Origin of the sequence: Flavobacterium bizetiae (assembly GCF_902804475.1) — a bacterium.
In the GTDB taxonomy this organism is placed as follows: Bacteria; Bacteroidota; Bacteroidia; order Flavobacteriales; family Flavobacteriaceae; genus Flavobacterium; species Flavobacterium bizetiae.
Window position 1 is genome coordinate 1 of the sequence record NZ_CADCSU010000131.1, and the last position, 53118, is coordinate 53118.

The following is a 53118-nucleotide window of genomic DNA, read 5'->3' on the forward strand; positions in this document are numbered from 1 at the left end:
AGACATACTGTAATCTTTCTGTGTACGCTTTACATAGCGTAATTCTTGATCTTTTTCCATAATGATACTTTTTATGTATCGCTATTTCAGGACAAGACATCTGTTAAATATAAAAAAATCATTCATCGAAAGTGGATGATTTTTTTATATTTGTGAAAATCAAATCTAGAATTAATGAAAAAGAATACAGCCCTGCTCCTATTGTTATTGGTTACAACATTTACTTTTGGTCAAAGAAGAGAAAAAATAAAAGGATCTAAAATCGTAACCACTTCAGTAAAAGAAGTAGGAGAATTTGATGGCATTGAAGCCGATGATAATCTGGAAGTTTATCTTGAAAGAGGAGAAAAAAACGAAATAAAAATTGAAGCCGATGACAATTTACATGATATCATCGGGATGGACTTAAGAGAAAAAGTACTTCGTTTATATACTTCTAAAGAAAGTACTATTTTTAAAAAACTAATTGTTCGTGTTACGTATACGAGTTCTCTAAAAACGGTAATAGCAAAAAATGATGCTGTAGTTTACGCTATTCAGGAGCTTCAGTTAGACGATATTACTTTTAATACTTTTGATTACGCAAAATTATTCCTGAATGTAAATTCTAAAAAATTCAATTTATTTGCTGATGATAAATCAAAAACTGAATTGAACTTAAAGTCTGAAGACGCAAATTTACAATTAAGCAAAAACGCATCGATTAAAACATTAGTGTCTGCCATAAAATTCAGATGTGATTTATATCAAAAAGCAGTTGCCAATATTGAAGGGATTGCTGAAAAAGCTACTATTCGTTTAGATAATAATTCAATCTTTACCGGAACTAAATTTACTTTAAAAGATGCCAATATTACAGTAGAAAATTATGCGGTAGGAAGTATTTTAGCAGAAACGACTGTTTCAATCGCACTTGGTGATAAAGCAGAACTTTCTCTTTTAGGAAGTCCGGCCATAACATTGACTCGTTTTTCTGAAGAAGCAAAACTTTTGAAGAAGATTAAATAAAAAAGTCGCAGTATTCAGTTTCAGTTCTTAGATTGAAACTTAAAAACAAAAAGTCCCAATCTTTACGATTGGGACTTTTTGTTTTTAGTCGATTTCAGATTCCCATAAAAAAACTGGAAACTGAAACTGAATACTGCGACTGAATTTATTCTTTTGAAGCCAAATATCTTTCAGCATCTAATGCAGCCATACATCCTGTACCTGCAGCAGTAATTGCCTGACGGTATACATGATCTGCAGCATCACCAGCTACAAAAACACCTGGTACATTAGTATTAGACGTTCCCGGAGTATTTACAATATAACCAGTTTCATCAAGAGTGATATAGTCTTTAAAAATATCTGTATTTGGTTTATGACCAATAGCAACGAAAAATCCTGTAGCAGGAATTTCGATAACTTCGCCAGTAGTTTTGTTCAATGCTTTTATAGCGTGTACTACTTGCTCGTCACCTAATACTTCAACAGTATCGTGGTTTAGTAAAATCTCGATGTTTTCGGTTTTGCGAACGCGTTCTTCCATAATTTTAGAAGCTCTGAATTTTTCGCTTCTTACCAACATGGTTACTTTTTTACAAAGTTTAGATAAGTAATGTGCTTCTTCGCAAGCAGAATCTCCTGCTCCAACAATTACCACTTCCTGATTACGGTAGAAGAAACCGTCACAAACAGCACAAGCAGAAACTCCACCGCCCATTTGTAAATAATGTTGTTCTGATGGTAATCCTAAATATTTTGCAGATGCTCCTGTAGAAATAATAACAGTTTCGCAGTGCAATTCGATTGAATCGTTGATCCAAACTTTATGAATATCTCCTGAAAAATCAACTTTTGTCGCCCATCCATCACGGATATCAGCACCAAAACGTTTTGCTTGTTCTTGCAACTGAATCATCATTTCCGGTCCTGTAACACCATCAACATAACCTGGAAAATTTTCTACTTCATTAGTTGTAGTCAACTGACCACCAGGTTGCATTCCCTGATATAAAACTGGATTCATATTTGCTCTGGCAGCATAAATAGCAGCAGTATAACCCGCTGGACCAGAACCTATGATTAGGCATTTAATTTTTTTGATTGTATCTGACATAATATGATTCTATTAATAATTGATGGTGCAAAAGTAAGTTTTTATTGTTGGAATAAAGAACTCAATTAATCAGTTTTTGCTATTCTGAAATAGAGAATAATGAATAAGGCAGAAATAAAAGAAGCTCATATTGCATGATTCTCAATTATACAGCAAGAAAGTCTTCTTAAATAATGAAAAAAGACTTTTGTCGGGGTGGCAACCTGCGGTCTTCCCGATTCGCAATCGGGACGCGATAACCGTTATGGCTTTTTAATATTTATTAATTTCAATAAAGGAATTCAGTAAAAGACAAAAAAAAGTCTCTCCAAATAAATGAAAAGACTTTTGTCGGGGTGGCAGGATTCGAACCTGCGGCCTCCTGCTCCCAAAGCAGGCGCGATAACCGGGCTACGCTACACCCCGTAAGCGGGTGCAAAGATAGAACTATTTTTGGCTTATCCAAAAGAATTTTTAAAATAAAAACAATTCTTTTTTTCTCAAACTACCTATATCCTTAAGTCTCTTTACGATAACTTTTCAATTAACACGAAAAGAACTAAAAAAATTACCTTCGTATTAAAATGTTATTATATTTACCAATCATAACATTATACTTATTTCTATATGGAAGGTTTTCTTTTAGCTGCGTTATTTTGTTTTTTAATCTATATATTCAATACAATCAAAGGTCGTTTTAACAATCTCGAAAACGACATTCAAAAACTTAGTAAAAAGATTGATCTCTTAAAAACAATTGAAAAAACTTCTGAAACTATTCCGGTTGCGCCAATTCCGGTTGTAAAAAAAGAAGAGTTTAAGATCGAGCCTGAGCAATCTAACCAAAATACTTTTGAACCGGCACAACCAGAAATTGTTAAAGACACAATTCCGGTTCCGATTTTAAAAGAAGAAGTTCAGGAAATTAAACCAGAGAAACCGCTTTTTCCGATAGAATTACAAGTTGCTCCAACGCGCGAAGAAAAAATTCAGAAACCAATAATTCCTGCTGAACCGGAAAAATCATTCTGGGAAAATTTCAAAGAAAAAAATCCGGATTTAGAAAAGTTTATTGGAGAAAACCTTATCAACAAAATTGGTGTTTTAATCCTCGTATTAGGAATTAGCTATTTTGTAAAATATGCCATCGACAAAGACTGGATCAACGAACCTGCCCGAGTTGGAATTGGTGTTTTATGTGGCGCTCTTGTTATGGGAATTGCACACAAATTGCGTAAAAACTACGCCGCATTTAGTTCTGTTATTGTTGCGGGGGCGATTGCGATTTTCTATTTTACAATTGGAATCGCTTTTCATGATTATCATTTGTTCAATCAAACCGTTGCCTTTAGTATCATGGTAATCATTACAGCATTTAGTGCTTTAATATCTTTATCCTATGACCGAATTGAACTGGCAGTACTTTCATTAATAGGCGGATTTGCTGTTCCGTTTATGGTAAGCACAGGCGAAGGCAATTATGTTGTGCTCTTTACTTACATCATCATTCTAAACGTTGGTATTTTAGGTATTGCGTATTATAAAAAATGGAATCTGGTTAATATACTTACTTACCTGTTTACTGTTTTATTGTATGCCGCATGGTTAACTAAAGATTTAAGTTCTGATAAGCCACATTATTTTGGTGCTTTAGTATTTGGATTTATTTTCTATTTCATTTTTATATTAATGAACCTGATCAATAATATCAGATCAAAAGGAGAGTTTTCTAAAACGCAACTGACTATTTTGGCCAGCAACACCTTCTTATTTTATGGTGCCGGAATGGCGATTTTGGCTAATTATCATCCGGAATTAAAAGGTTTGTTTACTACAATTCTTGCTTTACTCAATTTAATTTACGCCTGGTTTTTATACAAAAAATTCGACCTTGACCAAAAAGCTGCTTACTTACTTATCGGATTAACGCTGACATTTATAACATTAGCGATCCCAATTCAGTTTGAAGGCAATTATATTACACTATTTTGGGCAGCAGAAGCCGTTTTATTATTATGGTTGTCTCAGAAATCTAAAATTAATAGTTATAGATTTGGTTCTATAATAGTTCATATTTTAATGATCTTCAGTCTGATTATGGACTGGAACAAATATTACAATGGCGCCTCACCTTTAAGCATCATCATAAATCCTATATTTATAACGGGTGTTTTTGCTACGGGTTCTTTATTTGCAATTTGGTATTTATTAAGAAATGAAACCGAAAACTCAACTATTTTCGACATTAGTTTTAATCCTGGAAAATACAGAAGGATTGTTTTAGAAGTTGGCTTTGTAATTGCCTATTTCACAGGTTTACTCGAAGTTATTTATCAATCAAATCATTCTATCGAAAGTATTTACAGCGCTATAGCATTGCCTATTTTGTATCACTTGATATTCTCTGCTTTGTTTACATCTTATTTAATAAAAAGAAAAACAGAAACCGGATATCAGGGCGCTTTGTTACTTGCCATTGCCAATATTGTTTTATTTACTTTTTGGTTTTCAAATTATCCTTTCCTTGAGCATAAAGACATTATTAGTTCAGGAAACGGAAAATCGATTGCTTTTTACCTTCATTATATTTCGCTAATTATCACGATTTATTTTGGTTATCAATTGTTTCAAATCTATAAAAAAGTCGACTTTACTTTTCTTAGAAGTCGCTATTTTATGTGGATTGCTGCCTTTTTTGTCATTTATATCGCGAGTTCAGAAGTAATGCTTCATGGTCTTGTATTTATGAATTCTCCGGTAACAGTTCAGGACATACAAACAAGTCCTATGTATGCAAGTTACAAATCGAATTTGCCTTATTTACGTGATTTCATAGCCGACGATTATATTGGTTTAGCACGAACTAAAATCATAAAAACAGGATTTCCAATTCTTTGGGGAATTTTAGCTTTTGTATTTTTAATTACAGGGATAAAAAAACAACTTAAATCTTTAAGAATAATCGCTTTATCATTACTGGGACTAACCATTTTAAAATTATTTTTATACGATATCAGTAATATTTCTGAAACCGGAAAAATCATATCGTTTATTCTTTTAGGAATCTTAATTTTGATTATCTCTTTTGTTTATCAAAAAATCAAAGTATTAGTTATTGACGAAAATAAGACTGAACAAAACAATGAAACTAAATAAATTTCTCGCATTATTACTTATCGCAAACCTTTCGTTTGGGCAATATCAAACGAGTGCCAAACTAAAAAAAGTCACTCAGAATGGTTTCAATGAAATTATTTTGTCGCCTGAAGTACGATCATTTTCGAAACAGGATTTGAGCGACATTAGATTATTTGATTCTAAAGGAAATGAGGTTCCGTATTTTTTTCAGAGCAATAATGCCGTTTCATCAAATACTTTTGAAGAATACAATATTGTTTCGAAAACAGTTTATCCTAAAAAAAGCACTTCGATTGTTATTGAAATTCCGTCTAATAAACACAACAATCAGCTTTCGTTATTCATAGCCAATTCTGATGTAGAAAAGAAATATTCTGTTTCAGGAAGTGATGACCAGAAAGAATGGTTTGGAATATCTGATTCACAAACACTTTATGATTTGAACAGTCGATCTGAAACAAGCGTTGTTAAAACAATTTCATATCCGTTAAGTACATATCGTTATCTAAAAATAGATTTTGATGACAAAAAAACACTCCCGATCAATGTTTTAAAAGTCGGGAATTTTAACTCGAAGTTACAAAAAAGCGCTTTACAGGAAATCTTTCCAAAACAATCCATAACAACAGAAATCCCATCAGAAAAAGAAACTCAAATTCGTGTTCTTTTTGATGCGCCACAGGTTATCAATGAGATTTCCTTCGAAATTTCAAAACCAACTTATTACAAGCGTACTGTTATTCTTTACAGGAAAATAAAACGCGAAACCAAAAGAAAATCTCAAATAATAGAGGAAGAAATTACTTCTTTTGAGTTAAACTCAAATACTACGAATACGTTTGTGTTTCCTGACATATTCGAAAAAGAATTTTACATTAAAATTCAAAATCACGACAATCAGCCATTATCAATTTCGAAAATAAAATACTTTCAAAAGCCCATTTCTATCATTGCAGATTTAAATGTTAATGAAAATTATATCCTGAAAACAGGAAATAAAAATCTTAGTGAACCGGAATATGATCTTTCGAATTTTAAAAACAATATCGTTGTCAATTTGCCACAAACAACGCTTTACGACATTCAGCATAAAACCACGGTAAAAACTGCTGTGGCAAATAAATCTTTTTGGCAACAATCCTGGTTTATGTGGCTTTGTATTATTTTGGGCGGAATTACAATTTTATTTTTTACTGCCAGTTTAATAAAAGATTTAAAAAGCAAAAATTAAGAGCGGGACAAAAATTTAACATTTAAATACTTTTTTAAGATTCAAACCGCTTATTTGTTCTTCTATGCTAAAATCGAGAACAAATAGAACGAATTTTCGGTACTATTTTTTTATTATCCAAAAAATTAAATTCCTCAGAACACGCACCATACAACGATTAACCGAAGTTTCTTAAATGTTAACAAAATAGATTTTCAGAAACCATAAATAATTGTATTTTTACGGTTCAAAATTCAGAAAATAAATGGGCAAAATCATTGCGATTGCTAATCAAAAAGGAGGCGTTGGAAAGACTACTACATCGGTAAATCTTGCAGCCTCATTGGGTGTTTTAGAAAAGAAAGTATTATTGATTGATGCTGATCCTCAAGCAAATGCTACATCTGGCCTTGGGATTGATGTAGAATCTGTTGAGATGGGTACCTATCAGATACTTGAACACAGTAACACTCCTAAAGAAACCATAATAAAATGTTCAGCTGTAAATGTTGATGTGATTCCCGCTCACATTGATCTTGTTGCCATCGAAATCGAATTGGTAGATAAAGAAAACAGAGAGTACATGCTTAAAAAAGCATTAGAAAGTGTAAGAGATGAATATGATTATATCATTATCGACTGTGCGCCTTCATTGGGTTTACTAACCCTAAATGCTTTAACTGCGGCTGATTCAGTTGTTATTCCTATTCAGTGCGAATATTTTGCACTTGAAGGATTAGGAAAATTATTGAACACGATAAAGAGTATTCAAAAAATACACAACCCGGATCTTGATATCGAAGGATTGTTACTAACGATGTACGATTCGAGATTACGTTTATCTAATCAGGTTGTAGAAGAGGTTCAAAAACACTTTAACGATATGGTTTTTGATACCGTTATTCAGCGAAATGTAAAATTAAGCGAAGCTCCAAGTTTTGGTGAAAGCATCATTAATTATGACGCAACAAGCAAAGGAGCAGTTAATTATATTCATTTAGCTCAAGAAATTATAAAGAAAAACAGTAAATAGTTTTTATGACAAAAGCAATTAAAAAACAAGCCTTAGGAAGAGGATTATCAGCATTATTAAAAGATCCGGAAAACGACATTGTATCAGTAGATGACAAAAATGCTGACAAAGTTGTTGGAAACATCATAGAGCTTGAAATAAGTGCTATCGAAATAAATCCGTTTCAGCCTAGAAGCAATTTTAATGAAGAATCGTTACGCGAATTAGCCACTTCTATTAAAGAACTTGGCGTGATTCAACCTATTACTGTTCGAAAATTAGACTTCAATAAATACCAGTTAATTTCAGGAGAGCGTCGTTTGCGCGCTTCGACTTTAGTTGGTCTTACACATGTTCCTGCATACATTCGTATTGCGAATGACAATGAATCGCTGGTTATGGCATTGGTTGAAAATATTCAGCGTCATGACTTAGACCCAATCGAGATCGCACTTTCGTACCAACGTTTAATTGATGAAATTCAATTGACTCAGGAACAAATGAGCGAGCGCGTTGGAAAAAAACGTTCTACAATTGCCAATTATTTACGTCTTTTAAAACTTGACCCGATTATTCAAACAGGTATTCGTGATGGTTTTATCAGTATGGGACACGGTAGAGCAATTATTAATATTGAAGATTTAGACATTCAGACTGATATCTACCAAAAAATTGTCAGCCAGAATCTATCTGTTCGTGAAACAGAAACTTTAGTAAAAAATTATCACGAAAGTTTAAAACCAAAAGTTGACGGAAAACCAAAAGCAGATTCTTCGTTTGTGGTGAGAGAAACGCAAAAAAACACTTTTAATGATTATTTTGGTGCGAAAGTTGATGTAAAAGTCGCAGGTAACGGAAAAGGAAAAATTACAATTCCGTTTAATTCTGAAGCCGACTTTAATCGAATTATAAAATTAATAAACGATAGTGAATAAGATTGTCCCCATAAGTCTATTGTTCTTTCTTATAGGAACCGTTTCTCTTTTTGCCCAGGCAAAAAACGAAACGGTTTTGGTTGTTAAAGACACTAGCAAGTTACAAGAAATAGATCCGCTTACACCAGCGAAAGCAGCTTTCTACTCTGCAATCTTACCCGGTTTAGGTCAGGCATACAATAAAAAATACTGGAAAATACCTTTGGTTTACGGAGCAATTGGTACCAGTTTATATTTTTATATCGACAATAATAACAAGTACCGCGATTATCGTAACGCTTATAAGCGAAGATTAGAAGGTTATAATGACGATAAATACCAATTTCTGGATGAAAGCCGACTTGTTGCAGGTCAGAAATTCTATCAACGAAACAGGGATTTATCTGCTTTATTTGTCGTTGCTTTTTATGCTCTAAACATTATAGACGCCAATGTTGATGCTGCCTTAATTCAATTCAACGTAAGCGAAAGATTATCAATGCGTCCGGAAGTATATCCAAACGACATTACTTTCAGACCAAACGTTGGACTAACTTTTAATTACCACTTTTAAATAACACTGGTTATTTGAACTCAAAAATACATACAAAATGAAAATTGCGCTTTTAGGATACGGAAAAATGGGTAAAGTAATTGAACGAATTGCTTTAGAAAGAGGTCACGAAATTGTTTTAAAGAAAGACGAATTCAATACATACGACGGACTTTCAACTGCAGATGTTGCAATTGACTTTAGCGTTCCGACTGCTGCAGTAAGCAACATTTCGAGCTGTTTTAACAATAACGTACCAGTTGTTTCAGGAACAACAGGCTGGTTAGAACATTTTGACGAAATGGTTGCTCTTTGCAACGAAAAACAAGGCGGATTCATTTCTAGTTCAAACTTTAGTTTAGGAGTAAACATCTTCTTTGAACTGAATGAATATTTAGCTAAAATCATGTCACAGTTTGACTCTTATAAAGTAACGATGGAGGAAATTCATCACACTCAAAAACTAGATGCTCCAAGCGGAACAGCTATTTCTTTGGCAAAAGGTGTTATCGAAAATAGCAATTATGCCAATTGGACTTTAGATCAGGCCAAATCAAATGAAATTCATATTGAAGCAAAAAGAATTGGCGATGTTCCGGGAACTCATACCGTAACTTACGACTCAATTGTAGACAGCATCGAATTAAAACATACCGCTCATAACCGCGAAGGTTTTGCTCTTGGAGCTGTAATTGCTGCTGAATGGCTTGCTGGTAAAACAGGAATTTACAGCATGAAAGATGTATTAAATTTAAAATAATCAAATTTTAAAGTAGTAAGGTTTTCAAAAGAACGACCTGAAACTTGAAACATAAAACAAAAAAAACCATGACACTATATCTTTGGTTCGTATTTTTCTTAGCCGTACAAGTAATTCACTTTATAGGAACCTGGAAACTGTATCAGGCAGCCGGGAGAAAAGCCTGGGAAGCTGCAATTCCGGTTTATAATTCAATAATTTTAATGAAAATAATCAGTCGCCCAACTTGGTGGACTTTATTGCTTTTCATCCCAATTATTAATTTAATTATGTTTCCTGTTGTTTGGGTAGAAACCTTAAGAACATTTGGTAAAAAATCTACTTTAGACACTTTCTTAGGAATTTTTACTTTTGGTTTTTACATCTATTATGTAAACTATACTCAAAAATTAGAATATAACGCCAACAGAGAATTAAGACCGCAAAATAAAACTGCTGACACTATAAGTTCTCTGCTTTTTGCTATTATCGTAGCAACATTAGTACACACGTATGTAGTACAGCCTTATACAATTCCTACTTCATCTTTAGAAAAATCATTACTAATTGGTGATTTCTTGTTTGTAAGCAAAGTAAACTACGGCCCTCGTGTTCCTATGACAACTGTTGCTTTACCAATGGTTCACGATACAATACCATTTTTAAAAAGAAAATCATACTTAAGCTGGCCACAATTACCTTATTTCAGACTACCGGCTTTAGAAAAAATCAAACGATCAGATATTGTGGTTTTCAACTGGCCAGTAGATACAGTTCATTATTTCTACGAGCCAAAAGGAAGACCTGGCGTTATAAAACCAATCGATAAAAAATCGAATTACGTAAAAAGATGTGTTGGTATTCCTGGTGACAGTTTATCAATTGTAGACGGTTTTGTTTTTATTAACGGAAAAAAATTAATCTTACCTGAGCGTGCTAAACCTCAATATTCTTATTCAGTTGCATTAGACGGAAAAACTCCGGTTGATTTTGAATCATTAATGAAAGAACTGGATATTACTGATGGCGCTTACATTAAAGATCAGGAGAAAAGAGATACCATCTATTTCAGAGCATTAACAGAAGCAAGTGCTGAACGTTTAAAAAACACTCCCGGAATTACTGCTGTAAAAAGAGAAATTGACAGAGGAAACGACAATGCAATTTTCCCTCATATCAACAAATGGAGCCAGGATAATTTTGGACCAATTTATATTCCTGAAGCAGGAAAAACAGTGGCGTTAACGAATGAATCTTTGCCGTTTTACAAAGAAATCATTACCAAATACGAAGGCAATACTTTACAGTTGGATGGTTCTCATTTTTTAATCAACGGAAAACAAGCTACGTCATATACCTTCAAACAAGATTATTACTGGATGATGGGAGACAACCGTCATAATTCTGAAGATAGCCGTTACTGGGGTTATGTGCCTGCAAATCATATTGTAGGGAAGCCTGTTTTTATCTGGATGAGCTGGGACACTAACGGAAAAGGAATCAACAAAGTTCGTTGGGACCGAGTTTTCACTACAGTAAATGGTGAAGGACAACCGCAATCGTACTTTAAATATTTCTTAATTGTTCTTGCAGCATATTTTGTTGGAGAATATTTCTGGAGAAAAAGAAAAGAAAACAAAGCATAAAACGTTTATTCGTTAAACTGGTAAATCGTTTAATTGTTTCTTAAAAAAGAACGATTAAACGATTTACCGATTAAACAAAAAAATATCATGAATTCCTTATTACTTCCTACCTATTTTCCGTCTATTAGTCACTTTGCAGTTATGGCTCAATCTGAAAATATTACTTTTGAAATGGAAGATAATTTTCAAAAACAAACCAATAGAAACCGTACTTACATCTATAGTCCAAACGGAATTCAGCTGCTAAATATCCCTATTAAACATTCTAAAACATTACATCAAAAAACAAAAGATGTTTTAATTGAGAATGAATTCGACTGGCAAAAACAACATTTTAAATCCTTAGAAGCCGGATATAGAAGTTCGCCTTTTTTTGAGTTTTTCGAAGACGACATCCGTCCAATTTTCGAAAAACAACACAATTTCCTTATGGATTTGAATATGGAAGTTCTAGACATCGTAACAAAGTGTTTACGAATGAAATTAGACTTTTCTAAAACTACAGAATACTTTCATGAAGCCGAAAACATCACTGATTTTAGATTTTTGGCAAACGGAAAAAAAGATCCAAATGCATTCGAAAAATATACTCAGGTTTTTGATGACAAACACGGATTCATCAACAATCTAAGTGTATTAGACTTACTTTTTAATGAAGGTAAATTTGCAATGGATTATTTAAAAACACAGAAACTAGTATAATCTTTCTATTTTTTTTTTGGAATTTGGAATTTTAAAAATTTGTTTATTTTTAAAATCTATTCCATCGAAAGTCTCGCCATAATAGGATAATGATCGGAGTTTTCGAAATCAGGAAAACTTTCAAATCCTTTTACTTTCATTTTACTGTCGGTAAAAATATAGTCAATTCGGGCTGGGTAATATTTAAATTTATAAGTTGCCCCAAAACCCTCTCCTGCTTCTTCAAAAGCATCTTTTTGTTTTCCTTTTATACTTCGGTATACATAAGAAAACGGACTATTATTCATGTCGCCACAAATAATAAATGGGGTTTTGCATTTTTTAATATTCTCTTTAAATATTTCTGCCTGCTCCTGTTGCTGCCTAAACCCTTTACTGATTCGGGTATAAATAAGCTGCGACTTTTCCTGATTTACATTATCAATATTATTCGAAATCTCACTTACATCAGGCGAAATTTTAATCGACTGCAAGTGCATATTATAAACTCTGATTACATCTTTTCCGCGTTTTATATCAGCATAAACCACATTATTATCAGACTTAGGAAAAATAATATTACCTTCATTTATAATAGGAAATTTAGAAAAAATAGCCTGTCCGGTTTTAATCTGATTACCATCTATAAAAATATAGCGATGAGGATACACTTTTAGATCGATATGAGCTGAATTTGAATATTCCTGAATACAAAGAATATCAGGATCCTGTTCGTCGATAAAACTTTTTATATTAGACGGAATATCATCTCGGTCCAGCCATTTAAAAACATTAAAAAGACGCACATTATAACTCATGATCGAGAAGTCTTTTTCATCTTTGATATATTCTTTGGCAGAGAATTTATAAAATTTGCTAATAAAGGTAATTCCAGTAAGCAAAACCAAACCAGACAAAATAAGGCGTTTTTTAAACTGAATCGCCCAATAAATAAAGAACAACCCGTTAAGCACAAAAAAAGCCGGCATAAACAACGTTAGCACCGATAAAAGCGGAAAACTCTTAGGTGCTAAAAATGGTAAAATATAAATACTAAATGTTACTACAGTCAGCACTATATTCAAAAAGAACATTATTTTATTAAACCACGAAAGGTTTTTCATATTCTTATGCTAAAAGGATTATTTTCCAGCTTTAAATAAAAACTCTTTTTCTTCTTTTGTCAAACAATCATAGCCTGACTGGCTAATCTTGTCTAAAATTTCATCAATTTGTTGTTGCGTTTTATCTTTCGTAACAATTCTTGACGTGACTTTTTCGGTAGGTTTTTTGTAATTTTTATGAACTTTTTTGAAAGGGGTCGTAGGGGATTTTTTAAATAGATTTGTAAAGAAATCTAATGTTCTCGAAACTATTTTGCTTAAATCTGTTCCGTTTTGAAGGAGTTTAATATAAACAAAACCAAAAATTGCTCCGGCCAAATGAGATACGTGTCCGCCGGTATTATCTAATCTAAACTGCATTAAATCAAGCACCAGAATTACTGCTGTAATATGCCAAAGCTTAACATTACCAAAAAACATCAAACGCACACCCATTAAAGGCTGATATGTTGTTACAGCAACCAGAATTGCCATAATCGCTGCTGAAGCCCCAACAATTGGAGCTGAAATATTAAAAAAGTAAAAACTCAAGGCAAACGCAACACCAGCAAAGATGGCCCCTAAAATATACAATCCTAAATATTGCTTTTGAGTAAAAAAGGTAAGAAACAAATTGCTCGCAAAGTTTAAAACCATCATATTAAACAGCAAATGCAGAAATGACGCGTGAAAAAAAGCATAGGTTAAAAATGTCCACGGTTTAAACAAAAATATGTTCGGATCCGATGACAAAGCCAACCAGGTTGGATAATTAAAACCTCCTCCTGAATATGAATAAAAGAACACTAAAGAGATCAGAAAACAAGCAATGTTCCAATAAATAACACGCATTGCTATACCACCCAATCTGTACTGTAATTTTAAATCATCAAGAATATTCATAAAAGCTTTTTTTAGTTTTTATTTACGATATTAAAGTTAAAAATTAATTCCAACGATTACTATTAAATTGATTTTTTTTCCAGTACCACATAATTAAAAATCCTGTCAAAGCGCCACCAACGTGAGCAAAATGCGCAATTCCTGTTCCTCCACTTCCAAATAAAGAGCTTCCTCTAAATCCTAAAAACAAATCGACAGCTAAAATTCCCGGCACAAAATATTTCGCTTTAATAGGCACAGGAATAAACATAAGAGCCAACTCAGCATTAGGAAACATAAAAGCAAAAGCTGTTAGTAAACCATAAATAGCTCCAGAAGCCCCTACAACTGTACCGATATAAGAATCTGTAAAACTTGAAAACTGAGAAACAGAAACTAAATCCTGCCATCTTGTGTCTATTTTTCCTTCACTTAAAAGCTTCAAGACCTCCGCTTTTTGATATCCGTTGGCCATTAAAACATTCATCGTATCCTGAAAAGAATAATAATTTACTGCCGTATGTAATAATGCAGCACCTAATCCGCAGGAAATATAAAAGAATAAAAACTTCTTACCTCCCCAAAAATGTTCTAATGCCGATCCAAACGAAACCATTGCAATCATATTAAAAGCAATATGCATAATTCCGCCATGCATAAACATATGCGTTATAGGTTGCCAAGCTCTGAAATTTGGATTTTCAGGAAAAAACATAGCAAAATATTCATAAGAAACTGGCACTAATTGAGAACCAATAAAAAAGATAATATTAATTATCAGTAATTGTTTTACTACGGGAGTCATATTCATCATAAGGCAAACTTTTTATCTATATCTTCAACACGCATGGTGATGAAGGTAGGTTTTTGAAAAGGTGAAATATTTGGATCTTTACAAGCAAACAAACCGTTTACTAAATTATCTTGTTCTTTCTCGGTTAAATAAGATCCTGTTTTAACCGCTAAACTTTTAGCCATAGATTTGGCTATCGTATCATTCTGACTATAACTATTTGCCGGGATTCCGTCTTGCAGATCACTTAACAATTGCTCAATTACAAGAGAAACTTCACTTTCGGTAATATTTACCGGAATTCCGGAAATTACAATATGATCCGTTTGCGCATCTTCAAAAACAAAACCTGTTGTTTCTAAGGAAGGTTTTAATTCTTCGATTAATGTCATTTCATCAGAAGAATAAAACAAATTCAAAGGAAATAACAATTGCTGACTTGAGGCTTGATTCACAGTCATATTAAGCAAAAATTGCTCATATAAAATACGTTGGTGCGCACGTTGCTGATCAACGATTACCATTCCGGATTTTATTGGCGAAACAATATATTTTTTATGAATTTGGTACGTTCCCTGACTCGCCTGCTCTATTTCATTATCATTAAATAATGACGACGTTACTTCTTCATTTTCGAATGTAAAAGGTGAACTTTCTATAGCTTCAGGACTTTCTGTATCTAAACCAACATATAAACTTTCCCAAGTTGCCGTTGGTTCTACCCTTTTTGAATAACCCGAATAAGAAGAACCTGAACTTGAACCTGATGAAAATGACGATGAAGAACCTGAACTGTAACCAGAACCAGATCCCGAACTTGCTTTTGTATAATGTTGATTGGTTTTATCATCCGTAAAAGGATTAAAAGTTCCATCAACCTGAATTGTAGGCGTTTCTGCTTCTAAATCTTTATAATGATATGGTGTATCTAAATTGGCATCGCGATCAAAATCAAGAACAGGCGCAACATTAAATTGTCCTAAACTATGCTTTATCGACGCTCTTAAAATAGCATACAAAGCTTGTTCATCATCAAACTTAATTTCTGTTTTAGTAGGATGAATATTGATATCGATTGTATTGGGCGGAACTTGCAAAAACAAGAAATAACTTGGTTGCGAACCATCTTTCAAAAGTCCGTCATAAGCCGCCATTACTGCATGATGCAAATAACCACTTTTTATAAAACGATCGTTTACAAAAAAGAATTGTTCGCCTCTGTTTTTCTTCGCAAACTCAGGTTTACAAACAAATCCCTGAACATTTATAATCTCTGTATCTTCGTTCACCGGAACCAGTTTTTCATTGGTTTTACCCGACATAATCCCCACAATACGCTGACGATAACCTGCAGCGGGCAAATTATACATTTCGCTGCCGTTATGATAAAACGTAAAATGAATGTTAGGGTGCGCCAGAGCTACACGCTGAAACTCATCCATAACATGACGAAATTCAACCGTATCTGATTTTAAAAAATTACGACGCGCCGGAATATTAAAAAACAAATTTTTAACCGCAAATGAAGTTCCTTTTGGTAAAACGGCCACTTCCTGCGAAACAAATTTACTTCCTTCGATTATAATATGCGTTCCCAGTTCGTCCTGATCTTGCTTGGTTTTCATTTCCATATGGGCAATTGCGGCAATAGAAGCCAATGCCTCACCACGAAAACCTTTTGTACATAATGAAAACAAATCTTCTGCCTGACGAATTTTAGAAGTAGCGTGACGCTCAAAACACAAACGCGCATCGGTCACACTCATTCCTGAACCATTATCAATAACCTGAACTAATGATTTTCCTGCATCTTTAATGATTAATTTAATGTCGGTTGCCTTAGCATCAACAGCATTTTCTAACAGCTCTTTTACGACTGAAGCAGGTCTTTGAACCACTTCTCCAGCGGCAATTTGGTTAGCAACGTGATCAGGAAGTAATTGAATAATACTCGACATTAAGAAAAAATAATTAAAAAGTTAAGGTTAAAATTTTTGAACCAAGAAGCACAAATTTAATGAATTTCTCTTGGCTTTTAGAATAAGTGCTGTCATAAAAAAAACAAAAAACCTGTACTATTTTACACAGCACAGGTTTTTAATATTTTAGAAGAAAAATATTGCTATTCTTTCTCGATTTTTATTGGAGTTTCTTCTATTTGTAGTGCTCCTGAAGACAACAATGGTTGGTTAAACGGGTGCGACATCGAAGCTTGTTGACGAATATATGCCATTTTGATTGCAGCAATTGCAGCTTCGGTTCCTTTGTTTCCGTGAATTCCTCCACTTCTATCAATCGACTGCTGAATATTATTGTCAGTCAAAACGCAAAAAATAACCGGAATATCAGTTTGAACATTCAAATCTTTAATTCCTTGTGTTACACCTTCGCATACAAAATCAAAATGTTTGGTTTGTCCCTGAATTACACATCCAATTACAATTACCGCATCTACATTTTGCGTCTGCAACATTTTTTTCGCACCATAAATCAACTCAAAACTTCCTGGAACATTCCAGCGAATAATTTGTTGAGCCGGAACTTCATTATCAATTAGCGCTTCAAAAGCACCATTGTAAAGTCCTTCAGTTATAGTTTCATTCCACTCAGAAACAACAATCCCAAATCGAAAGTCTTTCGCATTTGGGATCGTGTTTTTATCGTATTCTGATAAGTTTTTATTTTCGGTAGCCATCTGTATATTTTAAATTTTTAAATTCTCAAATACAAATCTACAATCTTAAATCTAAAATCTAAAATTATTATTGCGCTAATCCAATCAATACATCTACAGAAGCTGCTTCCGGAGTTGCATCGTAATTCTCTTTAATATCTGTTAAATACTTCAAAGCGTCTTCTTTTTGACCTAAAGCCAATGCAGTTTTACCAGCTTTTAATAAGAAACGAGGGGTTGTAAAATCGTTTTTATTAGACTCAGCAGCTTTTACATAATACTCTAAAGCTTCTTTTTGTTGGTTCTTTTGAGAATAAGCATCTCCAATTCCACCAATTGCCAAAGCATTAATGATAGCTTCTTTAGATTTAAAGTTACCTAAGTATTTAATAGCCTCATCAAATTTACCAGTATTTAAGTATGCCATACCAGCATAATAGTTCGCTAAATTTCCAGCATCAGTTCCAGAATATTCATCAGCGATTTTTACGAATCCAAATTTACCTTCAGAACCGTTCAATGCTAATTTATATAATGAATCACTTGCAACACCATTAGTTGCTTTATCAAAATTTTGTTGAGCAACAAACATTTCGCTTGCAGCTTCGTCTTGTTTAGGAGCTTCGATGAACTTTTGGTAAGCCAAATATCCAATAGTAGCCACAGCAATACCGGCAACTAAACCAATAATGATTTTTTGATTTTTAGCAACCCAATCCTCAGTTTTTGAAGCAGTTTCATCTAATTTAGAAAAAACCTCAGCTGTTTTGCTGTTTTTTCCATCAAGAATTACTTGTTGTTCTTCATTGACAACTTCTTCTTTAACTTCCTTTTCTTTTGGTGCTTTATATCCTCTTTTATTGTAAGTAGCCATTTAAAATTAATTTAGTGAACGGCAAAAATAAAATTTTTATTGAAACTAACGTAAAAAAAAGTAAATTTATATCTATTTAAAAAAAATAATTCACTAAACAGCTTGTTCTTTCTGTTTATCACCGAAATAATCAGGCTTTAAATCCCTTAAAACCCTAATTATTTGGACATTTCTCAATAGTTCACCTCCTCTTATTTTCTTCATAACAGAAGTAAGCAATCTGCAAAAAGTAATTTTTAGTCACAGATTTTAGAGATTCTCACAGATTAAGCATTTATTGAATTAAATTTGCAGAACAAAATCCTTTTTAATCATTTAATCAGTCGCAGAAAAACCTAATCTGCAGGATAAAGTCATAATCTGGAAACGTTAATTTTTATCATTACAGTTTCAAAAAAAATGTATTTAAACAAAATTTCATTATTCAATTATAAAAATTTCTCTGAAGTCAGCTTTGATTTTGACCGCAAGATCAATTGTTTTGTGGGCAAAAACGGAATTGGAAAAACAAATGTACTTGATGCCATTTATCATTTGGCTTACGGTAAAAGTTATTTTAATCCCCTGGCCGTACAAAACATCAAACACGGCGAAGAGTTTTTTGTTATTGATGCCGAACTGGAAAAGAATGACAGAACCGAACAAATCGTTTGCAGCCTAAAGAAAGGACAAAAGAAAATCTTAAAAAGAAACGGAAAAGCTTACGACAAATTCTCTGATCATATTGGGTTTATTCCGTTGGTAATTATTTCCCCGGCCGATCGTGATTTAATTGTCGAAGGAAGCGAAACACGTCGTAAATTTATGGATAGTGTTATCTCGCAACTCGATTCGACTTATTTGCATCAGCTTATTCAATATCAAAAAGTAATTGTACAACGAAACGCTTTATTAAAGTATTTTGCATTAAACCATACTTTCGACAACGATACCTTATCTATATATAATGAGCAACTAAATAGTTTTGGACAATCGATTTTCGAAAAACGAAAAGATTTCCTCGAACAATTTATACCTATATTTAATACACATCATCAAGCCATAACCGGATCTGAAGAAACCGTACAACTTGTTTACGAAAGCAATTTGTTCGAAAAAGATCTACTCACATTATTAAAGGAGAACATTAATAAAGACCGAGCGCTGCAATATACAAGCGTAGGAGTTCATAAAGACGACTTGTCTTTCGAGATTGATTCTCATCCTATAAAAAAATTTGGATCGCAAGGTCAGCAAAAATCATTTTTGATAGCTTTAAAACTGGCTCAGTTCGAGTTTCTAAAAAAACAAAGTGGTGTAAAACCATTATTGCTTTTTGATGATATTTTCGACAAGCTCGACGAAACCCGCGTTGGTAAAATCATCGAAATGGTCAATACCGAAACTTTCGGGCAGCTTTTTATTTCAGATACTCATCCGGAACGAACTGAAACTATTGTAAAATCGACACATCAGAGTTACAAGATATTTAATTTGTAAGGAGTTTTTTTTTTGCCACGAATTGCACGAATATCACTAATTCTTTGTCTAAAATAATTTAGCCACAGATTATAAGATTAAACAGATTCTGAAGTTTCGACAAAGTTTTAAAACAAAGTTACCACAATCATTGTCATCCCGAGGAACGAGGGATCTCCACAAGAAACTCCGCAATAAAAATCTTCAATCTTTGTCGAGCTACTTATGGAGATCCCTCGTTCCTCGGGATGACAAAAATACGCAGACTAACCTTGAACTTTGTCAAAGCTAAGCAACTAAACGATTATTTAATAATTCTTACTAACTCATGAAATTCGTGATCAACGTTTTTATTTCACTTTCTATTAAGAATTCAAAATCGAAAAATCACTATTTTAGCGATACCATTTTTAAAATTTAATCTCATGAAATTCCACAAAATTTTATTTCTAATTGTTTCAATTGTATTTATTTCCTGTAACGAAAAAAAAGCCAGTCCTTTTGAATCATTACATCCGAAAGAGTTTGCAGAAAAAATTAAAACAACAGATCATCCACAAATTTTAGACGTTCGAACTCCAGACGAATTCGAATCTGATCATATAGAAAATGCCAAAAACGTAAACTGGAACGCAGACGATTTTGAAACAAAAGCAGCAGCTTTCGACAAATCAAAACCTGTTTTTGTGTATTGCCTTAGCGGAGGAAGAAGTAAAAAAGCAGCAACAAAACTAAACGAATTAGGTTTTACCAATGTTTACGAACTAGATGGTGGTTTCCTGAACTGGAACGAAGAAGGATTTGGAATCCCTGCCGAAGTAGCAGCCGGAATGTCTATGAATGATTTTAATGATTTATTAAATTCAGACAAAAAGGTTCTCGTAGATTTTTATGCGGTTTGGTGCGGACCATGCAAGCAAATGGAACCATTTCTTTTAACCATGCAAAAAGAACTGGCAGACAAAGTAACCATTATTAGAATTGATGTTGATAAAAACAAAACATTGGCAACTCAACTAAAAATTGATCAATTACCAACAATTGTATTATACGAAAACAAAGCCGTACAATGGAAAACAACGGGCTTTATCAGCGAAAAAGACTTAAGAAAACAACTGCAATAAAACAAAGAAGATTATGCTAACGAAAGAATCATTGCAATTTTTAGACGATTTAAAAAAGAACAACAACAGAGATTGGTTTCAGGACAATAAAAAACGATACGAGATTTTCAAAAAAGATTATCACCAATTGGTAAGTGATTTTCTGGATGCAATGAAACCGCTTGATCCCTCATTAGAATTATTAGAAGTTAAAAATTGTACCTTCAGAATCAATCGCGATATTCGATTTTCTAAAGATAAATCTCCTTATAAAGCACATCTTGGTGTTTGGCTTTCGTCAGGCGCAAAAGGACAAAATCGTTCCGGATATTATGTTCACATCGAAAAAGGAGCAAGTTTTATAGCCGGAGGATTTTATTCACCAGAACCCGATCAGTTAAAAAAAGTGCGTAAAGAAATTGCTTTTTTCCACGATGATCTGGAAGCTATTCTTAACGATAAAAACTTCAAAAAAGAATTTGGAAGCTTAGATACAAACGAAGGAAATTCACTTAAAAACCCACCAAGAGGTTACGAAAAAGACCATCCTGCCATTGAGTTTTTAAAATTAAAAAGTTTCACAGCAACTCAAAAATATGATATTGCCGAAGTCATTCAAAAAGACTTCGTTGCTAAAATGAGTAAAAAACTTATCGCTTTAAAACCTCTAAACGAGTTTATTAATCGCGCCTTAGAAACAGAGGAAGAATTTTAATGAATTAGATAAAATTTTTGCCACAGATTTCACAGATTAACACAGATTAGAAATCCTTTAAAATCTTTTAATCTGTGGCAAAAAAAAATAAACAGGTAAAAATTACTACGAACTAATTAGTGAAAATTCGAGAAATTCGTGGCAAAAAAAACTACTCCCCACATGACAAAAAGAAAAATATTTTTTCTTGGAGAATCTTATCGCGCTGACGCCATAACCTGGATGAATGGTTTGAAAGAATTTGGAGATTTTGAAATTTGCACCTGGGAACTTCAAACACCAAACAATTCAAAACTCAACCGGTTCAGGCGTATTTTAGAATATGTCTTCTCTCCCATTTCTATTCGCAAAACAATCCGAAAAGAAAAACCAGATATGATTATTGCCGAAAGAACGACCAGTTATGGTTTTTTGGCAGCAATTTCAGGAATGCATCCTATTGCAATTGCACAACAAGGCCGAACCGATTTATGGCCGGAAGGTTCTGTTTTATTACCCTTAAAAAAAATCATTCAGAAACACGCTTTCAAAAAAGCCGATTTAATTCACGCCTGGGGTCCGGTTATGACCATTTCAATGAAAGCAATTGGCGTTGATATGAATAAAGTTTTAGTTATTCCAAAAGGAATCGATCTATCGCTTTTTTCTTCTTCTATCAATAATTCAAACAAAATTGAAGCTATTGTAACACGATCTTTACAACCCGAATATCGTCATGATTCCATATTGAAAGCGTTCGCTATTTTACATCAAAAAGGAATCGATTTTTCCCTGACGATTGTTGGCGACGGAACTCGTTTGCAATTTCTAAAAGATCTAGCTCAGGATTTACAAATCGAAAACAAAGTAATTTTCACAGGAAGAATCCCAAATACTGAACTTCCTAAATTATTACAACAATCAAACCTATATATAAGTATGCCCATCACCGAGGGAGTTTCAGCTTCTCTATTTGAGGCAATGGCTTGCTGTTGCTATCCCGTAGTTTCGGATATTCCCGGAAATCAAAGCTGGATCAAACATCGCGAAAACGGACAATTGATAGCAATTGATAACATTAAAATGCTGGCCGAAGAACTCATTTGGTCTTTTGAGAATACTGAATCCCGAAATAATGCTATTATTCAGAATAGAAAATTTGTCGAGGAAAATGCAAATTATGATATTAATATGAAGATTATCGCAGATAAATATCATCAGTTGCTGAATTCTCGAAAGTAGTTTAACCGCAATCCCGATAACTATCGGGAGCTAAGATTTTATCTCACTACACTTTAAAAAAAAACAAAGTTCGCAAAGCTTTATCAATACAATGCTTTGCGAACTTTGTGTTTTACAAAACTACTCTCACACAAACTTTGTGAACTTTGCGTAAATCCTTGCGAACTTTGCGGTTAAAAAAAAATTATAATCCTTACTTTTGAACTCAGATTATAAAAGCCTTTTATTTATGGAAATTCAATCCAATTTTTCTTTAAAAAACTACAATACATTTGGCATTGAAGCCAAAGCAAAACAATTCGTTGCCGTTCATTCTGTTGATGAATTAAAATCTGTTTTAGAAGAAAACAAAAACGAGAAAAAATTTATTCTAGGCGGAGGAAGTAATATGCTTTTAACCCAGGATATCGATGCTTTGGTAATTCATATTGATTTAAAAGGTAAAAAAATCATCAAAGAAGATGATGATTTTGTTTGGGTTGAAAGTCAGGCGGGAGAAACCTGGCACGATTTCGTTCTCTGGACAATCGATAACAATTTTGGAGGTTTAGAAAATATGTCGCTGATCCCGGGAAATGTAGGTACAACTCCAGTTCAGAACATTGGCGCTTACGGAACCGAAATAAAAGACACTTTTGTTTCGTGCGAAGCCATGAACATTGAAAGTCAGGAAATAAAAACTTTCACTAATAATGAATGCAATTTCGGCTACCGAGAAAGCATCTTTAAAAATGAAGTGAAAGATCAATATATTATTACGTCTGTAATTTATAAACTCACTAAGCGCAATCATAAAATCAATATTTCTTACGGAGATATTACAGCCGAATTGGCTAAAAACAACATTACCACACCCACTTTAAAAGATGTCAGTAATGCTGTAATTGCCATTAGACAAAGTAAATTACCAGATCCGAAAGAATTAGGAAATAGTGGAAGTTTCTTCAAAAACCCTATTCTTTTAAAATCTGATTTCGAAAAAATTCATCAAAACTTCCCTGAAATGAAATTCTATGAAGTTTCTGAAACCGAAGTAAAAGTTCCGGCAGGCTGGCTAATTGAACAAGCAGGCTTTAAAGGAAAGCGTTTTGGAGATGCCGGAGTTCATAAAAATCAAGCTTTGGTTTTAGTAAATTACGGAAACGCAACGGGACAGGAAATTTTAGCCGTTTCGCAAGACGTTCAAAAAACAGTTTTCGATAAGTTCGGAATTCACATTGAAGCTGAAGTTAATGTGATTTAAAACACAAATTTCACTAATTGGCACAAATTTGAAATTATTGTCAGACTGAGCGAAGTCGAAGTCCTTTTTATATCGACATTCCTCTCGAAAACTCAGGATCTCACAATGTGGCAAATCGACCCTAAAAAAGAAAAAAAAATGTATACACCAGACTTATACAAAGACGAAGATCCGGAATCGATCAGAACTTTTTTGAAAGAAAATAGTTTTGGTATTCTAATCAATCAAACTCACGGAAAATTATGTGCAACACATATTCCGATAGAACTTGAAGTTAATGCCGACGGAAAAGAAATTTTACAGGGACATCTCTCAAAATTGAATCCGCAAGCAGAAGGTTTTGCAGAAAACGATCAGGTTTTAGCCGTTTTTACAGGACCGCATAGTTATATTTCTTCTTCTTGGTACGATCACGAAAATGTACCCACATGGAATTATATAGCCGTACATGTTTATGGCCGAATTAAGATTGTAGACGAAGCAACCTCTATAGAACAACTAAAAAAATTGGTTGACAAATACGAAGCTGGTTCTGAAAATCCGGTTCGTGTAGAGAATTTATCGACTAAAACAATGCGCGAAGCAAGAGGAATTTTTGGTTTTGAAATTGAAATTGATGAAATTCAGGCTACCAAAAAACTATCACAAAACCGAGATGATCACAATTATAAAAACATAATTTCAGAATTAGAAAAAACAGAAAACCCTCAGGCTATTGCTGTTGCGAAAGAAATGTCGAAATGCCGAAAGTAAATCGGCTTTAGCCATTGAAATCTAGGAATTCATAAGTACATTTGCACTCGCAAGATTCAGAAATTAAAAGACATTAAAATCAGATGCTTATAACTTTATTTTACTTCTTTATTGCTATCGTTTTTATCCAGATTTTCTACTACTTAGGAATTTTTGGAAAGTTTGCTTTTAGTAAACCACAAGAAATTACATCAAAAAAGTTACCAGTTTCGGTAATTGTGTGTGCTAAAAATGAAGAAGAAAACGTTAAAAAATTCATTCCGTTATTAGCAGAACAAGATTATCCTGATTTCGAAATTGTTTTAATAGATGACGCTTCAAGCGACGAAACCTTAGAAGTTTTTGAAGAATTTGAGCAACAATATCCTAATATTCGCTTAGTAAAAGTACAAAACAACGAAGCTTTCTGGGGAAACAAAAAATATGCTTTAACCTTAGGAATCAAAGCTTCTAAAAAAGAATATTTGTTATTTACAGATGCTGATTGTTACCCAACATCAAAAAATTGGATTACAGCAATGACTTCTCAATTTACCATGAACAAAACTATTGTTTTAGGATATGGAGGTTACGAGAAAATAGAGCGTTCTTTATTGAATAAAATTATTCGTTTTGAAACTGTTCTAACAGCTGTACAATATTTTTCATGGGCAAAACTTGGAGTTCCGTACATGGGAGTTGGAAGAAATTTAGCCTATAAAAAAGAAGAGTTTTTTAATGTAAATGGTTTTATTGAGCATATCCAGATTCGTTCAGGCGACGATGATTTGTTTATCAATCAGGCGGCAAACAAAAACAATACGACCATTTCATACAATCCGGAAAGTTTTACATATTCTAAACCAAAGGAAACTTACAGAGAATGGTTTACCCAAAAAAGAAGACATATTTCGACTGCACAGTATTATAAATTCTTTGATAAAATGCAATTGGGTCTGTTTTTCATCTCACAATTATTCTTCTTTATATCAGTTATAGTATTATTGGCATTTCAATTTCAATGGATTGCTGTGTTGGCTATTTTAGCGACTCGTTATACTATTGCCTGGATCGTAATTGGATTTTCGGCAGGAAAATTAAAAGAAAATGACTTAAAAGTTTGGTTTCCTATTGTAGAAATCATGCTTATATTCACGCAAATTAATATCTTTATAACTAATATCTTTTCAAAACCTGTATATTGGAAATAAATTCTAAAATAGAAAAAGCAAAAAAAGGCGATCAAATTGCCTTTACTTTTTTATTAGATTATTTCTGGAACGAAGTGTACGGCTTTATGCTAAAGCGTACTGAAAACGAAACTACTGCCGAAGATATCACTATTGAGACCTTCTCTAAAGCTTTTGACAAAATAGGATCATACAATCCTGAATTTCAATTCAACACCTGGTTAATTGCTATTGCAAAAAACGTTTATATAGATTTATTACGTAAAAAGAAAACCAGTCTTTTTATAGAAATCACTGACAACGAAGACCAACAAGCTTACAATATTGCTGACCCTACTCCGTCAGCTGAAGACGCTTTAATTAAGGAGCAAAATCTTTCCCGCCTGCTACAATGCATCAAAGAACTGAAACCACACTATCAGGAGGTAATTCAGTTGCGTTATTTTCAGGAAATGACGTATCAGGAAATCGCACTTAAAATCGATGAACCTCTGAGCAATGTAAAAGTAAAATTACTTCGAGCTAAAAAATTATTAGCAGAAATAATCGAACGTAATAGATAATTTATTATCTTTAGGTAAAGAATAGAATATAATTCATTTTATTCTTAAAAAAGTAAATTATCCACACATTAAAACAACAACACTTTCGTTGTTTGCTAAACCCAAAACCTTACCGCTTATGATTTAAATGTTACTTAACCTTAAAATCCATAAATCATGTCTAAATCAAGTATCTACGAAGCAAGCTGGACCAATCTTGTTTTCGAAAACAAAAACAAAGAGTACGGTGCGTATCAATTACGCCAGGAGAATTCAAAAACCACTATTACTGCTCTTTTTATGGGTTTGCTTTTATTAGCCGCTTTGGGAAGTGTATCAGTGTTAATTAACAAATTCAGGACAGTAGAACCTGTAGAAGATCCAATTCCTTATGATCCTATTACACCCGTAGATCTAACTCCTATTCCTGTTCAACCAGTAGCACCGGAGCCTATTGCGCCTCCACAACAAAGCCCTGCTGCTTCGACCCCACCTGTTGGTGTTCAGTTGTCGAACCCAGTTGTAGCTACAGTAGATCAGTCAATTCCGGAAATTGCTACGAATGTAAATAATACTGTTGCAGTAGAAAATCCTGCTGGAACAGGAACTGCTACTCCTACTAACGTATTACCAATTACTGGCGGCGGCGGTGAAGTTGCACCTGTTACTAACGAGCCTATACCACCTGGTCTTTTAGACAAAATGCCGGAATTTCCTGGAGGAATGGCTAAGTTTTATACTTATGTAGGGAACAATTTCAACAGACCGGAAATAGATGCTGAAAGAGTATTAAAAGTATATGTTTCATTCGTAATCGAAAGAGATGGTTCTATTACTGATATTATGGTAAAAAACGATCCTGGTTACGGTATTGGTAAAGAAGCTGTAAGGGTTTTAAAATCACTAAAAACAAAATGGGTTCCGGGAGTTTTAAACGGAAAACCAGTTCGAACTGCCTATAACCTTCCAATTACGATTAAGGGATAATAATAATAAAAACAGAAAAGCAGAACTTAGGTTCTGCTTTTTTTTGCTTTTACAATTTATCATTGAGAGATTAAGGAAATTTAAAACTTCTGTTTGATTATTAATTTTAAATTTACCTCGCAAAGAAACTTAACTATTTTATCCTTAAATGCCATTTACCTTTTCCCATCCTGCAATAATTCTTCCTCTTAAATATTTACCTAAAAATTGGTTTTCATTAACCGGGCTTATAATTGACAGCTTAACTCCCGATTTTGAATATTTTATCAGGATGAAAGTTCAAAGCAATTACAGCCATACTTTTTATGGAATGTTTTGGTTTGATTTGCCTTTAGCAATTTTGCTTTCTTTTATATTCCACAATATAGTCCGTAATTATTTATTCTTTAATTCTCCTAATATTATAAAATCGAGAGTATTAATTTTCAGCACGTTTAATTGGAACATTTATTTTAAAAAACATTGGATCATAATATTAATTTCCACAATAATTGGAATATCTTCTCATCTTTTTTGGGATGGTTTCACACATAATCATGGCTATTTCGTAGACCATTTTTATTCATTAAAAAATAGCTTTTCATTTTTAGGAAATGAAATCCCCATCTGGAAAATGCTGCAACACACAAGCACATTATTAGGCGCCGTAATTATAATCGTATCATTTTTTAAGCTTCCAAAAAACACAATTTCTGCATTAAATAATCATCAAAAATATTGGACAACCATTAGCATACTTACCTTGACAATTTCAATATTACGATTTATGATTAACTTAAAGCTTTTATCTTTAGGAAATATTATTGTAACTGTAATTTCAGCTTTTATGATTTCATTAATTATAACTCCATTCTTAATTAAAGTTAAGGGAAGTTCGAAAAATTAACAAAATCAATTACTTTTGCTACACCTTAAAAGGAAAATCAAATCTATCAAAATTAAAAACTAACAAATGGGAATATTTTCAGCTATTCTAGGCAACGCTGGTTCAGTAAGTCAGGAAGATTTACTTAAAAAATACGGACAACTTTTAACTGATAACGAAGAAATCGAAATGGGTTTTAAACTTATCCGTGATACTTTTATCTTTACCAACAAGCGATTAATTCTTGTAGATGTACAAGGAATTACCGGAAGCAAAACAGAATATAAATCTATCGCTTACAAAAGCATCACTCGTTTTAGCGTAGAAACTGCAGGAACTTTTGATCTTGACGCCGAGTTGAAAATTTGGGTTGCCAGCGAATTACAACCAAGTATTGTAAAACAATTCAACAAATCTGTAAATGTATACGATGTACAAAAAGTATTAGCTTTTCACGTTTTAGGCTAATCTTAAAATAAAAAACCCGATAAATTTCTAAGAAACTTATCGGGTTTTATTTTTCTATCAAAAAGTATTATTTCTTTTTTGCAGTTGTTTTTTTCGTAGTTGTAGCTTTTTTGGTTGTCGTTTTCGTCGCTACAGGTGCAGTATTTACAATTTTTTGTTGCACATACGGTTTATACAAACCATCTTTTTCTGCTCTTTTCTTAGCATCTTCAGCTCTTTGTTGAGAATCCGGGTGTGAGCTCATCATCTGATCGATAAAGGACGCTTGTGATCCTTCGCTCATTTTAGCCAAAATTCTAAAAGCAGACTCTTCAGCATTTACATCATAGCCATTCTTTTTCAGGAAATTATATGAATACAAATCGGCCTCAGCTTCTTGTTTACGGCTAAATTTACTATCAATAATAGAACTTCCTATTTTCCCTAACTGACTATCTGTAACAGCTGCAACCTTTGTAGATTGCGATGCCGCAGCATCCATTAAAGCTTCTTTTTTATAAGCCGCTTTTATTGCATCTCTCGAATCATTATTGGCAACGTGACCAATTTCGTGTCCGATTACCGCAAGAAGCTCATTATCATCCATAATATCCATTAAACCTGAATACACACGAACGCTTCCGTCAGCAGTTGCAAAAGCATTAACTTCTTTTAATTTATAAACTTTATAATTTAAAGTATATCCGTCTCCAGCAGTATATTTTCCAAAAACTCTGTTTAATCTCAAAGTGTAAGGATCTGTTGCACTTGCCACTTCATTTTCAGTATCCATTTTATCTACTGCAGCTTTAGAAAGTGCAGCTGCATCGGCATTACTAAAAGTAAAACCAGTAACTCCTTTTTGAACAGCCCCAATCGCTTTATCGCCAAAATTAATCTGCGCATTCATTTTAGTAAAACCAAAAGTGGCAAACAAAACTCCCAATACAATAAATTTCTTTTTCATGTTTTATATTATTACAATTTAACAACAAATGTATTACAATGTTTAGGTTTTTCTATTTCAATTAAGCTCATTTTATAACAAATAAAGATATAAATATTAAACGATTAAAAATCAAGGTTGTGCTATAATTATTCTTCAAATTCAAATAAACAAACAAAAATTAGTCAATTGTGTCAGCATCATGATTTAAACACAATAATTTAACATGGGCGTATAATTATCATCAAAATCAATTTTTCAAACTAAAAAAAGATCAATACCAAATTAAATCTTAAACGAATCATCAAATAAACTACATTCATTATCTTTGTACTTTGAATTTTGATATATGGAAACAGTCATTGAAAATATACCAACTGGAAAACCTAAGTGGTTAAAAGTAAAACTTCCAATTGGACAAAAATACACTGAACTTCGCGGTTTGGTAGATAAATACAGCTTAAACACCATTTGTACCTCAGGAAGTTGCCCAAATATGGGTGAATGCTGGGGCGAAGGAACAGCTACATTTATGATTTTAGGAAATGTTTGTACGCGTTCGTGCGGATTTTGTGGTGTAAAAACCGGAAGACCTGAAACGGTAGATTGGGACGAACCTGAAAAAGTTGCCCGTTCTATAAAAATCATGAACATTAAACACGCCGTAATTACAAGTGTTGACAGAGATGATTTAAAAGATGGTGGTTCTATTATCTGGATTGAAACTGTAAAGGCCATTCGCAGAATGAACCCAAATACTACTTTAGAAACTTTAATTCCTGATTTTCAAGGAATGGAAAGAAACTTAGACCGAATTGTAGAAGCAAATCCTGAAGTAGTCTCTCACAACGTTGAAACGGTTCGTCGTTTGACTCGTGAAGTACGTATCCAGGCGAAATACGATCGTAGTTTAGAAGTTTTACGTTACTTAAAAGAAAAAGGTATCAACAGAACCAAATCCGGAATCATGTTAGGTCTTGGTGAAACTGAAGAAGAAGTTTTTCAAACCATGACAGATTTACGCAATGCAAATGTTGATGTAGTTACAATTGGTCAGTATTTACAACCAAGTAAAAAACATTTACCTGTAAAAGAATTTATTACGCCAGAACAATTCGCACGATACGAAAAATTTGGTCTTGAATTAGGTTTCCGTCACGTAGAAAGCGGTCCCCTTGTTCGTTCTTCATACAAAGCACAAAAACATATTTTATAAAAAAAGATTATTCGTTTAACCGGTTAATCGTTTAATTATATCAATAAACTAAAAGATTAACCGGTTAAACGATTAAACAAATAAACCAAAAGATTGAAAACAAGAATTGCTATTAATGGTTTCGGAAGAATTGGTAGAAATTTATTCCGTTTACTTTTAAACCATCCTGATATTGAAGTCGTTGCTATCAACGATATTGCTGATAACAAAACCATGTCTCATTTGATAAAATACGATAGTATTCATGGAGTTTTACCCTTTATCGTTAGTCATGACGAAACAGGAATAATCGTTAATGAAAAACATTATTTGTTTTTTCACGAAAAAAGCATTTCAAAATTAGACTGGAAAAGCCATAATATTGATTTCGTAATAGAATCTACAGGAAAATATAAAACTCACGAAGAGCTAAATGCTCATCTTGAAGCAGGGGCTAAAAAAGTAATACTATCGGCTCCGTCAGAAGTTGATACTATCAAAACGGTTGTTTTGGGTGTTAATGAAAATATTCTTGACGGAAGTGAAGATATTATTTCCAACGCAAGTTGTACTACAAATAATGCTGCCCCGATGATAAAAATCATCGATGAATTGTGCGGAATCGAGCAAGCGTACATCACAACGATACATTCTTATACCACAGATCAAAGTCTTCACGACCAACCACATAAGGATTTACGCCGTGCGAGAGGCGCAAGTCAGTCAATTGTTCCAACAACTACAGGTGCAGCTAAGGCATTAACAAAAATTTTTCCTAAATTGCATGAAAAAATCGGTGGTTGTGGAATTCGCGTTCCCGTTCCCGATGGTTCATTGACCGATATTACGTTTAATGTAAAACGTGCTGTTACGATTGAAGAAATAAATAAAGCATTTCAAGAAGCCTCAAAAACAAATTTAAAAGGAATATTAGATTACACAGAAGATCCTATCGTTTCTGTTGATGTAATTGGCAACACACATTCGTGTTTATTTGATGCACAACTAACCTCTGTTATTGACAAAATGGTAAAAGTTGTGGGTTGGTATGATAACGAAATTGGCTATTCATCAAGATTAATTGATTTGATTTTGCGTACAAGAAAAATATAAGATTCATTGTAAAAGCATTGCATTACATGAAATACCACTTTTTTATTCTTTTTTGTTTTTTTAATTCATTTTTGTATTCTCAATCCAAAAAGAATACAGATAGTGTCTCCTATTACAACAACTTAGTAAATAAAAATCTGGGCAATAAAAAATACAAAGAAGCTGTTTTTTATACTCAAAAGTCAATTAATTTCTGCGAATCGAATCACCAACACGAAGGTTTGGGCAATCAAACTTTTAAGCTTGGCAAAATTTACTACAAACAGCATCGATATGATGAAGCCTTAAAAAGCTTTCATAAAAGTGTTGCATCATTTGACAGCGTAAAACCAACTTGTACCAAAGTTTTGGCGTTGCATTATATTGGCGTAGCGAATACTGCAAAAGGCGATTATGAAACTGCTGCTATTTATTACAAAAAAGCCGAATCGCTTTTGAATCAGTTAAAAATGACTGATCATGCCGAAGTTTTGAATTATCAAAAAGCATTGGCATTAAAAGCAAACAAAAATCTTCCTTTAGCAGCAAAAATATTTCAGGAAATAACAAAAAAGCCTGACAATCCGCATATTCTAAAAACAAAAACGGATGCATATTATCAACTCGGTTTAATCGAAACGCAACTTAAACGAAATGATTCTGCTATAATTTATCTGGACAATGCTTTAGAATACAATTCAAAAAGCAATAATCTGGCTCAGAAATCAAAAATCATTTTAGCGATAAGCCAATATTATAAAAAGAACAAAAATTTTGACCTCGCCTATTCTTATCTGGACGAACATTATCAGTTAGAAAATTATATCTTAAAAATAAAAAATGCCAAACTTGATCTTAATGAGTTTGAGAAATTCAAAAAGAATCAATCGTTAAACAATACAATTAAACGCGAAAGCGAGGAAAAAATTCAGCTAAAAACTTATCGTTATTCTAAATTGGTAAGTATTTTGGCCATTGCACTTATTTCGATTTTATCCCTTTTAAGTCTGGCATTGTATAAAAACAATATTATAAGAAATCAGAATAATTTACTTTTAAGAGAAAAAAACAAAGAACTTATTTTAGCTAAAAATAAAGCTGAAAAAGCATCAAAAGCCAGATCTGAATTTTTATCAACGGTAAGTCACGAACTCCGGACGCCATTAAACGCCATTAACGGAATTACGCATTTACTTCTAGAAGACAATCCTAAAAAAACACAATTAAAGTATTTAGAATCTTTAAAGTTTTCAGGAAATTATCTCACGACATTTATCAATGAAATTCTGGAAATTAATAAAATCGATTCTACAAAAGTCGAAATAGAAAATATTAGTTTTAATTTAAAAGAGCTTTTATTCAATATTCAAAGCTCCTTAAAAGAATTGGCAACTGCCAACAAAAATTATTTCAACCTCGAAATAGACGAGGCTATTCCGGATAATTTAATTGGTGATCCTACTAAGATTTCTCAGATTATTTTAAACCTGATTAACAATGCTTTAAAATTCACGCAAAACGGTAATGTAAATGTAATTGCAAAATTATATACGAAAGACGAAGATAGCGCTACAGTTTATTTTGAAATTGTAGACACGGGAATTGGTATTCCTGAAGACAAGCTGCAAACTGTTTTTGAAAGCTTTTCGCAAGGTTCAATCGAAGTCAATCGCAAATATGGCGGTACTGGCTTGGGACTTACAATTGTTAAGAAACTGATTGAACTTTTAGGAGGCGAAATAAAACTAAAAAGCGAAGTTGGTAAAGGTTCTACTTTTACCTTTAAATTGAAATTTAAGATTAACAATGAACCTTTGGAAGTGGTAGAAGAAGCAAAACCTTATAACGACAAACAATTAAAACACAAGTCGATTTTATTGATTGAAGACAACAAAATCAATCAGATGATTACGCGAAAAATGCTTGAAAACAAAGCCATTACCTGCGAAATAATCGATAATGGTGAAGATGCTGTTGAACTTTTAAAAGTAAAACGTTTCGATATGATTTTAATGGATGTGCATTTGCCTGGAATCAACGGAACAACAGCTACAAAATTAATCAGGGAATTTGACAAAACGACTCCAATTATTGCATTAACGGCTATTTCGCTTGACGAAAACAGAGACATGCTTTTATCTTTCGGGATGAACGACGTGATCACAAAACCTTTTGTTCCGGATGAGTTTTACAGCATTATTGCAAAGTTTTTTGATTAGTTTTTTAGACTCTATCCCAAAGCTTCGGGACTGATTTTCTAAGATTCTAAGTTTAATTTGACATACTCTAAAATCGTAGCGTCAAAATTTTGCTGATGATTAATAAACGTACTTTTTATTGGTAAGTAATACAATTGCAAAGCCAGTTTAGAATCTTTTAAGCGTACATAATCTTTTTCTGTTGTAATGATTCTTTTATTTTGAGCCTTAGACTGAATCAATTCTAAATCGGCATCAGAGAAATTATGATGATCCGGAAAAGTCAGACATTCATCTTTTTCATTTTTTAAGTAATCAAAAAACGGCGTTGGTTTTGCAATTCCTGCAATAAGCAATTTCGATTCTTCTTTAATTTCATTAACTGCAACTTTTTCATTTTCACCATAAATACAATCATCGTAATCTATAAAAGTAAAATAAATTTGTTGTGAGCAAGTAAGTTTCAACTTCAAGCGAATTGCTGTTTGTTCTTTATCTGATAAATCTTTTGGACATTTCGTGATAATCACAATATTGGCTCTATTGGCTCCGCTTCTGCTTTCGCGCAAATTTCCGGTAGGCAGCATAAAATCATCTGCATATAAATCTCCGTAAGAACTCAATAAAATATAAAATCCTGCTTTTACTTTTCGGTGCTGATAGGCATCATCCAACAAAACAACCTGCGGCTTTTGATTCTGCGAAAGCAATTGTATAATTCCGTTTGTTCTGTCTGCATCAACCGCAACCTGAATGTTTGGGAATTTTTGATAAAACTGAAAAGGCTCATCTCCCAAAATTTCAGCATTAGAACTAGAACTTGCCAAAACAAAACCTTCAGACTTTCGTTTATAACCGCGGCTTAACGTAGCTACTTTATATCGATCCGATAACAATCGAATTAAATATTCGATTTGAGGAGTTTTTCCGGTTCCGCCCACGCTTAAATTTCCAACAGCAATAACAGGAATATCAAAAAATGTTGATTTCAGAATTCCTTTGTCAAAAAGAAAATTTCTGATTGAAGTAATGAATCCGTATAGAATAGCAAACGGAAAAAGTATTTTTCGAAGTAAGTTCATAAAGTTATTTATCAGAATAATGTCCCATTGCAGAAACTACAAAAACAGTTACAATTTCGTCTTCAACACGATAAATTAAGCGATCTTTTTGATTAATGCGTCGAGACCAAAATCCTGCATATTCATGTTTTAATGCTTCAGGACTGCCAAAACCTTCGTATGGATTTTCTGTAAGATCGATTAAAATTTTAGCGATATTTTTTATCGAAATTTTATTTCCTGATTTTTTATGTTTTTCAATATCCAGATTTGCAATCTTAGTTACTTCAACCCTAAACTTCCCCATATATCATCTGGATTCAGCGTTGTAGTTTCGCCATTTTTAATATTCTCTTCTGCTTTTTTAACTTTTTCAATAAATTCAGAACTGTAAATACTTGCCTCTTCATTAACCTGTCCATATGTTGGTTCAACGATCTCAATACCTTCAACACCTTTAAAAAAAGCTTCAAACATCGCCATAAACGCTTTTCCTGTCTTCGTCTGCTCGTTAACTTTTATTGTAGTCATGACTTATGATTTAGAATTACAAATATACGAAAATCGTACAATTTAGTATCAGTAATTTATACCATCAGTATCACCTATTTATACTTGGTAACCACTTTTAACTAAAACATAGGGCTTTCAAAGTATAATATTTTTCGTTAATTTGTTTGATGAATTTATTTCAGGTTTTAAGCTTCAGGTTCCTATATAAAACCTGAAACAAATAAAACCTGAAACCTGAAACAAAAGAATAATGAAAATCAAAGAAATATTAGCAGTTCTCGAAGAAATGGCACCTTTGGCTTACGCCGAAGATTTTGACAATGTTGGCCTTTTAGTTGGCGATGCTGAAACCGAATGTACTGGAGTTTTGGTTTGTCATGATGCTTTAGAAAACGTAATCGAAGAAGCTATTGCTAAAAACTGTAATCTGGTGGTTTGTTTTCACCCGATTTTATTCTCCGGAATTAAAAAAATTACAGGCAAAAATTATGTAGAACGTGCGATTCTAAAAGCTATTAAAAATGATATTGCGATTTATGCTGTGCATACAGCTCTGGACAATCATTCAGCTGGAGTGAATAAAATATTTTGCGATGCTTTAGGTTTAACGAATACCAAAGTTTTAATTCCGAAACAGAGTTTTATCAAAAAATTAGTGACTTATACCACTCCGGATAATTCCGAGAAAGTTCGAAATGCACTTTTTGAAGCTGGTGCCGGAACTATTGGTAACTATGACAATTGCAGTTTTAATACCGAAGGTTTTTTTACCTTTAAAGGAAACGAAGACAGCAATCCTGTTATTGGAGAAAAAGGAAAACTACATACCGGAACTGAAATAAAAATTGAAGTTGTTTTCGAAAAACATTTACAATCTAAAATCCTCAAAGCGCTTTTTGCGAATCATATTTACGAAGAAGTAGCTTATGAAGTTTACGATTTACAAAACTCACATCAGAATATTGGTTTAGGAATGATTGGTGAATTTGAAACTGAAATGGATGAAAAAGATTTTCTGTTTTTTGTAAAAGATAAAATGATCGCTGACGGAATTCGTCATTCGGCCTTTACAGGAAAAAAAATAAAGAAAGTTGCGGTTTTGGGCGGCTCTGGAAGTTTTGCCATAAAAAATGCCATCATGGCTGGAGTCGATGCTTTTTTGACCGCAGATTTAAAATACCACCAATTTTATGAAGCTGAAAATCGACTACTTTTAGCCGATATTGGTCATTTTGAGAGCGAACGCTATACAAAAAACTATATTGTTGATTATCTTCGAAAAAAAATCCTTAATTTTGCCATCATTTTATCAGAAGAAAATACAAATCCAGTTAAGTACTTATAGAATATGGCGAATACGAAAGAATTAAGTGTTGAGGACAAGTTAAGAGCAATATACGATTTACAGCTTATTGACTCTAGAATTGACGAAATCAGAAACGTGAGAGGTGAACTTCCTTTAGAAGTGGAAGACTTAGAAGATGAAGTTGCAGGTTTAAGCACGCGTTCAGAGAAACTGAAAAGTGAACTTGAGGTTATTGAAGATCTTATCAAAGCAAAGAAAAATGCAATTGATGAGCACAAAGAGGTTATCAAAAAATACACAAAACAACAAGAATCAGTTCGCAATAACAGAGAATTTAATTCTTTGACTAAAGAGGTTGAATTTCAAGAATTAGAAATTCAATTGGCTGAAAAGCAAATCAAAGAAATGAAAGCTTCTATCGAGCATAAGAAAGAAGTTACTTCTAATCTAAAAGAAAAACTTGACGCTAAGAGTTCGCACTTAAAACATAAAAAATCTGAATTAGACGCTATCATGGCTGAAACTCAAAAAGAAGAAATCTTCTTGTCTGAGAAATCAGCTGAGTATTCTGCTCAGATCGAAGAAAGATTATTAGCTGCTTACACTAGAATCAGAACTAGTGTTCGTAACGGTTTAGCTGTTGTATCTATCGAAAGAGGAGCATCTGCAGGATCATTCTTTACAATTCCGCCTCAAACGCAGGTAGAAATTGCTTCTAGAAAGAAAATCATTACTGATGAGCACTCTGGAAGAATTTTAGTTGACAGCGCATTAGCTGAAGAAGAAAAAGAAAAAATGGAACAATTGTTCTCTAAATTCTAAATACGAGTCCCGATTTTATCGGGACTTTTTTTTATCATTATTTTTCTGCCACAGATTAAAAGGATTAAACAGATTAAATTATTCTTACGCTGAAATAAAATCTTTTTAATCCTTTTAATCTGTGGCAAAACATTTTTTACCTTTAGAAAAAATTTAAGTTTTGGGAATTAAAAAAGGAATTCGTTTCATTACATTAAAATCGGTTGGATCATATATTAACCTCTTAAGCTATGTTCGCCCGCAAAAAGCTATTGAACTTTCTTATGCCCTTTTTAGTCAACCCAGAGTTGGTCGATTTCCAAAAGAAGGTTTACCCAAAATATTAAAAAATACAGAAACCGAAACGTTTCATCATAACGAACACCATTTTCAGACGTATATCTGGAAAGGGAATGAAACCAAAATTCTTCTCGTTCATGGTTGGGAAAGCAATGCTTCACGCTGGAAAAAAACGTTACCACATCTTCAAAAATCCGGAAGTACTATTATTGCTATTGATGCTCCGGCTCACGGACAAAGCAGTGGTAAGGAATTTAATATTCCGCTTTATGCTGAATTCATCAACAAAGCGGTAGAAAAATACCAACCGACTATTATTATTGGCCATTCGATTGGTGGCGCAGCTTGCGTTTATCATCAATATTTATTCCCGAATACGAGTATTAATAAAATGGTGATTCTTGGAGCTCCATCAGATTTAAAAACTTTGATAGACAATTATATTGCGATGTTGAGTTTGAACACCAAAATGTTTTCACTTCTTGAAACTAAATTCATCAATCGTTTCAATTTTAAAATTAGCGATTTCTCCGGACAAAAATTTGCCTCACAATTTAATGTTGCCGGCTTTATCGCTCACGATACTTCCGATAAAATTGTTGCTTTTGAAGAAGGTAAAAAAATTGCCAGTAACTGGAAAAATAGTCAGTTTATCGAAACCAAAGGTTTAGGCCACGGAATGCATGATGATGAATTGTATGAGAAGGTAATTGAGTTTTTGTTTTCTGAAGGTTCTGAGACGCTAAGTAGCTAAGGTACTAAGGCACTACGTTTTTTTCTTAAAAACGGTAGTATTGTCATTTCGACGAAGGAGAAATCTTCGCAAGTAACTCCGTAACGAAAACCCAATCTTTGTCGAGCTTCTCACGAAGATTTCTCCTTCGTCGAAATGACAAGATTGCGTGAAATCTATTAATCTGAAATCTAAAATCTGCAATCTAAAATTACCTAAACAACAATCTTAAAATTCTTCAAGAACTCCTTTTCACCTTTTCCTGTTATTATAATTGCTCTTGAATCTTTTGTTCTTCTGATCCAGTCTTGCTCCAGCATTTTATTCAACAACAGAGTTCCTACTGATCCTGCGATATGATTTCGTCTTTCACTCCAATCGAGACACGGTTTTAAGAATATTCTTTTTTGCTTTTGGGCTTCTTCTAAATTAATTCCAAAATCTGAAAACCATTTTTCTCCTTCGGGACTAATTTCGAAAATGTTATTCTTTTCGATTATTATTTTTTGATTTATTAAACTATCGGCTAAAGCCACTCCTATTTTACCCGCCAGATGATCATAACAAGTTCGGCAATATTTTATTGGGAGATAATTTTCTGTTTTCTTTTTTGATGAAATCTCCGGCTTCGGAATAAGGTTTGCCATTGCTTCAACAACGTAAGCCACTTCTTTACTAGAAAATCTATAATATTTATGTCGGCCTTGTTTTTCGACAGTCAGTAAATTTGCTTCAAGAAGTTTACCCAAATGCATGCTCATATTTTGCGGCGATGTATTTACAGCAACTGAAAGTTCTGTGGCTGTAAAAGCTCTTCCGTCTAACAATGTCCACATAATGGCTGCACGCGTGGCGTCTCCAATTAATCCTGCCGCTTTTATAAATTGATCTTCCATTTTAAGTTTTCATAGTTAAATACAGAATGAAGTATTCTCTTGTAAAGTTAAATAACTTTGCTAAAAACAATTTAGATGAGCCCTGCTTTATTTCTTCAGCCGACTGAAGTTTTATGTTTTTTATTTCATGAATATAAAACAATCACGCTTTTAGAAAATAATATAAAATACGAACCCTTGATTAATACCAGATTACCAAAACATATCTGGATTTCGATAAAATAAAAAACAAAATATGATAGCTGTAATTTTTGAAGTGATTCCTAACGAAGGGAAAAAAGAAGAATATCTGAACATCGCTGCAAGCCTTCGACCAGAATTAGACCATATCGACGGATTTATTTCAATAGAACGTTTTCAGAGTTTTAGCGATGCTGATAAAGTTTTATCGCTGTCTTTCTGGAGAGATGAAGAAAGTATTCAGCAATGGCGAAATCTAGAAATGCACCGTCATGCTCAGGCAAAAGGAAGAAATGAAGTTTTTAAAGATTATCTTTTAAGGATTGCAACAGTAGTTCGTGATTACGGAATGTTTGAACGAAAAGAAACACCTGAGGATAGTTCGTCATATCATGAGTAGAGGTTCAAAGTGATAGAGGCTCAGAGGGACAAAGGTTTTTTTTAAGGTTCTGAGGCTCTAAGGTTCTGAGCTGCTAAGTTTTTTTAGACAAACAACTTATATAATCTAAAGATCTAATAATCTAAAATTCTAAGAAGTCTAAATTTTACCTACTTTTGCAGTATGGAAGAGAATTTAAAACGTCTTAATAAATTTATAGGTGAAACAGGTTATTGTTCTCGCCGTGAAGCTGATAAACTTATTGAAGAAGGACGCGTAACAATAAATGGTGTTGTGCCTGAAATGGGAACTAAAGTTTCGCCAAATGACGAAGTGCGTATTGACGGAAAACTGATCGTTGAAAAACACGAGAAATTGGTTTATCTGGCTTTTAACAAACCGGTTGGAATTGAATGTACAACGAATCTTGAGGTTCGTAATAATATTGTAGATTATATTAATTACCCTAAACGTATTTTCCCTATTGGAAGATTGGATAAGGCGAGTGAAGGATTAATTTTTATGACGAATGACGGTGATATCGTAAACAAGATTTTGCGCGCCAGAAACAATCACGAAAAAGAATACACGGTTACGGTAAATAAACCTATCACAGAACGTTTTATACAACGTATGGGAAATGGTATTCCGATTCTGGATACTGTGACCAAAAAATGTAAAGTGGAGCAAATTAGTCAGTTTACTTTTAAAATCATTTTAACGCAGGGTTTAAACCGCCAAATTCGTAGAATGACCGAATACCTGGGTTATGATGTAACGGCGCTTAAACGTATCAGAATCATCAATATTTCGCTTGATGTTCCGGTGGGTCGTTATCGTGATTTGACTGATGATGAAATTAAAGAATTAAATCTGTTAATTGAACCTTCTAGCAAAACCGAAGAAGCAAGTTTACCAAAACCTGAAGCTACAAGACGAAGAACTGATTTTTTATCTAAAGATGATGTACCTAAACGACGAACAAACTTTATATCAAAGGATGATCCGAGATTTAAGAAAAAAGGAGATTATTAAACTGATCTTATAAAAAAAATCCCCTTTCGCTGAAACGAAAGGGGATTTTTCTTTTATACAATGTTTTAAAAAATCATTTTATCAAAACCATCTTCTTCTTTTAAACAAAAAGACTCCAAAAGATGATAAAATAACGGACACTAAAAGAAGGATCCAAATTCCGTATTTACTTTCCTCTAAACCGTTTGGCACGTTCATTCCGTACAAACTGGCAATTAATGTCGGGATCATTAAAATAATAGAAATTGAAGTCATTTGCTTCATAATATTATTCATGTTGTTCGAAATTACCGAAGCATACGCATCCATCATTCCGGTAAGGATGTTGCTGTAAATATTTGCGGTATCTTGTGCCTGACTTAACTCGATATCAACATCTTCTAATAAATCCTGATCAAAATGTTCTCTTTTTGCTTTTAAATTTTTTATTCTGTGAAACAAAACATCGTTTCCTTTTAAAGAGGTGATAAAGAATACAAGACATTTTTCTATTTGCAAAAGCGCTTGCAATTCTTCGTTTTTGATTGATTTCTCTAAATTATCTTCGGCCAGTTTTATCTTTTGATTGATTTGTTTCAGGTATTTTAAATACCAAACACTTGAGGACAATAATAATCGTAAAACGAGATCGAAATTGTCTTTTATATGGATGTTTTTGCGGTTGGTATATTGCACAAAATCCGAAATGATTTCTGTTTCGTAAAAACTAATGGTAACGCAAACATCTTCTTTAAATATTAGTCCTAAAGGGATGGTTTGAAAAGGCAGTTTGACATCATTACTTTTTACAGGAATACGCATGATGAATAAAGTCCAGCCATCTTCAGATTCCATACGAGGTCTTTCGTCGATATCTTCAATATCATTATAAAAGGCTTCGGGAATATTAAGTTCTTCGAGTAAGTATTTTTTTTCTGTTTCTGAAGGAGATTCAATGTTGATCCAGCAGTTTGGAGTCCATTCCTGAGTCTCGATTAATCCGTTGTTGTTTTTGTAAAAGGCTTTCATTTCAAAATTGCAGGGTTTTATCATAGCATTTTGAAATAATTCAAAAGCTATTTTAATTTAATACTAACGAATAATAATCGTCCATTGGAGAAGTTTTTTTTAAGTGGTGCAAAAGTATCTTTTATTTTTTAGAACCAAAAGTTTAAAGGTATAATTAAATACTAAAAAACCGTCTTTAGTATATTTCTAAGACGGTTTTTCAAATTGTTGTTATTTCTTTAAAAACTCATAATACAAAGCTTTTGATAAAAATCCTGCACTCTGATAATTCTGAATCATTTCTTCTCGAACAATTTCAGCATTTCCACCGTCTAAATTATTCTTAGAAAAATATTCTCTTCGGGCTTCATCATTAAAATTCAAACTAGTCAAGAATATAGGCTCCGCACATTTATTTACAGAGATATTATAATTTGTTATCAAATTTCCCCAATTTACAAAACTGCATAATAAAACCGTTCCGTAAAAATACCATACCATCTGATTTGCCAAATACGCATTTGTTTTTTGTTTGGTAATTTTTAGAAAAACAAAAACTAACCCTATAATAGCTAAAATTAGAAAAGCATAAACTCCTAATCGTTTATAGGTTAATCCCTGAACCGCAATATACTCAGAGTTTTTAATGAATGTACTTGCGATCAAAAGTCCGTTTAAGACGATCCAAATTTTGGCTAATTTTTTAAGATTAGCTGCTTTTTTATCAAAATTAAATCCTCCTTTAAAATAGAATAATATTAAACCTACTGCCATAATAATCGAGAAGATTACTGAATTTACTCTTTCGTGGGTATCAGCACTTAAATTTGGGTTCTTTACAACTTCAAAAAATTGTTCGTAGTTATAGGTTGCAATAAATACCAAAAGCATAATGTTTAATAATACCAGCGTAATCTCGCCACTTTTTCGCTCGAAATCAATATCTAAAAACGAGAATGTACTTTGGTTTTTGATTTCGGCTATATTATCGAAATCATTATCCAGCATTGCATTTTTCTCGTATGAAAGATCCGGTACCCAATAATTCCAGAAACTAAAAGAAATATAGAATCCCAAAATACTTATTAATAACAATTGAACAATATCAATATCTAAAGTATAATCTGTAAATAAAGAAGAGAAATGGTTACTTCCAAAAGAATATACGATAAAAAATAACCCAATAAAAATTGCAGGAATAACAAAGAAGGCAACAAGTTTTTTAGCAAAATCATTATGAATTTTCTTTTCCGGAAGCCATTGGTTAAACATAAAAATGCGACCTACGGAAGCAAATGCATTCAAGAATACCAATGGAAATATCTGTATAATTTTAAGTTTAGATTCCTGGGTTTTAAACTGTAAAAAGAGAATTGACATTGCCAAAGCCAGAAAAGAAGCAAAGTCTCCGTACCAGGCAAAGGCAAGACATGACAAAACCGAAGTTACGACCAAAATCAAATGTGATCGGTCTGTAAAGCGATCCTGAAAAAAATAGCAGATAAAACCAGTTAATACTAGTCCGAAAATAGCGAGGTTTACTCCTACTGACTCGTTGTAAAAAAGCAGTGCAAATATCAAACTGCTGGCTAAAATAATTTGGTGTTTTTTCATGATTTTAATTTTTAAAAGTACTTTGTGTTTCAAAGTGTTTAGGTAAAAAAATATAGTTATTACGATTTCATTAATTTTTCAAGGTAAGAAAGGTGTTCTTTGAAGGCCGCACGTCCTCTAGGAGTTACCTGATAAGAGGTTTTAGGCTTTTTATCCACGAATTCTTTTTTTACTTCGATGTATTCTGATTTTTCAAGAGCTGAGGAATGACTGGCCAAATTACCATCGGTGATATTGAGGAGATTTTTCATCTCAGTAAAATCAACCCATTCATTGACCATCAGAATGGACATAATCCCCAGTCTGACACGGCTTTCAAAATCTTTATTTAGTTTATCAATGATTCCCATTGCGTGGATTTATTTGTATTTTTTGAACATTATTAATCCGTACAAGATATGCAAAATACCAAATCCTACGATCCAAAAAACTAAACCATACCCGATATAAAAAAGAGAAATAAATCCTAAAATTAATTCACAGAATCCTAAGTACTTAACATCTGAAAATGTATATTTCTCAGCATTCACAAGTGCTAAACCGTAGAAAATTAAAGTAGCCGGAGCGACTAAACCATAAATTTCGTGGTATATAAGTGCCAGACAAAATAGGCCTCCTGCCAAAAGAGGAACAGCTAAATTGAAAAGCATATTTTTTGTGGCCGATGTCCAGATTGGGAGATCGTATTTTTTGCTTTTTCTGATTGTAAAAAATATGCCAAAAGCAAAAGCGCAAACTAAAATTGCAACCCCAACCCAGAATAATTCTGAAACCAAGTTACTTGTCAACAATATATGTTGGTCAGTAAAATATTCGATCCCGTTTACTTTGAATAATTGATAAACGTACAATCCGCCAATTAAAGCAGACAAGCCCGCGAAAACTCCTGAGAGTCCGCTTAGGGATATAAATCTTGAAGAGCGCTCCATCATGGAACGAATGTGTGCTAAATCTTCTTGGTGCTTCTGATTCATAAATAAAGTACTTTGTAATGCAAAGTTATATTTTATTTTGAATTGACAAGTATAAAAATTAGATTTTTTTATTGGGATTTTTTTTCTACGTGTTTAGATAGATTTACATTATCTAAAAATGTGTAATCCCTACGGGATATTTATGGGTTTCGATTTTTTTTTCTACCAACCATTAGCTACCAACCTTTAACTCCTAGCGGAGTTATTTTGTTGATGAAATAATTTATTTATTGTGTGCGTTTTTTTTTTAACGCAATCTTGTCAGGCTGAGCGGAGTCGAAGCCCTGTAAGTAACTCGATACATAAAATTTTACCGCAAAGTTCGCAAAGGATTACGCAAAGTTCGCAAAATTTTGTGAATTGAGCTTTGCTTTGAGATCGCAAAAGGATTGTGTTTAAAGCTTAACTTAATGACATTGCCCGCTGTGACTGCTGCATCACGCAAAGTTGCGTGAGGGATAGGAGCTGGCTACCGAAGTAGCGTGGATAGCCCGACCGTATTTGCGAAAGGCGCGCATAAGCGGTATGTTAAATAGCGCCTTTTGTAAATACGGTCACGCCCAAAGTATATAAAACAACAAAGCCTACTCGATTGAATAGGCTTTGTTTATATTTATTTGAAGTAAATTATTTTTTGGCACTTCTCATTTTTCTTGCTAAAAGTGTATTTTTAAGCAACATTGCAATTGTCATTGGTCCTACTCCACCAGGAACTGGCGTGATGAATGATGATTTCTTGCTTACACCGTCAAAATCTACGTCACCTTTGATAACGTATCCTTTTGGGTTTGATGCATCTTCTACACGAGTGATTCCAACATCTACGATTACAACTCCGTCTTTAACCATATCTGCTTTTAAGAATTCAGGAACTCCTAAAGCTGTGATAATAATATCTGCATTTTTAGTGAATTCGGCTAAGTTTTTAGTTCTACTGTGGGTTAGAGTTACTGTTGAATCTCCAGGATTTCCTTTACGGCTCATTAAGATACTCATTGGGCGACCTACGATGTGGCTTCTACCAATAACAACGGTGTGTTTTCCGGCAGTTTCTACATTGTAACGCTCTAATAATTGCATGATTCCGAATGGTGTTGCAGGAATGAAACTTTCCATTTCAAGTGCCATTCTACCAAAGTTTGTTGGGTGAAAACCATCTACATCTTTATCCGGATCGATTGCCAATAAGATTTTTTGTTCGTCGATATGTTTTGGTAATGGTAACTGAACGATGAATCCGTCAAGATCGTCATCTTCGTTTAGTTCTTTGATTTTTGCCAGTAAAGCTTCTTCGGTGATGTCTTCCGGTAAACTTACTAAAGTTGAATCAAAGCCAATTTGCTGGCAAGATTTTACTTTACTTCCTACGTAAGTTAAACTTGCTCCGTTTGTTCCTACGATTACAGCTGCCAAATGAGGTACTTTTCCTCCGGCATCTTTTATCGATTGAACTTCGGCTGCGATTTCGTTTTTAATGTCTTCAGCTGTTTTTTTACCGTCTAGTAGTTGCATTTCTTGTAAGTTAAATGTTTTGAGTTAAAAGTGAGAAGTTAACTGCTTCTCTATTATTAATATAGTTAAAAAATTTAAGGTCTAAAATTCCAAGCAACTTGAAACTTTAAACCTTAAACAAATTTTTCTTTATCTCGGCATTCCGCCTGGCATTCCTTTCATGCCTCCCATCATTTTCATCAGGTTTTTTCCGCCCGGACCTTGCATCATCTTCATCATTTTGCTCATTTGGTCGAATTGCTTCATTAACTGATTTACTTGCTCGACTTTGGTTCCGGAACCTTTAGCGATTCTGGCTTTCCTTTTTACGTCGATTATGGCAGGTTTACTTCTTTCGATTGGCGTCATCGAGTGAATGATTGCTTCTATATGTTTAAAAGCATCATCTTCGATCTCTACATCTTTCATGGCTTTTGAAGCTCCCGGTATCATTCCAACCAGGTCCTTCATATTACCCATTTTCTTTACTTGCTGAATTTGAGTTAAGAAATCATCAAAACCGAATTCGTTTTTAGCGATTTTCTTTTGAAGTTTTCTTGCTTCTTCTTCGTCAAATTGTTCCTGCGCTCTTTCTACAAGAGACACAACATCTCCCATACCTAAGATACGCTCAGCCATACGATCCGGATAGAAAACATCAATTGCTTCCATCTTCTCGCCTGTACCTACAAATTTGATTGGTTTGTTTACAACCGATTTAATCGAAATTGCAGCTCCACCACGTGTATCTCCATCTAATTTCGTTAAGATAACTCCGTCGAAGTTTAAGATATCGTTGAAGGCTTTTGCTGTATTTACAGCATCTTGTCCTGTCATGGCATCAACAACAAACAAAGTTTCTTGTGGCTGAATTGCTTTGTGAACACGAGCAATTTCATCCATCATTTCCTGATCTACTGCAAGACGACCTGCGGTATCGACAATAACAACGTTGAAACCGTTTGCTTTTGCATGTTTGATTGCGTTTTGAGCAATCTCTACAGGGTTTTTATTTTCCGGTTCTGAGTAAACCTCAACACCTATTTGATCTCCAACAACGTGCAACTGATTGATCGCCGCAGGACGGTAGATATCACACGCTACAAGAAGTGGCTTTTTGTTTTTCTTAGTTTTTAAAAAGTTGGCAAGTTTTCCTGAGAATGTTGTTTTACCAGAACCCTGAAGTCCTGACATCAAAATAACACTAGGTGTTCCGGAAAGATTGATTCCTGCAACATCACCACCCATTAATTCTGTTAGTTCGTCTTTTACTAACTTCACCAGTAATTGTCCTGGCTGAAGTGTTGTTAAAACGTCCTGACCAATCGCTTTTTCTTTTACTTTGGCAGTAAAATCTTTAGCAATTTTAAAGTTAACATCGGCATCAAGTAAGGCACGACGAACTTCTTTTAAGGTTTCGGCAACGTTTACTTCTGTAATTTTACCGTGCCCTTTTAATATATGGAAGGCTTTATCTAACTTATCACTTAAATTATCAAACATAATTTTTTCTTTATTTGAAGTGCAAAGATAATCTAATTAGATATTTCAGGCAATTTTTATTTAGCTACAAAGTGCGTTTTGATTTTACCGCAAAGTGCGCGAAGTTTTACGCAAAGTTCGCTATGTTTTTTTTTGCTCGCAAAGTCGCTAAGACGCAAAGTTTTTTTTGTTTCACGCAGATTTAGCAGATTTTAAAAATCTTTTTAATCCTTTAATCTGTGGCATTAATTAAAAAAAGCGCAAAGAATAAACCTTTGCGCCTTTGTAACTTTGTTCCTTTGAACCTTCTTTAAAACTGAAAGTAAATAAACGGTTGTGAACCGGCAACTGCTGTTGCATACACGATCCAATATACGAAACCAAGGATAATTGCTTTTCCTATAAGAGGGGTTTTATCGAAAACGAATTTCATTTTTGATGTAATCGCTTCTGGTAAAAAGTGCCAAACATATCCGAAAAGCATTAATCCAAACACATTTTTATATCCTAAAATAATGGCTTGCCAATGTTCTGGTTCGAATGTTAACTGACCAATGTTGTTGATTACTTGCAGGGCTGTTTCGAAATCTCTGGCACGGAAAAAGATCCAGCAGAAAACTACGAAATGGAATGTTATTATAATAGAGAATAATGTCCATAAAAAATTTGAACCTTTGCCTTCTTTTTTGGAAGGAAAAAATTCCATGAATATTTTATGAACCGCTAATGCTAATCCGTGTAATGCTCCCCACACGATAAATTGTGCTCCGGCTCCGTGCCATAATCCTCCCAGAAGCATTGTGGTAAACAAATTGAAATTGGTTACCAATGTTTGATGCTTTTTCTTTGAAAGTAAAAATGTCAAAGAGAATAATATGATGGCTCCAATTGCAATTGCTAACGGAATAAAACTCTCGTTTACATTTGAAATTCCCCAAAGCAATAATCCGAAGAAAAATAAACTTGGGAATAAAAACCCTGCAAATGTTCCTTCTCTGTTTCCTCCAATAGAAATATACAAGAAATCTTTTAACCAGGTTGATAATGAAATATGCCATCTTCTCCAGAAATCAGTAATCGATGTTGATTTATATGGCGTTCTAAAGTTGGCTGGTAATTTAAATCCTAACAACAAAGCAATACCAATTGCCATATCTGAATATCCTGAAAAGTCGCAATAAATTTGAATGGCGTATCCATAAGATGCCATTAAATTTTCGAACGAGGTATAATTCATTGGCGTATCAAAAACACGGTCAACGAAGTTTATCGAGATATAATTTGAGATTACGGTTTTCTTGATTAAACCTCCAATGATTAAAAACAAAGCGTTGTTTACATCTTGTTTTGTCAGGTTTAATTTTTGGTAAATCTGTGGCAAGAAGTCTTTTGCCCTAACAATTGGCCCGGCAACTAACTGCGGGAAAAACGAAACGAAAAATAAGTATTCGATGTAGTTTTTTGTTGGCTTAATTTCTTCACGATAAATCTCGATAATATAACTCATCGATTGAAACGTGTAGAACGAAATACCAACGGGAAGAAAAATATCATGAAGCTTATAATTACCATGAAACATATCATTGAATGTTACGATCATGAAATTCATGTATTTAAAATACCCCAATAATCCTAAATTCAGGATCACACTTATAACAAGGTAAATTTTCTTTCGGCTGTCTTTTGCTTCTTTATAGATAATTTGGCTTAAGCCATAATCTACGACCGAAGAAAGTAATAAAAGTAAGAAGTAAATTCCGCTTGACTTATAATAAAAGAAAAGCGAGAAAAGAATCACGTACGTTAATCTCAAATAAAATGTCTTGCGTAAAAATGCGTACACAAAATAAAATACGAGAAACAATCCTAAGAATAAACCGGTATTGAATAATAGTTTTTCTTCGGGATTGTATATAAACCAGCTTTTAGCCTGTTCTAAAGTAACTGGTCCAAAATTTTGAACAAACCAATTATTGATGCTATCTATTGTAATCAACTTAATTTTTTAATTTAAAATTATCGTATGCTTTTAAAAATGCCTCTGTAAACAAGTCGCCTTGTTTTTCGTATCCTTTTTTAGAATAATGAACCCAATCCGGCCCAATTAATCCTTGAGATTTTAATTGTTGAATTCCATGCATTCCACCAAACTCATCGTATAAATCCCAAACAGCAACATTGTCCGTTTCGGCCATTTTAATTATACTTCTCGCATAATCGAATATGTAAGTATTAGTTCTTCTTCCTTTAAGCAAAGAAGGTGCTGGTGTACTAATAATTATTGGAACATTTATATTCTGCTCTCTCACTTTTTTAATAAACAGACGAATTTGTTCGATATAAGCCGGAGCTTCCATGTGATCGTAACTTTCATTTGTTCCTAAAGAAAGAACCAACATATCAGGATGTAAAGCTTTTAATTGCTCAAAGAACAAAGGATATTTATTATAATCTGAGAACTTTGCTCCGTTTACTCCTATCCCACTATACATGATTCCGGGAGCATCTTTTTCGAGAACAATTCCGTTAAGTACGTATTTGTCTGCATTTTTATTCGGAATCAGGAAGATTTTATCTAATGGTTTATCAGAATGATAGGAATGAGAAAATGAATCAGATTCAAGATCTAAAGAAACAAACTCAGAACTTGTAATGTTTTTAGGTTTTGTTTCATTCGTTAAAATTCTTAAGGTTCTGCCTGCACGAATATTATTTGATTTTAGGTGATTTTCTCTTTTAATTTCGGCAATCGAGATATTATATTTATCCGCAATTGTAGAAATAGCTTCACCTTTTTTTATTTTATGAGTAATAACTTTTCGCTCTGTTGACTGAATTGTTTTGACTTGGGATGATGTTGCCAAATCAAACATTTTCTCATTTTTAGGCGTAATAACATGAATGGTATTAAACCTGAAATTGGCTTCTTTAATATTCAATTCTACTGCAAAACCTCCGTTATCTCTCCATAACGCAATTCCGCTTAAACCTACAGGAACATTTTTGAATGGATGAATGTTTCGATAACTTTCCCATGTTCTGTTCGAATGAAAACGCTCGTTATAAGAACCATTCGTTTTGGCCAATTGATAAGGAAAAACTAATCCTCTGCCGGCATTACCAAACTTTCGTTGAAGATTAAGTCTGATTTCATTGGTCATTAAATCACTCTGAATGTGAGAATCACCAATGTGCACAATACTTATCTTCTGATTATTATGAAGCTCGTTTTCCTTTAACTTCGCAAAAAAACGTTCTAATACTTTTGCATTATAGATTCTATCCTCTGAAAAAGAATCGACTGCTGCTGTATCTACTTTATGAATCATGTTTTCTGTTATTGGAATTGGATCTGGCTTTTGCATTCTATCATTTGTTGAGAAAAAAAGACAACAAAGGAAAATCATTAGTCTAGTCATTTACGCTATCATTTTTTACAGAAACGGAATCTGTATTTGTTTTTCTGACGGCCTTCCGCTTATTAACGTCAGTTTCTCTATTTTCTCGCAATGCTTTATATTGCTCGTAACCTTTATTTAATTGATCGTATAATAATTTACCTATAGCTTTTGCTCCACGCTGGTTAAAGTGTGTATAATCTTTATTGGCTTTTGCCGGAGATTCGTCTACCCATTTTACCATCGATCCGTCACCTCCCATTAAAGTATACAGATTCACGAATCCGGATTCGGTTTCGAGAGCATATCTTTTTTGAGCTTTCATTAAAGGAACTACGGCAGAATCTGTTTTCATTTCCATATCATATTTGGTAGATTTATCAGCCGTTGAAATAATCAAAATAGAAACTCCCGGAAAAGATTCTTTGATTTTATTCACTGCTTTTGTCATTCCCCTTTGATACCATGAGTAATTCTTGGTTCCGTAGTTTAAAACGTTGGTTCCATAATGTAAAATTACCAAATCGTATTTTAAGCTATTATTGAATCCCTGCATTACATTGGCATTAAACATAGAAATTGGCAATCCTGAATTTCCTCTTTGCGAGAAATTATCAACGTGAACTCCTATCCCGTTATCAAAATTAAAGCCATAAATAGGAATTGAATCGGCATGGATGAAATTAGCCTTAAATGCTTTTATACTTCCTGAACTTACTTTTAAGGTATTGATCAGGTTGTTAGGAACAAGACTTTTTCGTAAAGTATCTTTTCCGATAATAAAGTTCACGTTTCCTTTTTTAGATGATCTTCCGTAAAACAATGTTGGGTTATCTAAAGTTGTTGCGTATTTATTTAATCCTGCTTCGTACTGAACCCAGGTCGTATTCGATTTATCGTTTGCAAAAAACACGTGACCGTTTACCCCAAAAGGACTAACTGGATTTTTGATGTTTAAATACGATAATGTTTTCCAGTTTTTAGAATAGGTAGATTTTACAGATCCTCTTGAAGCTGCAGATTCTGAAGTAATAGAAACAAAACCTACTCCATTACCACCAAAACGTTCCTGATAATTAGATCGAACATCCTGCACGATCAAATCACCATCTGTCATAGAATCTCCATAATAAGCGATCCTAACTTTGGCTTGTGGATTCTTTTCAAGCTGATATAATTTTTCATAAAAAGAAATCAGGTACTGATATCCTTTATAATTATCAAAAGTTTCAGATGGAAATTCGATTCCTTCAGCAGCATTAAAAGTAATTTTTTCTCCTGCTTCCTTCTTTTCACTTTCAGAAATACTGTCGCCTTTTAGTGCTAAAGAGTCGTTCGCTACAGATTCCAGAAGCAAACTATCAATAAGGACATTTTTAGAATCTACTTTACTATCCGGAAAAATTTTATCAGGTAAGATTTGTTTAAATCCAATGAAAGCTACGAATGCCAATGCTACAATTGCAAAAGACTGAAAAAAATAAGATTTTGTGTTCACTAGTAATTATAAATTTGAAGAAAGGATATGTTAAAATTTCTATTCAAAATTCCTGTTAATTCCCTATAAAAAAGTATCTGCAAAGATAGAATTAAACATTAATTTACGAATTATTTTTAGCATTAAAATAAAAACAAAAAAAGAGGCTAGATTTATCTAACCTCTTTATCAAAAAAAAAATAAAAAAAACAAAGCTAATGATTCACTAATTTTATGTGTTGTTATACTATATTACTG

General features: G+C 33.3%; 50 protein-coding genes and 1 tRNA gene. 29 read left to right on the plus strand and 22 right to left on the minus strand.

The window, feature by feature from the left end; all coding sequences use genetic code 11:
* Positions 1 to 174: 174 nt before the first annotated feature.
* Positions 175 to 1008 carry a GIN domain-containing protein gene (locus FLACOL7796_RS18010; RefSeq protein WP_173972116.1) on the plus strand — a complete coding sequence of 278 codons (834 nt, stop codon included), beginning with the start codon at positions 175 to 177 and terminating at the stop codon, positions 1006 to 1008.
* Positions 1009 to 1153: 145 nt separating this feature from the next.
* Here FLACOL7796_RS18010 and trxB read toward each other — a convergent pair whose 3' ends face one another.
* Positions 1154 to 2101 carry a thioredoxin-disulfide reductase gene (gene trxB / locus FLACOL7796_RS18015; RefSeq protein WP_173972117.1) on the minus strand — a complete coding sequence of 316 codons (948 nt, stop codon included), beginning with the start codon at positions 2099 to 2101 and terminating at the stop codon, positions 1154 to 1156.
* A gap of 330 nt (positions 2102 to 2431) precedes the next feature.
* Positions 2432 to 2506, minus strand: a tRNA-Pro gene (locus FLACOL7796_RS18020).
* Between the two features lie 201 nt (positions 2507 to 2707).
* On the opposite strand from FLACOL7796_RS18020, the gene FLACOL7796_RS18025 reads away from it, so the two are divergent.
* The 8 genes from FLACOL7796_RS18025 (at position 2708) to FLACOL7796_RS18060 (ending at position 11994) form a co-directional block, all read left to right on the plus strand.
* A complete protein-coding gene (locus FLACOL7796_RS18025; RefSeq protein WP_173972118.1) occupies positions 2708 to 5236 on the plus strand; it encodes a DUF2339 domain-containing protein in 2529 nt (842 codons plus the stop codon).
* A complete protein-coding gene (locus FLACOL7796_RS18030) occupies positions 5223 to 6449 on the plus strand; it encodes a hypothetical protein (RefSeq protein ID WP_173972119.1) in 1227 nt (408 codons plus the stop codon). The genes FLACOL7796_RS18025 and FLACOL7796_RS18030 overlap by 14 nt, the downstream gene beginning before the upstream one ends.
* Before the next feature lie 244 nt (positions 6450 to 6693).
* A complete protein-coding gene (locus FLACOL7796_RS18035; protein WP_173972120.1) occupies positions 6694 to 7461 on the plus strand; it encodes a ParA family protein in 768 nt (255 codons plus the stop codon).
* A gap of 5 nt (positions 7462 to 7466) precedes the next feature.
* Positions 7467 to 8375 (plus strand): ParB/RepB/Spo0J family partition protein, encoded by a 909-nt coding sequence (locus FLACOL7796_RS18040; RefSeq protein WP_173972121.1) that lies wholly within the window; start codon positions 7467 to 7469, stop codon positions 8373 to 8375.
* Positions 8368 to 8928 carry a DUF5683 domain-containing protein gene (locus tag FLACOL7796_RS18045; RefSeq protein ID WP_173972122.1) on the plus strand — a complete coding sequence of 187 codons (561 nt, stop codon included), beginning with the start codon at positions 8368 to 8370 and terminating at the stop codon, positions 8926 to 8928. The genes FLACOL7796_RS18040 and FLACOL7796_RS18045 overlap by 8 nt, the downstream gene beginning before the upstream one ends.
* A gap of 37 nt (positions 8929 to 8965) precedes the next feature.
* Positions 8966 to 9667 carry a 4-hydroxy-tetrahydrodipicolinate reductase gene (dapB, locus tag FLACOL7796_RS18050; RefSeq protein WP_173972123.1) on the plus strand — a complete coding sequence of 234 codons (702 nt, stop codon included), beginning with the start codon at positions 8966 to 8968 and terminating at the stop codon, positions 9665 to 9667.
* 68 nt (positions 9668 to 9735) lie between these two features.
* Positions 9736 to 11292: a signal peptidase I gene (gene lepB, locus FLACOL7796_RS18055; RefSeq protein ID WP_173972124.1), complete on the plus strand. Its 1557-nt coding sequence runs from the start codon at positions 9736 to 9738 to the stop codon at positions 11290 to 11292.
* A gap of 87 nt (positions 11293 to 11379) precedes the next feature.
* A complete protein-coding gene (locus FLACOL7796_RS18060) occupies positions 11380 to 11994 on the plus strand; it encodes a WbqC family protein (RefSeq protein ID WP_173972125.1) in 615 nt (204 codons plus the stop codon).
* 56 nt (positions 11995 to 12050) lie between these two features.
* Here FLACOL7796_RS18060 and FLACOL7796_RS18065 read toward each other — a convergent pair whose 3' ends face one another.
* The 6 genes from FLACOL7796_RS18065 to FLACOL7796_RS18090 all read right to left on the minus strand — a co-directional run bounded on the left by FLACOL7796_RS18065 (position 12051) and on the right by FLACOL7796_RS18090 (position 18299).
* Complete coding sequence (locus FLACOL7796_RS18065) at positions 12051 to 13097, minus strand: endonuclease/exonuclease/phosphatase family protein (RefSeq protein WP_173972126.1); 1047 nt, start codon at positions 13095 to 13097, stop codon at positions 12051 to 12053.
* Between the two features lie 18 nt (positions 13098 to 13115).
* The gene (locus FLACOL7796_RS18070) at positions 13116 to 13979 is read right to left on the minus strand and encodes a rhomboid family protein (RefSeq protein WP_173972127.1); all 864 of its coding nucleotides are present in this window, start codon (positions 13977 to 13979) and stop codon (positions 13116 to 13118) included.
* A gap of 43 nt (positions 13980 to 14022) precedes the next feature.
* Complete coding sequence (locus FLACOL7796_RS18075) at positions 14023 to 14772, minus strand: rhomboid family intramembrane serine protease (RefSeq protein ID WP_173972128.1); 750 nt, start codon at positions 14770 to 14772, stop codon at positions 14023 to 14025.
* On the minus strand, positions 14769 to 16709 hold the full coding sequence (mutL, locus tag FLACOL7796_RS18080; RefSeq protein WP_173972129.1) for a DNA mismatch repair endonuclease MutL: 1941 nt from the start codon (positions 16707 to 16709) through the stop codon (positions 14769 to 14771). The genes FLACOL7796_RS18075 and mutL overlap by 4 nt, the downstream gene beginning before the upstream one ends.
* Positions 16710 to 16873: 164 nt before the next feature.
* Positions 16874 to 17446 (minus strand): 6,7-dimethyl-8-ribityllumazine synthase, encoded by a 573-nt coding sequence (gene ribH, locus FLACOL7796_RS18085; protein WP_173972130.1) that lies wholly within the window; start codon positions 17444 to 17446, stop codon positions 16874 to 16876.
* Between the two features lie 67 nt (positions 17447 to 17513).
* The gene (locus FLACOL7796_RS18090; protein WP_173972131.1) at positions 17514 to 18299 is read right to left on the minus strand and encodes a tetratricopeptide repeat protein; all 786 of its coding nucleotides are present in this window, start codon (positions 18297 to 18299) and stop codon (positions 17514 to 17516) included.
* Between the two features lie 399 nt (positions 18300 to 18698).
* On the opposite strand from FLACOL7796_RS18090, the gene recF reads away from it, so the two are divergent.
* The 11 genes from recF (at position 18699) to FLACOL7796_RS18145 (ending at position 28823) form a co-directional block, all read left to right on the plus strand.
* Positions 18699 to 19778 carry a DNA replication/repair protein RecF gene (gene recF, locus FLACOL7796_RS18095; protein ID WP_173972132.1) on the plus strand — a complete coding sequence of 360 codons (1080 nt, stop codon included), beginning with the start codon at positions 18699 to 18701 and terminating at the stop codon, positions 19776 to 19778.
* A 404-nt stretch (positions 19779 to 20182) separates the two neighbouring features.
* Complete coding sequence (locus tag FLACOL7796_RS18100) at positions 20183 to 20881, plus strand: thioredoxin domain-containing protein (protein ID WP_173972133.1); 699 nt, start codon at positions 20183 to 20185, stop codon at positions 20879 to 20881.
* Between the two features lie 13 nt (positions 20882 to 20894).
* Positions 20895 to 21575, plus strand: coding sequence for a DUF2461 domain-containing protein (locus FLACOL7796_RS18105; protein ID WP_173972134.1), 681 nt, complete (start codon positions 20895 to 20897; stop codon positions 21573 to 21575).
* Positions 21576 to 21737: 162 nt separating this feature from the next.
* A complete protein-coding gene (locus FLACOL7796_RS18110; RefSeq protein ID WP_173972135.1) occupies positions 21738 to 22796 on the plus strand; it encodes a glycosyltransferase in 1059 nt (352 codons plus the stop codon).
* A 229-nt stretch (positions 22797 to 23025) separates the two neighbouring features.
* Positions 23026 to 24039, plus strand: coding sequence for a UDP-N-acetylmuramate dehydrogenase (murB, locus tag FLACOL7796_RS18115; protein WP_173972136.1), 1014 nt, complete (start codon positions 23026 to 23028; stop codon positions 24037 to 24039).
* A 138-nt stretch (positions 24040 to 24177) separates the two neighbouring features.
* Entirely contained in the window at positions 24178 to 24792 is a 615-nt protein-coding gene (locus tag FLACOL7796_RS18120) for an FMN-binding negative transcriptional regulator (protein ID WP_173972137.1), read from the plus strand.
* A gap of 83 nt (positions 24793 to 24875) precedes the next feature.
* Positions 24876 to 25982 carry a glycosyltransferase gene (locus tag FLACOL7796_RS18125; RefSeq protein WP_173972138.1) on the plus strand — a complete coding sequence of 369 codons (1107 nt, stop codon included), beginning with the start codon at positions 24876 to 24878 and terminating at the stop codon, positions 25980 to 25982.
* Positions 25973 to 26524 carry an RNA polymerase sigma factor gene (locus FLACOL7796_RS18130; RefSeq protein ID WP_173972139.1) on the plus strand — a complete coding sequence of 184 codons (552 nt, stop codon included), beginning with the start codon at positions 25973 to 25975 and terminating at the stop codon, positions 26522 to 26524. Before FLACOL7796_RS18125 ends, FLACOL7796_RS18130 begins: the two co-directional genes overlap by 10 nt.
* Positions 26525 to 26680: 156 nt before the next feature.
* Positions 26681 to 27490 (plus strand): energy transducer TonB, encoded by an 810-nt coding sequence (locus FLACOL7796_RS18135; RefSeq protein WP_173972140.1) that lies wholly within the window; start codon positions 26681 to 26683, stop codon positions 27488 to 27490.
* Positions 27491 to 27638: 148 nt separating this feature from the next.
* A complete protein-coding gene (locus tag FLACOL7796_RS18140; RefSeq protein ID WP_173972141.1) occupies positions 27639 to 28376 on the plus strand; it encodes a DUF4184 family protein in 738 nt (245 codons plus the stop codon).
* Between the two features lie 66 nt (positions 28377 to 28442).
* Positions 28443 to 28823, plus strand: a complete 381-nt coding sequence (locus tag FLACOL7796_RS18145; RefSeq protein WP_121328953.1) for a PH domain-containing protein — start codon at positions 28443 to 28445, stop codon at positions 28821 to 28823.
* Between the two features lie 67 nt (positions 28824 to 28890).
* Here FLACOL7796_RS18145 and FLACOL7796_RS18150 read toward each other — a convergent pair whose 3' ends face one another.
* Positions 28891 to 29769, minus strand: coding sequence for a M48 family metalloprotease (locus tag FLACOL7796_RS18150; RefSeq protein ID WP_173972142.1), 879 nt, complete (start codon positions 29767 to 29769; stop codon positions 28891 to 28893).
* Positions 29770 to 30097: 328 nt separating this feature from the next.
* On the opposite strand from FLACOL7796_RS18150, the gene lipA reads away from it, so the two are divergent.
* The 3 genes from lipA (at position 30098) to FLACOL7796_RS18165 (ending at position 34254) form a co-directional block, all read left to right on the plus strand.
* Positions 30098 to 30964: a lipoyl synthase gene (gene lipA, locus FLACOL7796_RS18155; protein ID WP_173972143.1), complete on the plus strand. Its 867-nt coding sequence runs from the start codon at positions 30098 to 30100 to the stop codon at positions 30962 to 30964.
* A 93-nt stretch (positions 30965 to 31057) separates the two neighbouring features.
* Positions 31058 to 32056 (plus strand): type I glyceraldehyde-3-phosphate dehydrogenase, encoded by a 999-nt coding sequence (gap, locus tag FLACOL7796_RS18160; protein ID WP_173972144.1) that lies wholly within the window; start codon positions 31058 to 31060, stop codon positions 32054 to 32056.
* Between the two features lie 26 nt (positions 32057 to 32082).
* Positions 32083 to 34254, plus strand: a complete 2172-nt coding sequence (locus tag FLACOL7796_RS18165; RefSeq protein ID WP_173972145.1) for a tetratricopeptide repeat-containing hybrid sensor histidine kinase/response regulator — start codon at positions 32083 to 32085, stop codon at positions 34252 to 34254.
* Positions 34255 to 34292: 38 nt separating this feature from the next.
* Here the strand turns inward: FLACOL7796_RS18165 and lpxK are convergent, their stop codons facing one another.
* The 3 genes from lpxK to FLACOL7796_RS18180 are packed head-to-tail and all read right to left on the minus strand — an operon-like array spanning position 34293 to position 35825.
* The gene (gene lpxK, locus FLACOL7796_RS18170) at positions 34293 to 35315 is read right to left on the minus strand and encodes a tetraacyldisaccharide 4'-kinase (protein WP_173972146.1); all 1023 of its coding nucleotides are present in this window, start codon (positions 35313 to 35315) and stop codon (positions 34293 to 34295) included.
* 4 nt (positions 35316 to 35319) lie between these two features.
* Entirely contained in the window at positions 35320 to 35601 is a 282-nt protein-coding gene (locus FLACOL7796_RS18175) for a Txe/YoeB family addiction module toxin (protein ID WP_173972147.1), read from the minus strand.
* On the minus strand, positions 35577 to 35825 hold the full coding sequence (locus FLACOL7796_RS18180; RefSeq protein ID WP_173972148.1) for a DUF2683 family protein: 249 nt from the start codon (positions 35823 to 35825) through the stop codon (positions 35577 to 35579). Before FLACOL7796_RS18180 ends, FLACOL7796_RS18175 begins: the two co-directional genes overlap by 25 nt.
* 232 nt (positions 35826 to 36057) lie before the next feature.
* On the opposite strand from FLACOL7796_RS18180, the gene FLACOL7796_RS18185 reads away from it, so the two are divergent.
* The 3 genes from FLACOL7796_RS18185 (at position 36058) to FLACOL7796_RS18195 (ending at position 38968) form a co-directional block, all read left to right on the plus strand.
* Positions 36058 to 37152, plus strand: a complete 1095-nt coding sequence (locus FLACOL7796_RS18185) for a Nif3-like dinuclear metal center hexameric protein (RefSeq protein ID WP_173972149.1) — start codon at positions 36058 to 36060, stop codon at positions 37150 to 37152.
* Positions 37153 to 37155: 3 nt separating this feature from the next.
* Positions 37156 to 37935: a zinc ribbon domain-containing protein gene (locus FLACOL7796_RS18190; RefSeq protein ID WP_173972150.1), complete on the plus strand. Its 780-nt coding sequence runs from the start codon at positions 37156 to 37158 to the stop codon at positions 37933 to 37935.
* Positions 37936 to 38095: 160 nt separating this feature from the next.
* A complete protein-coding gene (locus FLACOL7796_RS18195) occupies positions 38096 to 38968 on the plus strand; it encodes an alpha/beta fold hydrolase (protein WP_173972151.1) in 873 nt (290 codons plus the stop codon).
* Between the two features lie 194 nt (positions 38969 to 39162).
* Here the strand turns inward: FLACOL7796_RS18195 and FLACOL7796_RS18200 are convergent, their stop codons facing one another.
* Entirely contained in the window at positions 39163 to 39843 is a 681-nt protein-coding gene (locus tag FLACOL7796_RS18200; RefSeq protein WP_173972152.1) for an ArsR/SmtB family transcription factor, read from the minus strand.
* 75 nt (positions 39844 to 39918) lie between these two features.
* On the opposite strand from FLACOL7796_RS18200, the gene FLACOL7796_RS18205 reads away from it, so the two are divergent.
* The 3 genes from FLACOL7796_RS18205 to rluF all read left to right on the plus strand — a co-directional run bounded on the left by FLACOL7796_RS18205 (position 39919) and on the right by rluF (position 41437).
* On the plus strand, positions 39919 to 40068 hold the full coding sequence (locus FLACOL7796_RS18205) for a hypothetical protein (protein ID WP_173972153.1): 150 nt from the start codon (positions 39919 to 39921) through the stop codon (positions 40066 to 40068).
* A 10-nt stretch (positions 40069 to 40078) separates the two neighbouring features.
* A complete protein-coding gene (locus FLACOL7796_RS18210) occupies positions 40079 to 40423 on the plus strand; it encodes an antibiotic biosynthesis monooxygenase family protein (RefSeq protein WP_173972154.1) in 345 nt (114 codons plus the stop codon).
* Between the two features lie 162 nt (positions 40424 to 40585).
* The gene (gene rluF / locus FLACOL7796_RS18215; RefSeq protein WP_173972155.1) at positions 40586 to 41437 is read left to right on the plus strand and encodes a 23S rRNA pseudouridine(2604) synthase RluF; all 852 of its coding nucleotides are present in this window, start codon (positions 40586 to 40588) and stop codon (positions 41435 to 41437) included.
* A gap of 81 nt (positions 41438 to 41518) precedes the next feature.
* Here the strand turns inward: rluF and FLACOL7796_RS18220 are convergent, their stop codons facing one another.
* From FLACOL7796_RS18220 to FLACOL7796_RS18260, 9 genes are all read right to left on the minus strand, one after another.
* On the minus strand, positions 41519 to 42445 hold the full coding sequence (locus FLACOL7796_RS18220) for a magnesium transporter CorA family protein (RefSeq protein ID WP_173972156.1): 927 nt from the start codon (positions 42443 to 42445) through the stop codon (positions 41519 to 41521).
* A gap of 210 nt (positions 42446 to 42655) precedes the next feature.
* Positions 42656 to 44038, minus strand: a complete 1383-nt coding sequence (locus FLACOL7796_RS18225) for a DUF4153 domain-containing protein (protein ID WP_173972157.1) — start codon at positions 44036 to 44038, stop codon at positions 42656 to 42658.
* A gap of 59 nt (positions 44039 to 44097) precedes the next feature.
* A complete protein-coding gene (locus tag FLACOL7796_RS18230) occupies positions 44098 to 44388 on the minus strand; it encodes a winged helix-turn-helix domain-containing protein (protein WP_173972158.1) in 291 nt (96 codons plus the stop codon).
* Positions 44389 to 44397: 9 nt separating this feature from the next.
* Entirely contained in the window at positions 44398 to 45012 is a 615-nt protein-coding gene (locus FLACOL7796_RS18235; RefSeq protein WP_173972159.1) for a hypothetical protein, read from the minus strand.
* A 627-nt stretch (positions 45013 to 45639) separates the two neighbouring features.
* On the minus strand, positions 45640 to 46524 hold the full coding sequence (locus FLACOL7796_RS18240; protein WP_056255237.1) for a bifunctional 5,10-methylenetetrahydrofolate dehydrogenase/5,10-methenyltetrahydrofolate cyclohydrolase: 885 nt from the start codon (positions 46522 to 46524) through the stop codon (positions 45640 to 45642).
* A gap of 129 nt (positions 46525 to 46653) precedes the next feature.
* Entirely contained in the window at positions 46654 to 48006 is a 1353-nt protein-coding gene (gene ffh, locus FLACOL7796_RS18245; RefSeq protein ID WP_083694162.1) for a signal recognition particle protein, read from the minus strand.
* A gap of 289 nt (positions 48007 to 48295) precedes the next feature.
* On the minus strand, positions 48296 to 49981 hold the full coding sequence (locus tag FLACOL7796_RS18250; protein ID WP_173972160.1) for an MBOAT family O-acyltransferase: 1686 nt from the start codon (positions 49979 to 49981) through the stop codon (positions 48296 to 48298).
* A 1-nt stretch (position 49982) separates the two neighbouring features.
* Positions 49983 to 51350, minus strand: a complete 1368-nt coding sequence (locus FLACOL7796_RS18255; protein WP_232067402.1) for a GDSL-type esterase/lipase family protein — start codon at positions 51348 to 51350, stop codon at positions 49983 to 49985.
* A gap of 46 nt (positions 51351 to 51396) precedes the next feature.
* Positions 51397 to 52881 carry an SGNH/GDSL hydrolase family protein gene (locus FLACOL7796_RS18260; RefSeq protein ID WP_173972162.1) on the minus strand — a complete coding sequence of 495 codons (1485 nt, stop codon included), beginning with the start codon at positions 52879 to 52881 and terminating at the stop codon, positions 51397 to 51399.
* Positions 52882 to 53118 lie beyond the last annotated feature (237 nt).

What these genes read in the sequence shown, in the direction of transcription:
- FLACOL7796_RS18010 (WP_173972116.1), top strand. Translation starts at nt 175, where the DNA reads ATGAAAAAGAATACAGCCCTGCTCCTATTGTTATTGGTTACAACATTT.
- trxB (WP_173972117.1), bottom strand. Translation starts at nt 2,101, where the DNA reads ATGTCAGATACAATCAAAAAAATTAAATGCCTAATCATAGGTTCTGGT.
- FLACOL7796_RS18025 (WP_173972118.1), top strand. Translation starts at nt 2,708, where the DNA reads ATGGAAGGTTTTCTTTTAGCTGCGTTATTTTGTTTTTTAATCTATATA.
- FLACOL7796_RS18030 (WP_173972119.1), top strand. Translation starts at nt 5,223, where the DNA reads ATGAAACTAAATAAATTTCTCGCATTATTACTTATCGCAAACCTTTCG.
- FLACOL7796_RS18035 (WP_173972120.1), top strand. Translation starts at nt 6,694, where the DNA reads ATGGGCAAAATCATTGCGATTGCTAATCAAAAAGGAGGCGTTGGAAAG.
- FLACOL7796_RS18040 (WP_173972121.1), top strand. Translation starts at nt 7,467, where the DNA reads ATGACAAAAGCAATTAAAAAACAAGCCTTAGGAAGAGGATTATCAGCA.
- dapB (WP_173972123.1), top strand. Translation starts at nt 8,966, where the DNA reads ATGAAAATTGCGCTTTTAGGATACGGAAAAATGGGTAAAGTAATTGAA.
- lepB (WP_173972124.1), top strand. Translation starts at nt 9,736, where the DNA reads ATGACACTATATCTTTGGTTCGTATTTTTCTTAGCCGTACAAGTAATT.
- FLACOL7796_RS18060 (WP_173972125.1), top strand. Translation starts at nt 11,380, where the DNA reads ATGAATTCCTTATTACTTCCTACCTATTTTCCGTCTATTAGTCACTTT.
- FLACOL7796_RS18065 (WP_173972126.1), bottom strand. Translation starts at nt 13,097, where the DNA reads ATGAAAAACCTTTCGTGGTTTAATAAAATAATGTTCTTTTTGAATATA.
- FLACOL7796_RS18070 (WP_173972127.1), bottom strand. Translation starts at nt 13,979, where the DNA reads ATGAATATTCTTGATGATTTAAAATTACAGTACAGATTGGGTGGTATA.
- FLACOL7796_RS18075 (WP_173972128.1), bottom strand. Translation starts at nt 14,772, where the DNA reads ATGATGAATATGACTCCCGTAGTAAAACAATTACTGATAATTAATATT.
- mutL (WP_173972129.1), bottom strand. Translation starts at nt 16,709, where the DNA reads ATGTCGAGTATTATTCAATTACTTCCTGATCACGTTGCTAACCAAATT.
- ribH (WP_173972130.1), bottom strand. Translation starts at nt 17,446, where the DNA reads ATGGCTACCGAAAATAAAAACTTATCAGAATACGATAAAAACACGATC.
- FLACOL7796_RS18090 (WP_173972131.1), bottom strand. Translation starts at nt 18,299, where the DNA reads ATGGCTACTTACAATAAAAGAGGATATAAAGCACCAAAAGAAAAGGAA.
- recF (WP_173972132.1), top strand. Translation starts at nt 18,699, where the DNA reads ATGTATTTAAACAAAATTTCATTATTCAATTATAAAAATTTCTCTGAA.
- FLACOL7796_RS18100 (WP_173972133.1), top strand. Translation starts at nt 20,183, where the DNA reads ATGAAATTCCACAAAATTTTATTTCTAATTGTTTCAATTGTATTTATT.
- FLACOL7796_RS18105 (WP_173972134.1), top strand. Translation starts at nt 20,895, where the DNA reads ATGCTAACGAAAGAATCATTGCAATTTTTAGACGATTTAAAAAAGAAC.
- FLACOL7796_RS18110 (WP_173972135.1), top strand. Translation starts at nt 21,738, where the DNA reads ATGACAAAAAGAAAAATATTTTTTCTTGGAGAATCTTATCGCGCTGAC.
- murB (WP_173972136.1), top strand. Translation starts at nt 23,026, where the DNA reads ATGGAAATTCAATCCAATTTTTCTTTAAAAAACTACAATACATTTGGC.
- FLACOL7796_RS18120 (WP_173972137.1), top strand. Translation starts at nt 24,178, where the DNA reads ATGTATACACCAGACTTATACAAAGACGAAGATCCGGAATCGATCAGA.
- FLACOL7796_RS18125 (WP_173972138.1), top strand. Translation starts at nt 24,876, where the DNA reads ATGCTTATAACTTTATTTTACTTCTTTATTGCTATCGTTTTTATCCAG.
- FLACOL7796_RS18135 (WP_173972140.1), top strand. Translation starts at nt 26,681, where the DNA reads ATGTCTAAATCAAGTATCTACGAAGCAAGCTGGACCAATCTTGTTTTC.
- FLACOL7796_RS18140 (WP_173972141.1), top strand. Translation starts at nt 27,639, where the DNA reads ATGCCATTTACCTTTTCCCATCCTGCAATAATTCTTCCTCTTAAATAT.
- FLACOL7796_RS18145 (WP_121328953.1), top strand. Translation starts at nt 28,443, where the DNA reads ATGGGAATATTTTCAGCTATTCTAGGCAACGCTGGTTCAGTAAGTCAG.
- FLACOL7796_RS18150 (WP_173972142.1), bottom strand. Translation starts at nt 29,769, where the DNA reads ATGAAAAAGAAATTTATTGTATTGGGAGTTTTGTTTGCCACTTTTGGT.
- lipA (WP_173972143.1), top strand. Translation starts at nt 30,098, where the DNA reads ATGGAAACAGTCATTGAAAATATACCAACTGGAAAACCTAAGTGGTTA.
- FLACOL7796_RS18165 (WP_173972145.1), top strand. Translation starts at nt 32,083, where the DNA reads ATGAAATACCACTTTTTTATTCTTTTTTGTTTTTTTAATTCATTTTTG.
- lpxK (WP_173972146.1), bottom strand. Translation starts at nt 35,315, where the DNA reads ATGAACTTACTTCGAAAAATACTTTTTCCGTTTGCTATTCTATACGGA.
- FLACOL7796_RS18175 (WP_173972147.1), bottom strand. Translation starts at nt 35,601, where the DNA reads ATGGGGAAGTTTAGGGTTGAAGTAACTAAGATTGCAAATCTGGATATT.
- FLACOL7796_RS18180 (WP_173972148.1), bottom strand. Translation starts at nt 35,825, where the DNA reads ATGACTACAATAAAAGTTAACGAGCAGACGAAGACAGGAAAAGCGTTT.
- FLACOL7796_RS18185 (WP_173972149.1), top strand. Translation starts at nt 36,058, where the DNA reads ATGAAAATCAAAGAAATATTAGCAGTTCTCGAAGAAATGGCACCTTTG.
- FLACOL7796_RS18190 (WP_173972150.1), top strand. Translation starts at nt 37,156, where the DNA reads ATGGCGAATACGAAAGAATTAAGTGTTGAGGACAAGTTAAGAGCAATA.
- FLACOL7796_RS18200 (WP_173972152.1), bottom strand. Translation starts at nt 39,843, where the DNA reads ATGGAAGATCAATTTATAAAAGCGGCAGGATTAATTGGAGACGCCACG.
- FLACOL7796_RS18205 (WP_173972153.1), top strand. Translation starts at nt 39,919, where the DNA reads ATGAGCCCTGCTTTATTTCTTCAGCCGACTGAAGTTTTATGTTTTTTA.
- FLACOL7796_RS18210 (WP_173972154.1), top strand. Translation starts at nt 40,079, where the DNA reads ATGATAGCTGTAATTTTTGAAGTGATTCCTAACGAAGGGAAAAAAGAA.
- rluF (WP_173972155.1), top strand. Translation starts at nt 40,586, where the DNA reads ATGGAAGAGAATTTAAAACGTCTTAATAAATTTATAGGTGAAACAGGT.
- FLACOL7796_RS18220 (WP_173972156.1), bottom strand. Translation starts at nt 42,445, where the DNA reads ATGAAAGCCTTTTACAAAAACAACAACGGATTAATCGAGACTCAGGAA.
- FLACOL7796_RS18225 (WP_173972157.1), bottom strand. Translation starts at nt 44,038, where the DNA reads ATGAAAAAACACCAAATTATTTTAGCCAGCAGTTTGATATTTGCACTG.
- FLACOL7796_RS18230 (WP_173972158.1), bottom strand. Translation starts at nt 44,388, where the DNA reads ATGGGAATCATTGATAAACTAAATAAAGATTTTGAAAGCCGTGTCAGA.
- FLACOL7796_RS18235 (WP_173972159.1), bottom strand. Translation starts at nt 45,012, where the DNA reads ATGAATCAGAAGCACCAAGAAGATTTAGCACACATTCGTTCCATGATG.
- FLACOL7796_RS18240 (WP_056255237.1), bottom strand. Translation starts at nt 46,524, where the DNA reads ATGCAACTACTAGACGGTAAAAAAACAGCTGAAGACATTAAAAACGAA.
- ffh (WP_083694162.1), bottom strand. Translation starts at nt 48,006, where the DNA reads ATGTTTGATAATTTAAGTGATAAGTTAGATAAAGCCTTCCATATATTA.
- FLACOL7796_RS18255 (WP_232067402.1), bottom strand. Translation starts at nt 51,350, where the DNA reads ATGCAAAAGCCAGATCCAATTCCAATAACAGAAAACATGATTCATAAA.